Raw genomic sequence first — 57,671 nt, forward strand, 5'->3', positions numbered from 1 at the left:
CTTCAACCGGCTCAAGCAATGCCGCTCGGTGGCCACCCGCTACGACAAGACGAGCACATCGTTCCAGGCCACCGTCACCATCGCCGCGCTGCTGCAGTGGCTATGACCCTTTGGCGACACGGCCTAGCGCCTTCTGCCAGCTCTTGTCCGCCGCTTTGTTCGGCATTCGATGAGCAAGACCTAGTTGTCAGCCGACCTGGTCGCGGTCACCGGCCGGACCGGGCGCAGCAGCGTCTCCGGGCTCATCGAGCCGAGCAGCTTCTCCAGCGCGTACTCGACGTCGGACTTCCAGGACAGGGCCGTCCGCAGCTCCAGCCGCAACCGCGGGAACCGGGGGTGCGGGCGGACCGTCTTGAAACCCACCGACAGGAAGAAGTCGACCGGGGCCACACACGTCGCGTCGGCCTCGTCCGGTTTGGCGTCACCGAAGGCCTCCACCGCCTTCACCCCGCGCTTGGTGAGGTCACGGGCCACACCCTGCACCAGCATCCGGCCCAGCCCGCCACCGGCGAAGGCGGGCACCACCTTGGCCGTGGTGAGCAGAGCGGCGTCGGCGCTCACCGGAGACGTCGGGAAGGCCATCGAGCGGGGCACGTAGGCGGGTGGCGCGTACATGACGAACCCGGCCGGCATGCCGTCCACATAGGCGAGCTTGCCGCAGGAACCCCACTCCAGGAGCGTCTGGGAGACCCACGCCTCCTTCTCCAGGCCGGGGTCGCCGGTGGCACACGCCCGTTCCGCGGAGACCGGATCCAGCTCCCAGTAGACGCACTGACGGCACGGCCGGGGCAGGTCCTCGAGTGTGTCGAGGGTGAGATTGACCAGGCGTCGCGACATGGCGGCCCCCTTGCAGCTCGCTCACGGGACAGGACCGGACGCCGCCGCGCCCCCGCCGAATCCTACGTCGGAACCACCATGAACGGGAGCAGGTCGGGCAAGAGCCAGCCCCGACTAGGATCGCTGTCAGTCCCGTTTATGAAGAGGTGATTCGCATGACCGGTACCACCCAGGACGATTACACCGATCGGTACGCGCGACGCGTCCGCGGAATGACGACGTCCGAGATCCGTGCCCTGTTCGCCGTGGCGAGCCGCCCCGAAGTGGTGTCGCTGGCCGGCGGTTCACCCTACATCGCGGCGCTGCCGCTCGACGCGGTCGGGGAGATGCTCGGCGACCTGGCCTCCCAGCAGGGCGCCACCAGCCTGCAGTACGGCATCGGCCAGGGCACCATCGACCTACGTGAGCGCATCTGCGAGGTGATGACCCTCTCCGGCATCCACAATGCCTCGCCGGACGACGTGGTGGTCACCGTCGGCGGCCAGCAGGCCCTCGACCTCCTGGCCCGGCTGTTCCTGGACCCGGGCGACGTGGTGCTCGCCGAGGGGCCGACCTATGTCGGCGCACTCGGCGTCTTCCAGGCCGCCCAGGCACAGGTCCGGCACGTGGCGATGGACGCCGAGGGCCTCATCCCGGAAGCACTCGAGGAGGCCATCGAGGCCACCGCACGGGCCGGCCGCAAAGCCAAGTTCCTCTACACGATCCCGACCTTCCAGAACCCGGCCGGAGTCACCCTGTCGGAGGAACGCCGGGAGCGCGTCCTCGACATCTGCGAGCGCGCCGGTCTGCTGGTGGTGGAGGACGACCCGTACGGAATGCTCGGTTTCGAGGGTGAGGCGCCGCTGCCGCTGCGGGCCCGCCGCCGTGAGGGCGTCTTCTACTGCTCCACCTTCTCCAAGACGTTCGCGCCCGGCCTGCGCGTCGGCTGGATCCTGGCGCCGCACGCCGTCCGGGAGAAGCTGGTCATGATGAGCGAGGCCAACGTGCTGTGCCCGAGCGCGTTCGCCCAGGGCGCCGTCACCCGGTACCTGTCCACCATGCCGTGGCAGGAGCAGATCAAGGTATACCGGGAGATCTACCGCGAACGCCGGGACGCACTGCTCAGCGCCCTCGAAGACCTGATGCCGGCCGGCACCACGTGGACCCGCCCGACCGGCGGCCTGTTCGTCTGGGCGACCCTGCCGGACGGCCTCGACGCCAAGGCGATGATGCCGCGCGCCATCGCCGCCCGGGTCGCCTACGTGCCCGGCACCGGCTTCTACGCCGACGGCACCGGCCGCAACAACATGCGCCTCAACTTCAGCTTCTCCGCGCCCGACCGGCTCCGCGAAGGCATCCGCCGCCTCTCCGGCGTCATGGAACAGGAGCTGGCCATGCGCGCCGTCTTCGGCGGCGGCAGCCTGCAACAGAGCCACCAGCGCCGTCGTGGCCCGGCCGCCGCCGACGCTCCCGGCCCCGACTTGGCATGATCTCAACCATGGATGTACGAGTTCTCGTCCTCGCCGGTGGTCTGTCCTACGAACGGGACGTGTCGTTGCGGTCCGGCCGCCGGGTGCTGGACGCGCTCCGTGCCTCCGGCCTGACCGCCGACATGCACGACGCCGACGTGTCACTGCTTCCCACGTTGCAGGCCGACCCGCCGGACGCCGTCGTCATCGCGCTGCACGGCGCCACCGGTGAGGACGGGTCACTGCGTGGGGTGCTCGACCTGTGCGGGGTGCCGTACGTCGGCGCCGACGCCCGGACCGCCCGTCTCGCATGGGACAAGCCGTCCGCCAAGTCGATGCTGCGCGAAGCCGGGATCCCGACGCCGGACTGGGTGGCGCTGCCGCACGACCGGTTCTCCGAGCTGGGCGCGGTGGCGGTGCTCGACCGGATCGTGTCCCGGCTGGGGCTGCCGCTCATGGTCAAACCCGCGCAGGGTGGATCCGGGCTGGGCGCCGCGGTGGTCCGGGACGCCGCGGACCTGCCGGCGGCGATGGTGGGCTGCTTCGCGTACGACTCGACCGCGCTGGTCGAGCAGTACGTGACCGGCACCCACGTCGCCGTCTCGATCATCGACCTGGGGACGGGGCCGGAGGCGCTGCCGATCGTCGAGATCGTGCCGCGCGACGGGGTGTACGACTACGCGGCCCGCTACACGGCCGGCCTCACCACCTGGCACGTGCCGGCACGACTGGCGCCGGAGGTGGCGGCGAAGGTTTCGGAGACGGCGCTGTCGGCGTACAAGGCTCTCGGTCTGCGCGACCTGTCCCGGATCGACGTGATCGTCGGGGAGGACGGGGAGCCGCGGGTCCTCGGCTGCAACGTGTCGCCGGGGATGACCGAGACCTCGCTGTTGCCGCTGGCCGTTCAGGCCGCCGGCGTCGACCTCGGTGCGGTGCTCAGCGCGCTGGTCGAGCGGGCGGTGGCTCGCAGAATCTAGGTGTCGGCGGGTCTGTGCGGGCCCGCCGACCCCTTTCCCTCAGTAGCCGTTGTCGGCGTTTCTCTCAGTAGCCGTTGTTGGCGTTTTTCTCAGTAGCCGTTGTTGGCGTTATGAATGTCGGAGCTGCCTGCCGGGCTGCCGTCGCCTGCCACGTCGCCGAGGGTGACCGGACGCCGGTCGGCCTCCTCGGCCGCGTCGGCATCGGTCGGGACCGGCACGTTGAGCGTGGCCGGCGACTCCCACTCGATGTGTGCCGGCTCCGCGTTGGCCTTACCGCCGAAGTCGGCGAGCCAGGCTGCGACCAGGGCGAGATTCTCCCGCCACTGCGACTCGGGAACGACCGGCAGTATGTCGTCCCAGAGCGAGAGGAACGTCCCGCGGAGCTGAAGCCGGCCGTAGGGGCGGGCCAGGAACCACATGTGCAGGTGCGCTGAGCCGTCACCCCACCGATTCACGTGAACCCGCGCGACGCCGTCCAGCGACCGGATCGCCCGCTCCAGGCGCACGGTCATCACGCCCAGCTCCGCTGCCAGCAGATTCGGCAGGTCGCCGAGATCCAGGTGGGATCGGCACTCCAGGATGAGGACCATCGGCAGGCCGGTCGGACGGTCCATCGCGCGAACACGCCACCGCTCACTGACCCAGATGTAGGCGTCATCCGGCGTGCTGCACGCCACACAATCCGAGGCGTCTTCGCCGCTGCGGGGCGGCTCGACCTCCACCGGTGGTGCGAGCTTCTTCACTCGCATATCGCCTTCAAAGGGAAACGACGGCCAACGTGTGAAGTCAGGAAGCGGGGTGGTGTTCTCAGACACGTCGTGACCTTAGCCCAGCGCAGGAGGGGCTGTCCTGGGGCAATTTCGCACGACGGAGGGATGTCCTCATGGTCGCCGGCACCAGGCACGTGACGTAGACAACGGTGAAGCTCCGGCTCTCCACACAACCATCCCCAAGTTATCCACAGGAGTTATCCACAGGCACACCGGTTTCACGTGAAACACGACGTCGGAGGCTTGCGCGGCCTGTGGATAGAGCGGTGGACGACGGGAACGACATCGGCGTCGTTTCACGTGAAACAGCGGTGGGCGTGCCGTCAACAGGTGCAACACACAGCCTGTGGATAGTGGTGTCCACGCATGTCCGTCACCCGTAGGAGGGCCGTCAAGAATTCTCGCTCGGGTGGAGTTCGCAGGGCCGTGAGCTGCCTCTGAAGGCTCGCGCCTTCGTTGATGGCCGTCGAATTGATGTGCTTCCGGCTTGGGGGCTCGGGGAGGAGTCGCTTTTCGGGAGCCGGCCCGAGTTTCACCGTGGCGGCGATGTCGACCCGTGGTGTCCAATAAGGACGGCCACTGTTACGGCACGGCTACTACTAGTGAGGAACCGCTCTGTCAGCGCATCCGTTTGTCTAAGGCGGAGGCGGCCTCGGGCCTGGCTTCAAGGCACGTTGGTGCTCCGCAGCGGGTGTATCTGAATCTTCTAGGACAGAGTCCTGGCTGTACTCGGCTGGCCGACCCGTGCGTGATCCTCTCCCTTTAAAGGCGGGCCAGGGCGAACCATCGTCATGGCGAGCTTCACGCCAGGCAAGAGCAACTTCGAGTGCGTCTCGGAGGGGTCTGCTGCACGCATAGGTGACATCTGAGATGGCTTGCCGTGACGGTGAGCTTGAAGGATGTTGCTGTGCCAAAGCCCTACCCTCGTGAGTTCCGCGACGCTGTCGTGCGGGTGGCCCGCGATCGTGAGCCTGGAGTGACGGTCGAGCACATCGCGAAGGACTTCGGGGTCCACCCGATGACGTTGTTCAAGTGGCTGCGCCAGGCCGGCATTGACGAGGCGCCCAGGCCGGCGGGAGCCGCAGCGACTCGGCCGAGTTGCGTGAGGCCCGCAAGCGAATCAAGCTGCTCGAGCAGCAGAACGAGGTCCTACGCCGGGCCGCGGCGTATCTGTCGCAGGCGAACCTGCCGGGAAAGGCTCTACCCGCTCGTGAGCAAGCTGGCCGCCGACGGGGTTCCTGTCGCGGTGACGTGCCGGGTTGCTGAACATCGCTCGACAGCCCTACTACCGGTGGCTCGCCCAGCCGGTTACCGACGCCGACCTGGCCGAGGCCTATCGGGCGGACGCGTTGTTCGACGCCCACCGCGACGACCCGGACTTCGGCTACCGGTTCCTGGCCGACGAAGCCCGCGCTGCCGGGCAACCGATGGTCGAACGCACTGCCTGGAAGATCTGCTCCGGCATGGGCTGGTGGAGCGCGTTCAGCCGCAAACGCGCCGGGGCAAGAGCAGCAGGCCGGGCCTGCCGGTCCACCACGACCTCGTCTGCCGCGACTTCACCACCGATGGGCCGAACCGGTTGTGGCTGGCCGACATCACCGAATACCGCACCAGTGAGGGCAAGCTCTACCTCTGCGCGATCAAGGACGTGTGGTCCAAACGGATCGGCGGCTACTCCATCGACTCGCGGATGAAATCGAGGCTGGCGGTTACCGCCCTGCGCAACGCGGTAGCGCGACGCGGTGAGGTGGCCGGTTGCGTGCTGCACACCGACCGCGGGTCGCAGTTTCGTAGCCGAAGGCTTGTCCATGAACCTGCACCGTCACGACATGATCGGGTCGATGGGCCGCGTCGGCACCGCCGGCGACAACGCCGCCATGGAATCGTTCTTCGGTCTCCCGCCGCCAACGCCAACCGGCCGCGCCAAGGACGAGCCCCTCCGGCAACCCCAGCCAGCCCGGACCAAGGCCGTACTCGCCCGGCACCTCAGCCAGCCCTGGGCCAAGGCCGAGCTCCCCAACGGCAATGCCAACCGGCCGTATCGAGGCCATCCGGCAACTCAGCTAGCCATACCAAGGCCGTACTCCCACCGGCAACCCCAGCCAGCCCTGGGCCAAGGCCGAGCTCCCCAACGGCAACGCCAACCGGCCCGGGCCGAGGCCCTCCGGCAATCCCAACGAGCCGGCACTGACGAGCTCCCGCCGACAGCCCCAGTCGGTCCGCACTGAGCCCGAACTCCCTCCGGCAACGTGGCGGGGCCAGCGGCTGGACCAGGCGGCGCAGCATAGGCGATCCGGTAACCCGCCCACCGGTTGCGGCAATCGGCGCCGGCATGACAAAACCGAAACCCGCCGACAGCCGGCCGTCGAATCCCCCATCCGAGCGGTGCACGCTACAGAATGCCGAACTCGCGGAATTCTCCGACAAGCCATACCGCAGGCCCAGCCCACTCACGGCGACACTCAGCAGTCCCGTCCCCGTCGCCCGCCCTCTACTTCGCCCCGCTGCCCACTCGTGGCTTTCCATTCCCACTTCCAGCCGTTAGCGCCTCGCCCGCCCGCTTCCTGCTCCGGCCGCACGTTGCTCTTCCCCTCCCGCCATTCCTGCCCCGCTGTGCCCGCCTCCGCCTTCGGCACCGGGGGCCACCCTTCCAGCCATCCGCCTCCGCTATCCGCTCACCATGCACCTTCCGCCATGCACCCCCGCTGTGTGCGCCTCGCCTTCTGCGCCCCCGCTATCCGCCCCGCTGTGCGTGCCTCGCTATCCCCCGCCATGCGCGCCTCGCCTCCTGCGCCCCCGCTATCCGCCCCGCTGTGCGTGCCTCGCTATCCCCCGCTGTGCGTGCCTCGCTTTCCACCGCGCCGTGCGCACCTCGCCATCCATTCCGGCTATCGTCTCCGCCATGCGCGCCTCGCCATCCGCGCCCCGCTATACACCTCCCGCCGCCCCGCCTCAGCCGGCCCACTTTCAGCCGTCCGCGCGCCCTGCTATCCACGCACCGATATCCAGGCGACGCGGGCGGCGCAGCGTTGGCGAGGCGAGCAGCGCAGACGGCGGGGCAGCGCAAGCAAGGCGGGCAGCACAACGACGCGGAGGCGACGCAAGGACGGTTCCGCACCCGAAGTGCCACTGGCATGAAGACCAAAGGCCGCCCGCCCGTGTTTCACGTGAAACGGCGCACCATGCCGGACACGCACCGAGTACCGCCTCAAGTTCAAAGGCGATCGCGCTTCAAGAGTGGCGGCCAAAGACCCATGCGCTTCCTAGGCACAGCGCGGCCCGCCACGATCCATACCTGGCGCCGCACCCGTTCCCCGTCGACCACCCGCTTGGGCAGGCCTCAGTTCGGCATCTCGAACCGGCCCACAATTGCAAAGATCCACCGGGCACCGGGCACCGGGCACCGGGCACCGGGCACCGGGCACCGGGCACCGGGCACCGGGCACCGGGCACCGGGCACCGGGCACCGGGCACCGGGCACCGGGCACCGGGCACCGGGCACCGGGCACAACTTCTATCAAGCCCCGTGGTTTCACGTGAAACGGTCACGACTTCATTGCTCTCACCGGGCCCAGGCCCTGGCGGTCTTGCGACGCACCTCCAGTCCAGCCAACCGGTATCCGGGCTCGCAGCACGCACAGCGCCTAGACGACTTCTCCGGTCTCGTCACGCCAGGCCCTCCGGGCCTGAAGGGTCAACTGGCAAGCGAGGGATCCGCAGGAGTCATGGACAAGACCTTCATCCCACTGCTCGACTGCTGACGTCACCGGTTCACTAGCAGCATGAGAAGGCCGTCAAGTTCGCATGGGCCGCCCTAGGCATCCCGCCGTTGAACAGGTCCAGATGGCCCAGGCAAATTTTCGCGGCTACTGCCCTGTTGCCCGGCACGAGTTCGGCGGTCGACGTCAGCATTGGTTCGCCACCGAACTGGAGGTCGGACGCACCGGACAAACATCCGAGGTAGTTGACAGAAGGGCCAGGCGGCGATGTTTCACGTGAAACGGCGCCTTAGGCCGGCACACGGATCAGACGGTTTCGCCTCGGCGCAACTCATCGCCTCTCCCAGAGGGCCGAAACCCCACCAGGGAGGAGCGTTGACCATCGAAGTGCGGCCTTCGCAGATCCGAGCCTTCACCGAGACGGTCCTCTGGCATCAAGCGAACTCGGGCCAAGGGAAGCGCATTCGTCGTCGACGAGCGGGATACCGAGGTGCGTTCACTGGACGGCTGCCCTCGCCTCGTGCAGTTGCACCGAATGGGAAGTGATCGTCGGCGGCGTGCTGCGCCTGAATCTCGACTTGGTCGCAGTCGGCCCTTCGATGCAGAGGCCGCTGGGTGCAACAGGCGCGGCGGTCGTAGAGCATCCGGTGCTGGCACCGATCCAGGAGCGGGAAGATGCAGTAGCCATGTTTGTAGCCCTGCCACGGTTCTTCCGTTATTGCTGAAGGCTTCCGCACCGAGGAGGTCGAGGTGAATACCAAGCCGACGATCTACGCGAGATCCTCGCCCAGGCGAAGGTCAACGCCGCGGCGATCCCCCGCCGAACGCCTGAGACAACAGCCATCAGGGTCGAGGTCCGCCGTCCTCCTGGCGCCGGAGCCGGAGCTCGAGGCCGACGGAGCATTCAACGGCGGGCACGTTTTCAGCAAAGCGGTCGGCGTTCCTGGCAATCTTGGGTGGCATGGTCGAGGCGACTTTCGCGTAGTACTTGATCAGTTGCGGGACCCAGCCCGAACCAGGCTTGCAACCCGAGCTCGATCCTCGGTTCCTTATGGAGCTGGCTAGCGAGGTAGATGGGGCCTGGTGAATGGTGCCCGCACCGCGCACCTTGACGTCAGGACGTCGGCTTTGCGCAGAAACCAGGATGATCGGTTGCTGATGTAGGCGGTGAACGGATTCCTGGCTCGAACGCGGACCCAAACGGCGACTCGAACACTGAACTCAAGGGAACTGCTCAAGGGAACTGCTCAAGGGAACTACTCAAGGGAACTGCTCAAGGGAACTGCTCAAGGGGGCTGCTCAAGCGGCCGGCTCAACCTCAGAATCAAGTGACCAACCTAAGCGGAGGGATCAAGCGGCCTGCCCGAGCAGGGATCAAGCGGCGTACCGAAGTGGGCGCACCCAAGCGGCGAAATCCAGTGCTGGGACCAAGCTGGGTGAGCTCCCACTCTCAGCGTGGAGACATCGCCCTAAAGACGTGATGACGATGACGCAGACACAAGGAACGTTGATCGAGACCTCAGAAGGGGTGCGGTGCCGCTGGTCCAAGGAGACCGGCAAGCCGATCACGCGGGTGGCCGGGACCTGGGGATCAAAGGACGGGAGCCTGGCGAACTCGGTGAGCCTGGACCGGAATCGTTGGGAAAGCAGAACCGGCGACGCGGGCTGGGTGAGGACGAGCGGGCCAAGCGGATCTGACTGCGCAGGAGAACGCCGAGCTGCGGATGCGGTATGACGTGCCCAAGCGCAGTTTGGCCCTCTCGGTCGAGGACGACCTTTGGCCCGACGCACCCTTTGGGCCGAGGCGCCTCGGGCAAGGCGGCCCCTGGGGCGAAGCATCCTCTGGGCTGCGGCACCTGGGGCGAGGCGGCCTCTGGGCCGAAGCACCCTCTGGGCCGAAGCACCCTCTGGGCCAAAGCGGCCTCTGGGCCAAAGCGGCCTCTGGGCCGAAGCACCCTCTGGGCCGAAGCACCCTCTGGGCCGAAGCGGCCTCTGGAGCGAGGACACGATGGGCCGGTAGCCCATGGTCGGGTTCATTGCCGCCCAGAGCGCTCAGTTCGGTATCCGGTGCGCGGTGGGTGCCGGGCACGAGGTGTCGCCGGCCGGGCCGTACTAATGGCTGAAGGGTGACGGCTCGCTAAAACGGCTTGCCCAGCGGATGCAGCCAACGCGCGGCCGGGCGAACTCATCGCTACACCATCCGGACAATAGCCGGAGCCTCGGTGACGCTTGGCTTAGGTCAACAAGTGGCGCTGGTCAGGCCTGTGATCGGCAGCTTGCCGATAATCAGCCCAGAACGCCTGCCCGAATTTGGGCAGAGCTCCTCCGCCCGAATGCCGTCGGCAATCACGCCCGGAGCGGGCAAGCACAGAACGCATAGGTGCTGGGGCCCGGCGAGCGCGGCATTGCGGATCGCGAAGCCGCGGCAGCGGTCGGTCGGATTCCCGGCCGTCCCAGAAGGCCTCCAAGCCACGGTGATTCATCCGGCCTCACTAGCTCGCGCGCAGCGACTCGACCGTACTGTTCGTTGAAGCCGGCCAAAGCCACCCAGCGAGCGATCACGGCTTGATCAGCCGGCCCTACTCGGGAGGAGAGCCCACGGCTGCTGACGTCGAACCGTTGAGGGGCTTTCGACCGCGGCGCCGTCCGCAGTCAACCGCTACGGCCAACCAATGGGACATATGCGAACTTGAACGTGAATCGCTTTAACTTTCCAAAAGCCGCGATAAACACAAGTGCGCTCTTTAACCCCGTCATGATCTGGCCGTCCCCGACTACGGCGCCCCCAAGAAATCTCAGGAGAATCCGTCTGACAGAACCGGATCAGGCCCCATACAGAGAGGGCGCGTGATCACTCACGCGCCCTCTCTGGCTGACTCACCGAGGAAGTCTCACTCTTCGGGCTGTGCACCGTCCCGAGGAGCGCCCTCCTCCTCCACACCGATCATGCCGACGATCCGCTCGAGGTCGTCCACGGTCGCGAACTCGATCGTGATGCGGCCCTTGTTTCGCCCGATGTCCACCTTCACCCGGGTGTCGAACCGATCCGAGAGCCGCTCGGCCAGATCGTTCAACGCCGGCGCGTGCACCTTGGCCCGGCGGGTGGGCGCCGCCTTCTTCGCCGGCGCCTCGGCAGCCATCAGCTGAACGACCTCTTCGGTCGCCCGTACCGAAAGCCCTTCCGCAACGATCCTCGTGGCCAACTTCTCCTGGGCGTCGCTGTCGTCCAGACCGAGCAGTGCTCGCGCATGCCCGGCCGAGAGAATCCCCGCCGCCACCCGGCGCTGAACCGGCGCCGGCAGGTTCATCAACCGGATCGTGTTGGAGATCTGTGGGCGACTACGGCCGATCCGGCGCGCCAGTTCCTCGTGCGTCGCTCCGAACTCCTCCAGCAGCTGCTGGTATGCGGCCGCCTCTTCCAGCGGGTTGAGGTTAGCCCGGTGGATGTTCTCGAGCAGAGCATCGCGCAACATCGCGTCGTCCGGCGTATCCCGGACGATCGCGGGGATCGTCTCCCGGCCAACCGCCTGCGCGGCACGCCACCGCCGCTCACCCATGACGAGCTCATACCGACCGTCGCCGAGTTCACGAACCACGATCGGCTGGAGGAAGCCCACCTCCTGAATGGAGGTCTTCAGCTCCTCCAGCGCCTCTTCATCGAAGACGTGACGCGGCTGCTTGGCGTTCGGCTCGATCGCTGACACGGGGAGTTCGGCGAAACGCGCGCCGGGCACGGGCGCGAGGTCACCGTCGACCGGAGCGGCCGGGCTGGGGACAGGCGACGGGGTGGCCGGCGTGGGCTGAACAGTCGGAGCAACGGCCGACTCGACGCCGACTGGCTCCGGAAGCGCCTCTACGGGAGCTGCCGCCTCCGCGGCAGGCGCTGTGGGAATCAGCGCGCCCAGGCCGCGGCCCAAACCACCCCGCGGACGGTTCTTCATACCGTGCCTCCCGTGTTGACCCCGCGCACCGCGATCTCCAAGGCCGCCTCGAAGTAGCTGGTAGCCCCTCGTGATCCCGGATCGTAGGTCATCACCGACTGGCCGTAACTGGGAGCCTCCGAAACACGCACGTTCCGGGGGATCACGGCGTTCAGCACTTTGGCACCAAAATGATTGCGTACATCCTGTTCCACCGCATCTGCCAGACGGGTACGCCGGTCGTACATCGTCAGCAAGATCGTAGAGACATCGAGGGTGGGATTCAGGTGCTGACGCACCAGGTTGATGTTGTTGATCAGCTGATTGAGACCTTCCAGCGCGTAGTACTCGCACTGGATGGGAATCAGCACCTCCTGCGCGGCACAGAGGGCGTTCACGGTCAACAGCCCCAGAGACGGCGGGCAGTCGATGAAGACGTAATCGAACTTCTCGGGATGCCCCGCGATGGCGCGAGCGAGCCGGGACTCACGGGCCACCACGGAAACCAGCTCGATCTCGGCGCCGGCCAGGTCGATGGTGGCCGGCACGCAGAAGAGGTTCGGAATACCTTCGACCGGTTGCGCGACCTCGGCCAGCGGCACGTTGTCGATCAGACAGTCGTAGACATCGGGTACGCCCGCATGGTGCGGGACGTTCAAACCGGTCGAGGCATTGCCCTGGGGGTCAAGGTCCACTACCAGCACACGGTTCCCGTGGAGCGCCAGCGCCACGGCGAGGTTGACCGTCGTGGTCGTCTTCCCGACGCCGCCCTTCTGGTTGGCGACGCAAATCACCCGCGGGTGGTCTGGGCGCGGCATGATGATCTCGCCGCTCGGGTTGAGGATCTGCACAGCTCGCAACGCTTCCATGGCTAGGGGCGGATCGTCCTCATCCGCTACCGGCGTTTCACGTGAAACATGCTCGGTGGACTGAACAGGCGCCCCTGAAGAAGGAGCAGCCGCGTTCTGATGCCCCGACGGCACGGACGCACGCCCCCGGGGATCATCCGAGTGGTGACCTGGCATCGGAGCTCCGTATTCGTACGCCGACGGGGGCCCATAGGCGCTCGCCCGACGATGCGGACCGTCCTGTTCACCCGCGTGCAGACCGCCCACGTTCATTCCCGACGGCCTGTCGAGAGGCGACTCGGTTTCACGTGAAACACCGTACTCATGCACCGCTTCATCCCTGATGACTAGGAAGGGGTTGACCGGCAGAACGTGTGCCCGGCGGGGGAGATCCGGTCCACACTATCGACATCCGGCCAGCCTACGGGTGTCGGGCATGTGTCGCCATGGTCCAAAGTTCTGATGAGCCGAGCACAACGCTGCTCCATCGTCCGTCAGCTGCGAGCCGAACACCATGACGCCCGGCACAGACGTCCAGGCTTCACCCATTCATGCCCTCGATCAGCCCAAAACCCGAAGATCAACCCCTGACGGTGTACGCCCAAAGGCGCGCCACCATGACTGACCTCTGCCACCGGCCCTCACCGAAGTCGGCGGCCACAGAACGGCACCACACGAGGCGGCGACCACATCAGGGTGGCCACCACACCGAGCGGCAGCCACGCCGAGCCGTGGCCACGCCGAGCGGCAACCACACCGAGCGGTAACCGCGCCGAGCGGCAACCACACCGAGCGACAACCGCGCCTAGGAACGACGGCTCGCCCTTCCCGCGGCCCGACCGGACAAGTCGATCACGCCGGCTTACCAGGCCGCCGAAGACCGGACCGTGACACTCCTGCGTGACCACTCGACCCCGATCAGCCAATGACATGCCGGCGTGGCCGCTGAACCCGTGTTTTGGTGATCTGATCAGCTCTCGGTTCACCTCCCGCTCGTGTCACTCACTGACGCAGCCGTCGCAGCGGACCTCATTCCGGCCGGACTTGAGGTCTTGCAACAGATCAGCGAAGAGGTCGGCTTACCGCCGCCCTATCACTCACCGACCCGTTGCGGACCAAAGCACGGAAGGTTCGCCTCGGACGACATGATCGACGTCAACGATCCCGAGATGCCGGCGCAGGTCAAGCCAGTAAGCCGCACATAGCAACCGAGTACGGCATCCTCGACAGCCAGCAAGAGTTCCTGCGCAGCGTCAACTACAGCGACCCTGACGATGTCGAACCTGGGTGGGGATCGCGGCTTGGGGAAAGCGGCCTGAGGGGGAGCCCTTGAGGCCTTCACGGTGACCCTCGCGGCTCGGCCGAATCTCTTGAGGCCGCCGCGGTGACCATCCCGGCTCGGCCGAATCTCTTGAGGGCGCCGCGGTGACCATCACGGCTTGAGCAAAGCCCCTTAAGGCCGCCGCGGCGAGCATTGCGGCTCATCTGAAGCCCTTCGAAACCGCCGACCGAGGGCGATTCCACACCGTCGAGCCGAGCAGGGACCAGTTCGGTGTGAGGGCGATGAAGGCCGCTCACGACCGCGAACGGCAGCCAGGCAGCATGCCGGGGGAACCGGCCGCCCGAAGAACAGCCGACGCGGGCAGCAGCACGGCACAACGGGCCGAACCCCCTCACGACCGCTGAGACGCGTCCACCACACGAGACGCACCGCGAGTGCATGGAAGATCCCAAAAACCCGCCAACGACCGAATGAGGCCCGCCCCCAAGCCGATGTAGTCACCTTGACGCACCACTGCTCCCGCAAGCCGGACGAACATGGAATCAAGGACCAGCGAACCACAGTCGACGCCTCAGACAGGCCGATGTCCACAGCACGTTCAGCAGCCCCCTGGCCCTGTGGAAAACCTGCCCCCGGTTGCACGTGAAACATGCACCAGACCACGCATCAAGGCGCCGTACGAGCGCGCGCCCCCCGTACCAAAAGATCGGCCCCGGCCCGAAGGAAATCGGACCGGGACCGAAAGTCGCGGGATGACTAACCCCGGCGTGCCCGCCGGCCACGCTGGGACGCAGTCCCTCGCGCCGATCGAGCCGACCCGGACTTCTGCCGGCCGGGCACCACATGCGCCTCCTTGACGATCTCCACCACCGTCGTCGGGGGCTCGATCAGCCCGGTGCCGCAGAGGTGGATGACCGGCTCTCCGCCGCCGAGAGCCGCGATCGTCGCCGCATGTTCGGCGATCTCCTCGGCGGCCGACGAACCCTTCATCGCGAGGAGACGGCCACCGACGGCGGCGAGCGGCAGGCACCATCCGGCGAGCTTGTCGAGCGCGGCCACCGCCCGGGCAGTGACCACATCAGCTCCGGGCAACGCGTCGACGACCTCCTCGGCCCGGCCGCGGAGAACGGTGACGTTGTCCAGGTCCAGGTCTTCGACGGCCTCGGTGAGGAACGCGGTCCGCCGGGCGAGCGGCTCGACCAGGGTGACCCGCAGGTCGGGCCGGGCGATCGCCAGCACGAGACCGGGCAGGCCGGCACCGGAGCCCACATCGACCACGGTGGCGCCGGGTGCGATGAGCTGCGCCATGACGCCGCAGTTGAGCAGATGCCGCTCCCACAGGCGGGGCGCCTCGCGCGGGCCGATCAGGCCCCGGACGACGCCTTCGGTGGCGAGTAGTTCGGTGTAGCGGGTGGCCGGCGTGAGCCGTTCCCCGAAGACCTCGGCGGCAGCGGCCGGTGGGCGAAGATCGGGCGCCGGGAAAGACGACGGCCCAGGCGTTTCGATGCCCGGGCCGGAGTCACCCGCGCCGTGGCGGGAGGTGGTCACGATCAGTCCGCCACCCGCACCACGATGCGGCGGTTGGGTTCGACACCTTCGGACTCGCTCTGCACACCGGGGATCGCGTTGACCACGTCGTGCACGCACTTGCGCTCGAACGCCGACATGGCCTCGAGACGAACCGGGTCGCCGTGCTCCTTGACCTTCTCGACGGCGTTGCGGGCGACCGCGGCGAGTTCCTTGCGCCGGGCGGCGCGGTAGCCACCGATGTCGAGCAGCAGGCGGCTCGGCGAGCCGGTGGCCCGGAAGATGGCGAGGCGGGTCAGTTCCTGGAGGGCTTCGAGGGTGGCGCCGCGCTGGCCGACCAGCGGCTGGAGACGGCCGCCGACCACCTCGACCATCGGCCGGCCCGCGGAGACGAGCTCGTCGATGTCGCCGTCGTAGTCGAGGATGTCCAGCAGACCCTCGACGTAGTCAGCGGCGATCTCGCTCTGGCGGAACAGGTCGCTGTCCGAGGCGACGCTCTCCGACTTCTTGGCCTCTTCGGTGCCGGCCGGCTCGGCAGCGGTGGCTTCGGCTGACGAGTCGGCGGAAGGGGGAGTGCTGGTGTCGGTCACGGTCTCATCTCCGTTGTCATTCGGGCCGGACCGAAGTCGGTCCGATGTTTCCCGCGCGCGGCGCGGGGAGGTCTCGAGGGGCGCGCTCAGGCCCTGCCGGGCGGGGCCTGAGCCGCGATCATCCCTTGGGTTTGTTCGCCGGCCTGGCGCCCTTCTTGGGATTCACCGGTTTGGCACCGGGCTTGGGGCCGAGGGCCTTGGTGTCGACCACCGGGCTCGCCGGCTCGGGGGCGTTCTTACGACCGAACAGACCACCGGTACGGGCGGGCTGCACCGGGTTCTTGCCACCGGACGCCTTGGTCCCGGGCGCCACCCGGCCCGCCGAGCCACCCTTGTTGCTCATCTGCGGCGGCGGGAACTTGCGCAGCACCCACTGCTGCTGGGCCAGCGTGAACAGGTTGTTGGTGACCCAGTAGATGACCACACCGATGGGGAAGAGCGCACCGGAGATGAGCAGCGAGAACGGGATGCCGTAGAGCATCAGCCGCTGGATCATCAGCTGCTGCGGGTCCTCGGCCCAGCCGGTCTTGAGGATCATCTGGCGCTGGGTGAGGAACGTGGTGGCCATCATGACCAGGACGAGGATGCCGGCGACCACCTTGACGGTGGTGCCGTCCGCGCCGAGGACGGACAGCTCTGCGGCGGAGGAGCCGAACTTGGCACTGATCGGGGCGTTGAACAGGTGCGCGTGGGCGGCGCTGTTGAACTGATCGAGCGGCCAGCCGTACAGCTGCTTGTTCGCGTCCGAGATGTTCGGGTCCAGGTGCTGGAGCACGTGGAAGAGGCCGAAGAAGACGGGGATCTGCAGGAACATCGGAAGGCAGCCCATGAGCGGGTTGGCCTTCTCCGTCCGGTACAGCTCCATCATTTCTTTCTGGAGCGTCTCCCGGTCACCCTTGTGCTTCTCCTGCAGCGCCTTGACCTTGGGCTGCAGCGCCTGCATCGCACGCTGGCTCTTGATCTGCTTGACGAAGACCGGGAAGAGGATGACCCGCAGCGTCACCACCAGGCAGAAGATCGCCAGGATCCAGGCCCAGTTGGTGCCGATGACGCGCTCTTCCGGTATGCCGATCGCATCCCAGAAGGAATGCCAGCGCAGAAGAATCCACGAGATGGCGTAGTAGATCGGGTCGAGACTCAATCTAATCTCCAGTCACATCGGCAGGACGGTGACGGATCGGGTCAGGCACCGGGTCGTACCCGCCAGGGTGGAAGGGATGGCATCGGAGGAGCCGCCAGATCGCCAGGCCCGTCCCCCGGATCGCGCCGTGACGCGCCAACGCCTCCAGGGCATAAGCGCTGCACGAGGGGTAGAACCGACAGCGGGCCGGCAGCACCGGACTCAAGTATCGACGGTACGCGACGACCGCTGCGGTCAGGACCCGGGCGGCCAGGGTCATCGCGGCCGCCGGGGTCTGCGGGCGGCCGCGAGCGCACCTTCCAGGTCGTTGGACAGCGTGGCGTACGTTGCCGAGGCGGCCGGCGGTAGTGCCCTGACGACCAGGGTCGCGCCGGTGGGCAGCTCGCTGAGCAGTGGCCGGACCAGGTGACGCAGGCGGCGGCGCACCCGGTTGCGGACGACCGCGTTGCCCACTGCTTTGGAGACGACGAAGCCGGCGCGCGCCGTGGAGGCACACGCCGGCTCATCGAGAAGCAGGTGAACGACCAGGGTGCCGCGACCGGCACGACGGCCACCGCGGATCGCTGCGGCGAAGTCTGCGCTACGCCGCAATCGTTGCGCCGCGGCCAGCACGACTACCTGGGCATTCCGGCCCGACTAGCGGTCGGCTCAGGCCGACAGCTGGCCGCGGCCCTTGGACCGGCGGGCAGACAGGATGGCGCGACCGGCACGGGTGCGCATGCGCAGCCGGAAGCCGTGGGTCTTGGCACGCCGGCGGTTGTTCGGCTGGTAGGTGCGCTTGCTCACGTCAAAACTCCGTCTTCGTACTACGACTCTGGGGGCATCATGCGCTGCAAGACGCCACTTTAGCAGAGCGCGGCGGAGCAACCGCCCAACCCTACGCAGGGCCCCCGGGGTGGTCAACCATATCCTGGGTCGGCACGCCGACATGGGCGGGCAGCGATCGCCTGGCAGGTCTTTCCGTGCACAAAGTGAATCTTTTCCCGCGCGCGTGCGGTGGATGGCCCGGACGGCGGTTGAAGTCCACCTGTCGCCGCTGTTAGCGTGCGCGGTTGCTGGTCTCATCCGGCCGTTCGCAGCCCGCGAAGCGGCGGCCAAAACCGGACAAGCAGGTGGATCGTTCGCCACGGTGAGCCTGTTTACCGCCCGCGCCAACTACAGGCTCCGGTAAATCTGCCGACCATCCGGCCGGGAGCGGCCACCGGCACTGACCCAGGTTGTGGATAACCTGTGGATAGCTGGTGGCGCCGTGCGTGTTCAGCACGTTAACTGTGCTGGGTTGGGGGACGCCGGCCGGTTGCCCGTCACGGGGCGCCGACAGGCACAGGCGAAAGGCCGGACAAGGCCCACCGGGGGTCGGTGGCGATGGGGGTGGCGCGGCGGTGGCCGAGCAGGTCGACCTGGGCAAGTTGTGGCGTGAGACGTTGGACGAGCTGTCCGACGAGATCGCGTCACGGCAGCAGCGCGCCTATCTACAGTTCACCCGGCTGCGGGCGATAGTCGAGGACACGGCTCTCCTATCGGTTCCGGACACGTACACCCGCGACATCATCGAGTCGCGGCTGCGCCCGGCGATCACCGAAGCCCTCAGCCGCCGGCTCAGCCGGCCCATTCAGGTGGCGGTCACGGTCCGGCCTCCGGAGGACGGCTCCGGCATGCCGGGCACCGTCTACGGCACCCCGGCCGAGCCGGCCGCCGGTCCGATGGTGGACCCGCAGCCACGGCACTATGCCGAGAACGGGCCCTTTCAGCCGGAGCTGCCGGGCTATCCGGGCTCGCAGCTGATGCCCGAACCGCCGCCCTACCAGGGGCCCGCCTTCGGTCCGGCCGAGCACGCGCCGGAGCCGTACCCGACCGGGTCGGCACAGCACTCCGCTCCACAGGCGCCGTTCTCCCGGGGGGTCCCGACCGCCCGCGACGGTCAGGAGGCGCTCTTCGCCGACCCGATGCCACCGGCGGCGCCGCCGGTGAACCGGTCCCCGGCCGCGCCGCCGGCCGAGAAGGAGCAGCCCAACGACGCGGTCGCGCACCGGATGGCGGCCGACGCCGCCCAGTTGCGGCACAACGACCGGCCGATGCCCGGTCCGGACCGCCGCGACGACGTACCGAGCCGGGCCGGTGACAACGGGCCGGGCCGTCCGCCGATCGATCTGCGGGGTCCGGGCACCACGCCGCGGCCCGGTGGGCAGGACGGCAACCGGCTCAACCCGAAGTACATGTTCGAGACGTTCGTCATCGGCTCGTCCAACCGGTTCGCGCACGCCGCGGCGGTCGCGGTCGCGGAGTCGCCGGCGAAGGCGTACAACCCGCTGTTCATCTACGGCAGCTCCGGGCTGGGCAAGACCCACCTCCTGCACGCGATCGGGCACTACGCCACCACCCTCGGGCACGCGCGCTCAGTGCGCTACGTGTCGACCGAGGAGTTCACCAACGATTTCATCAACAGCCTGCGGGACGACAAGACGCAGGCGTTCCAGCGCCGCTACCGCGACGTCGACATCCTGCTGATCGACGACATCCAGTTCCTGGAGAACCGCGAGCGGACGCAGGAGGAGTTCTTCCACACCTTCAACACGCTCCACAACGCCAACAAGCAGATCGTGATCAGCTCGGACCGCTCGCCGCGCCAGCTGGCCACCCTCGAAGACCGGATGCGCACCCGCTTCGAGTGGGGTCTGCTGGCCGACATCCAGCCGCCCGACCTCGAGACGCGTATCGCGATTCTGCAGAAGAAGGCCGCGCAGGAGCGGATGTACGCCCCCGATGACGTACTCGAGTTCATCGCGTCCCGGGTCTCCAACTCGATCCGCGAGCTCGAGGGCGCCCTCATCCGGGTGACCGCGTTCGCCAGCCTCACCCGCTCGCCGGTGCAGCTCTCGCTGGCCGAGGAGGTGCTGCGCGACTTCATGCCGGACGGCGCCGGCCCGGAGATCACCGCCGACCAGATCATGGTTTCGACCGCCGACTACTTCGGCGTCTCCCTGGAGGACCTGCGCGGGCACTCACGCAGCCGGGTGCTGGTCAACGCCCGCCAGGTGGCCATGTACCTCTGCCGGGAACTGACCGATCTCTCGCTGCCCCGCATCGGGCAGGCCTTCGGCGGCCGCGACCACACCACGGTGATGCACGCCGACCGCAAGATCCGCCAGCACATGGCCGAGCGCCGGTCGCTCTACAACCAGATCGCCGAGCTGACCAACCGGATCAAACAGAACACCTGAGGGGTACGGCGTACGCGCGCTCGACCGCACCACGTGGCGGGCGCCTCGCGATGCCCGGCAAGCTGCCGGGGCACGCCCTCACGCACCCGCCGGGCGGTGCTGCCCACTCACCCCGCGACCGGCCACGCCCTCGCACGGGACGGTGTGGAGAAGGGCGGGCTTCCGTCGTACCGCATGGATCTCCGCCTGAGCCGGACCGGCTCGCTCACCGGGACCATCCACGGGTTATCCCCAGCCGCATCGGGCCGCACCGGCCTCAAAAGGCAGTTACCCACAGGGTCGCACAGAATGTGCGACGGGATACGCACAGCCTCTGAGCTGCGGTTTTTCTACTTACCCACAGTTTTCCACGAGTTCTACACGGGGTTGTCCACAGGTTATACCCAGATCATTAGCAAAATCTGAAGACATTGAAGCTAGTGACTTCCTTTTCGTGAGTGCGCTGAAGGCCAAGTTGTCAACGTCGCGACGTGACAGTTTCGTGCCAACGTTATCCACAGTCGTCCACAGGCATCCACAGGCCGTCTCCCCAGACAGTGGATAACTCCTGACACCTCAACCCACAGAAGTGGATAACTCCTGTGGAAATCGATGTGGACAGTCACGAACAGTAGTTGTTGATCTCACAGGCTGTGGACGCCTGTGGATTACCTGTTGAAGGTTCTGGGGACAACGTGTCGGTAGCGTCCCTGCGTTATACACAGGGCGGGGGATAAGCCCGGTGGATAACCTGGGGATAGCCTGGGGACAGCGGTGGACAACTCTCGCTGCGTCGGCGACTGTGGACAACGACCCGGGTTTATACCCCGGTTACCCACATGTAAATCACCGGTGGATAACCCCGTCACCAGCGCAAACGCGAGTTATCCACAGAATGCACAGCCCCTATGAAGACGATGAAGTTATCTCTTCTAAGAAAACAAAAACCAATCATCAGCGTTGTGGAAGGTGTGGATGGGCTGGTTCCGGCTCGCCACGCCTCGGGCTCGACTGCATGGCACCGGGGTCGGGCACACAGCGATACCGCCGGAGCCATAGAGTTCAGTGGGGTCTTAGCCCCCTGTATGAGGACGCATCGCGGAGGAAGCATGAAGTTCCGGGTGGAGCGAGACGCACTCGCCGACGCCGTGGCCTGGACAGCCAAGAGCCTGCCCAGCCGGCCCTCGGTGCCGGTGCTCGCCGGCGTCCTGCTGCGGGTCACCGACGGCCGCCTGCAGGTGTCGGGGTTCGATTACGAGGTCTCCAGCCAGGTGACCGTCGAGGTGCAGGCCGACGCGGAGGGCGCCGCCCTGGTCTCCGGCCGCCTGCTCGCCGAGATCACCAAGGCGCTGCCGGGCAAGCCGGTGGACATCGCCGCCGTCGGCGCGCATCTCGAGCTGGTGTGCGGCAGCGCCCGGTTCACCCTGCCGACCATGCCGGTCGAGGACTACCCGACCCTGCCGGACATGCCGTCCAGCGCGGGCACCGTCGACGCGGCCGCCTTCGCCTCCGCCGTCTCGCAGGTCGCGATCGCCGCCGGCCGGGACGAGACCCTGCCGATGATGACCGGTGTGCGGCTGGAGCTGAACGGCTCGACCATGGCGCTGCTGGCCACCGACCGCTACCGCCTGGCCATGCGGGAGATCGAGTGGACCCCCGACGACCCGGAGATCAGCCACAACGCGCTGGTGCCGGCCAAGACGCTGAACGACACCGCGAAGGCCCTCGGCCCGACCGGTGGCGCCGTCACCCTGGCACTGACCCAGGGCAAGGCCGGTGAGGGCATGATCGGGTTCGCCGGTGGCACCCGGCGCACCACCAGCCGCCTGCTCGACGGGGCGAACTACCCGCCGGTGCGCTCGCTCTTCCCGGCCTCGCACAACGCCGAGGCCCGGGTCGGTGTGGCCGCCCTGGTCGAGGTGGTCCGCCGGGTGGCCCTGGTCGCCGAGCGGCAGACCCCGGTGCTGCTGAGTTTCAGCGAGGACGGGCTGGTGGTCGAGGCCGGTGGCACCGAGGAGGCCCGCGCCAGCGAGGCGATGGAGGCGGAGTTCACCGGTGAGGCGCTGACGATCGGGTTCAACCCGCAGTACCTGATCGACGGCCTGCAGAACCTGGGAGCACCGACCGCGGTGTTCGCCTTCGTCGACGCGTTCAAGCCCGCTGTGATCTCGCCCGCTGGCGAAAGTGGCGAAATCATCCCGGGTTACCGCTATCTGATCATGCCGATTCGAGTGACTCGCTGATACTGAGCTTGAACCAATCGCTCATCTAGGGAGATCACCATGCAACTCGGCCTGATCGGTCTCGGCCGCATGGGTGGCAACATGCGGGAACGACTGCGTGCAGCGGGGCACGAGGTCATCGGTTTCGACCACAACGCGGACAAGAGCGACGTAGCAAACCTGGCTGAGCTGGTCGAGAAGCTGGCGGCTCCACGCGTCGTATGGACCATGGTGCCAGCCGGCAAGATCACCGAGGACACCATCGACGCGCTCTCGGACCTGCTCTCCGAGGGCGACATCGTGATCGACGGCGGGAACTCGAAGTTCACCGACGACGCCCCGCGTGCCGCGCGCCTGAAGACGAAGGGCATCCACTACCTCGACGTCGGCGTCTCCGGCGGCGTCTGGGGCATCACCAACGGCTACGCGCTGATGGTCGGCGGCGAGGCCGCTCAGGTGGAGCACTGCAAGCCGATCTTCGAGGCGCTCAAGCCGGCCGGTGAGTTCGGTTTCGCGCACGCCGGCACGCACGGCGCCGGCCACTACGCCAAGATGATCCACAACGGCATCGAGTACGGCATGATGCAGGCGTACGGCGAGGGTTACGAGATCCTCCTGGCGTCCGAGCTCGTCGACGACGTGCCGGCCGTCATCAAGAGTTGGCGCGAGGGCAGCGTCGTCAAATCGTGGCTGCTGGACCTGCTGGACCGGGCGCTCGACGAGGATCCGACCCTGGCCAACCTCAAGGGCTACGTCGAGGACACCGGTGAGGGCCGCTGGACGGTCGACGAGGCGGTCCGTCTCGCCGTTCCGGCCCACGTCCTGGCCGCCTCGATCTTCACCCGTTTCGAGTCCCGCCAGGACGACTCGCCCGCCATGAAGGCCGTCGCCGCGCTGCGCCAGCAGTTCGGTGGCCACGCCGTCAAGCGCTGATCCATGCACGTACGCCGGGTCGAGCTCACCGACTTCCGTTCCTATGAGCGGGTGGCGGTCGATCTCGATCCCGGCGTGTCCGTGCTCGTCGGCCAGAACGGGATGGGCAAGACCAACCTTGTCGAGGCACTCGGCTACGTGGCCACTCTGGACAGTCATCGGGTGGCCACCGACGCGCCGCTGGTGCGGGCCGGCGCCTCCTCGGCGGTGATCCGCTGCGCGATCGTCCACGAGGCCCGCGAGTTGCTGGTCGAGCTGGAGATCGTGCCGGGCCGGGCGAACCGTGCCCGGCTCAACCGTTCACCGGTGCGGCGGCCGCGGGAGGTGCTCGGCGCCCTGCGGATGGTGCTGTTCGCCCCGGAGGACCTGGAACTCGTCCGTGGCGATCCGTCCGAGCGCCGCCGGTATCTCGACGATCTGCTGGTCGCCCGGCAACCCCGGTACGCCGGGGTGCGGGCCGACTACGACCGGGTGGTGAAGCAGCGCAACGCGTTGCTGCGGACCGCCTACCTGACCCGCAAGGTGGGCGGCACCCGTGGACAGGACCTGTCCACCCTCGCGGTCTGGGACCAGCATCTGGCGTACCACGGCGCCGAGCTGCTGGCCGGGCGTCTGGAGCTGGCGGCGGCGCTGGGGCCGCACCTGACGAAGGCGTACGACGCGGTCGCCGCCGGACGGTCGGCGGCGGTGATCGGGTACGCGTCCCGGCTGGGCGAGTCGTTGCCCACCGACCGGTCGGCGCTGGAGGCGATGATCCTGGAGTCGCTGGCCGAGCGCCGGACGGCCGAGATCGAGCGCGGGACGACGCTGGTCGGCCCGCATCGCGACGACCTCTCGCTGCACCTGGGCGAACTGCCCACCAAGGGGTACGCGAGCCACGGCGAATCCTGGTCGTTCGCACTGGCGTTGCGGCTCGCGGCGTACGACCTGCTGCGCTCGGACGGGATCGAGCCGGTGCTGGCCCTCGACGACGTCTTCGCCGAGCTGGACACCGATCGCCGGGAAAGGCTGGCGGCCCTGGTGTCGGACGCGGCACAGTTGCTGGTGACCTGCGCGGTGCCCGAGGATGTGCCGGCCGGCCTGCGGGGCGCGCGCTACGACGTCGGGACGGGAGCGGTGACCCGTGTTTCCTGACTCTGACCGGGAACGTTTATCCGGACGGAAGCCTGCCCGGGCCGAGGAGCCCCCTCAGCGCCTCGAGGACGCCCTCGGGGATCTCTGGGTGGGGGTGGATGAGGCCCGGGAGCTTCGAGGCGCTGTGCGGGGCGCTGAGCGCGCCGACCGTACCCCGGAGAAAGGCCCGGACGATCCACAGGCTGTGGAGAACGACGGCCTTGCCGGACCGGAACTGGCCCGGGCCGTGCTGGACGCCGCGCTCGCGCGGCGACGCGAGGCCGCGCGCACGCCGCGCAAACGGACCGGAACCGGACAGGGCAGCGGGCGACGGCTGCGCGGCTACTCCGGACCGGGCCCGGATCCGCGCGATCCGCAGCCGTTCGGGGTGATGCTGGAGCGCCTCATGCGGGCCCGCGGCTGGGAGAAGCCGAAGGCCGAGGCCACCGTCTTCGGCTCGTGGGAGAAGGTCGTCGGGCCGGACATCGCGGCGCACAGCCGTCCGGTGCGGCTCGAGGGCGGTGTGCTGACCGTCGAGGCCGAATCGACCGCCTGGGCCACCCAGTTGCGGCTACTGGCCGCCACGCTGCTGCGGAAGATCGCCGGCGAGGTCGGGAACAACGTGGTGACCCGGCTCAACATCCACGGGCCGGCGGCGCCGTCGTGGAGCCGCGGGCCGCGCCGGGTGCAGGGCCGCGGACCGCGGGACACCTACGGCTGAAACCGGAACGGCGTCCGGTGCGTCTGAACCCGCATGATCACGCATGTGCGCCGGATCCTGGTCCTGATGTTGCTGGTGCTCGCCCCGGTTCCGGTGGCCGCGCGGCCCGCGTGGGCGTGCTCCTGCGCGACCGGTTTCGACCCGCTGGAGCAGGCCGAGACCGCCTTCGTCGGGGTGGTCCAGGAGGTCGACGGCGACCTGTGGGATGCACGGGTCGACGTCCGGTTCACGGTCGAATCGGTGCTCAAGGGCGACCTGGGCGACACGGTGACGTTGGCTACCGAGAAGGACGAGGCGTCCTGTGGATACACGTTCGTCGAGGGCGGGCGGTACCGGGTGTACGCCAACGACGACCGGACGAACTCGTGTGACGGCAACGAGCTGCTGGCGACCGGTGTGGAGATCGAGAGCGCCGATCGGTCCCAGATCTTCTGGGCCGGTTCGGTGCTGGTCGTGCTGGTGGTGGCGAGTGGCGTGACCTGGTTGATCCGCCACCCGCGTGCCGGTTCTCAGTAGTCGGCGAACACCGCGAATCCGCGGTCGGCGCAGCGGCGGTAGAAACCGGCCAGCACGGCCAGTTCGGTCCGCGCGAAGCTCCAGTGCGGCGAGTTGCCGGCGTCGTCGCGCAGGGCCGCGAGCCGCTGGTCCAGCCAGCGCAGCTGCTGCTCGGCGAGCCGGCCGGCGGAGATCGCGGTACGCATGACGTCCGTGACGGTGTCGAAGGTGACCAGGTCGCCGTGCTTCTCGTGGCCCTCGACGAACCGTTCCAGGCCGCCGGCGATCCAGGCGCAGCCGTCCGGGTCGATGACCGGGTCCTCGTCCTCGGCCGCCGCCTCGGTGGCGTAGAGCACCCCCTCCAGGCCCAGGAGAAGATCGATGAGCTCGGTGTACGCGGTGGCGCGGACCGTGCCGGTCTTGGCGATGTGCAGCGCCAGCGCGCCGGTGGGCGCGGCGATCTCGGGCCGGTCGGCGATCGCTCCGAAGTCGACGAACTCGGCGGGAGCCACCGGATCGTAGTACTGGTTCGTCCGCGGCCAGTGCACCGCGACGTTGTCCAGGCCCTTGTCGTGCGCCATCCGGGGCCACCCCTCCTCGACCTGCCCTGCGACCACCCGGCCGTCTCCGGCCCGCGCGGGCGAGGTTACGACACGGCCGCGGGACGTTGTCGAGCAGTGTGGCAGTGAGTGCGGGCCGGGCATCGCAGGCGCGCCCGAGCGGCGAAACTGCCGCAGCGTTTGCCATTGCGCGGGGCACCAGTGGCGTGTAGGGGATTACCTGGGTAGCGCCTCAAATCGCGCTACGGCACTCTCAGGCACCCTGAAGGGGTGCCGGACCCTCGCCGATTCGTTCCGGCGGAGTAGAATCGACAGCGACCGGGAAAACTGTGCTTGACGGTCGGGCCGGCCCCCCTGCCAGCCTGCCTCGTCACGCTATGCGGTTTTTCCAGCCGATCACGATCCGCGGGCGGTCCGCGGCGACCGGCGCGCATGGTTCCACCGGTGGTCCGCTCCTCCCCGCGGGGTCATCTCCGGTCCTCGTGCGTGCCCATGTCGTCGCCGGGCCGGCCCGCCAACCCCGTTGCGGGGCCGTTCCGGCCCGGCGCGAGAAAGTGGCCGAGGGTGTCAGAGAATCAGCAGGAATACGGTGCCGGGTCGATCACCGTGCTCGAAGGCCTTGAAGCGGTCCGCAAGCGTCCCGGTATGTACATCGGCTCCACCGGTGAGCGTGGTCTGCACCACCTGGTCTGGGAGGTCGTGGACAACGCCGTCGACGAGGCGCTGGCCGGCTACTGCGACACCATCGACGTGGTCCTGCTCGCCGACGGCGGCGTCTCGGTCACCGACAACGGCCGTGGCTTTCCGGTCGACCTGCACCCGCAGCTGAAGAAGCCGGGTGTCGAGGTCGCGCTGACCGTGCTGCACGCGGGTGGCAAGTTCGACGGTCAGGCCTACAAGGTCTCCGGCGGTCTGCACGGTGTCGGCGTGTCCGTGGTGAACGCGCTCTCGACGAGGATGGCCGTGGAGATCCAGAAGGACGGCTTCTTCTGGCGCCAGAAGTACGACCACTCCGTGCCCAGCGAGCTGGTGAAGGGCGAGCCGACCGAATATTCCGGCTCGACCGTGCAGTTCTGGCCGGATCCGGACATCTTCGAGACCGTCGAGTTCGACTTCCAGACGATCTACCGCCGGCTTCAGGAGATGGCGTTCCTCAACCGGGGCCTGACCATCAACTTCACCGATCTGCGGACCGAGTTCGCCGATGAGAACGGTGAGCCCCGCAAGGTCACCTTCATGTACGCGGGCGGCATCTCCGACTTCGTCCGGCACCTGAACGCCACGAAGAGCGCCATCCACAAGACCGTGATCGAGTTCGCCGCCGAGGACAACGACGCCGGTATGGGCGTCGAGGTCGCGATGCAGTGGAACGAGTCGTACGGCGAGTCGGTCTACACCTTCGCGAACCGCATCAACACGCATGAGGGCGGTACCCACGAGGAGGGTTTCCGTGCCGCGCTGACCACGATCGTCAACAAGTACGGTATCGAGAAGAAGTTCCTCAAGGGCGATCAGAAACTGTCCGGTGAGGACATCCGTGAGGGCCTCGCCGCGATCATCTCGGTGACCCTGCGGGAGCCGCAGTTCGAGGGCCAGACCAAGACGAAGCTCGGCAACACCGACATGAAGAGCTTCGTGCAGAAGGTCGCCAACGAGCAGCTCGCCGACTGGTTCGACCGCAACCCGGCGGACGCCAAGCTGATCATCACGAAGGCGGACCAGGCGGCCCGCGCCCGGATCGCCGCGCAGCAGGCCCGCAAGCTGGCCCGGCGCAAGTCGCTGCTGGAGTCCGGCTCGATGCCGGGCAAGCTGGCCGACTGCCAGTCCACCGACCCGCGTGAGACCGAGCTGTTCATCGTCGAGGGCGACTCGGCCGGCGGTTCGGCCAAGTCCGGCCGGGAGAGCCGCATCCAGGCGATCCTGCCGATCCGCGGCAAGATCCTCAACGTGGAGAAGGCCCGGATCGACCGGGTGCTCAAGAACAACGAGGTCCAGGCGCTGATCACGGCCATGGGCACCGGCATCCACGACGAGTTCGACATCTCGAAGCTGCGGTACCACAAGATCATCCTGATGGCCGACGCCGACGTCGACGGCCAGCACATCCAGACCCTGCTGCTCACTCTGCTGTTCCGCTTCATGCGGCCGCTGGTCGAGCAGGGGCACGTGTACCTGGCCTCGCCGCCGCTCTACAAGATCAAGTGGAACAAGCGGGGCGACGACGCGCAGTACGCGTACTCCGACCGCGAGCGGGACGGCCTGATCGCGCTGCGCCAGCAGAAGAAGGCGAATGCCAAGCCGGACGACATCCAGCGGTTCAAGGGTCTCGGCGAGATGAACTTCCACGAGCTGTGGGACACCACGATGAACCCGGACACCCGCACCCTGCGCCAGGTGACGCTCGACGACGCCGCGGTGGCCGACGAACTGTTCAGCGTGCTGATGGGTGAGGACGTGGAGGCGCGGCGGTCGTTCATTCAACGCAACGCCAAGGACGTCAGGTTCCTGGACATCTGAGTCCGGGGAGCCGTATCCACAGCTTGCACCGCATTTCCACAACGTTATCCACAGCTATATGCCCGTTCTGGTCGTATTTGCCTGGCATCACCTTGAGTAAGGGTTAAAAGTGACTGACACTCCCGAGCCCCCCGACGGCGACGAGATCCAGGACGACGCCGGCGGCGGTGTGACCCAGCGGGTCGAGCCGGTCGGCCTCGAGGTCGAGATGCAGCGTTCGTACCTCGACTACGCGATGAGCGTGATCGTCGGCCGTGCGCTGCCCGACGTCCGTGACGGCCTCAAGCCGGTGCACCGCAAGATCCTTTACGCGATGTACGACGCCGGCTTCCGTCCGGACCGCGGGTACGTGAAGTGCGCCCGCGTCGTCGGCGACGTGATGGGCAACTACCACCCGCACGGTGACTCGTCGATCTACGACGCCCTGGTCCGGATGGGCCAGATCTGGTCGCTGCGGTACCCGCTGATCGACGGCAACGGCAACTTCGGCTCGCCGGGCAACGACCCGCCGGCCGCCATGCGGTACACCGAGTCGAAGCTGTCCCCGCTCGCCATGGAGATGCTGCGGGACATCGACGAGGACACCGTCGACATGCAGGACAACTACGACGGGCGGACCAAGGAGCCGACGATCCTGCCGGCCCGGTTCCCGAACCTGCTGGTCAACGGGTCCGAGGGCATCGCGGTCGGCATGGCCACCAAGATCCCGCCGCACAACCTGCGCGAGATCGCGGCGGCCGTGCAGTGGCAGCTCGACAACCCCGAGTCGGACGAGGCGACCGCGCTCGAGGCGATGCTCGAGATCGTGAAGGGCCCGGACTTCCCGACGTACGGCCTGATCGTCGGGCAGACCGCGATCACCGAGGCGTACCGGACCGGCCGTGGCTCCATCCGGATGCGCGCGGTGGTCGAGGTCGAGGAGGACCAGCGCGGCCGGCCCTGCCTCGTGGTGACCGAGTTGCCGTACCAGGTGAACCCGGACAATTTGGCCGAGCGCATTGCGGAGCTGGTCAAAGAGGGCAAACTTACCGGTATCGCGGACATCCGGGACGAGTCCTCCGGCCGTACCGGTATGCGCCTGATCCTCGTGCTCAAGCGCGACGCGGTCGCCAAGGTGGTGCTGAACAACCTCTACAAGCACACCCAGCTCCAGGAGACGTTCGGCGCGAACATGCTGGCGCTGGTCGACGGCGTGCCCCGCACGCTGAACCTCGCCCAGTTCATCCGCTACTACGTCGAGCACCAGATCGAGGTCATCCAGCGGCGGACCGCGTTCCGGCTGCGCAAGGCCGAGGAGCGCGCGCACATCCTGCGCGGCCTGGCCAAGGCGCTGGACATGTTGGACGAGGTCATCGCCCTGATCCGGCGCTCACCCACGGTGGAGGACTCGCGTCAGGGCCTGATGCAGCTGCTCGACGTCGACGAGGTCCAGGCGACCGCGATCCTCGACATGCAGCTGCGCCGGCTGGCCGCCCTGGAACGCCAGCGGATCGTCGACGAGCTCGCGAAGATCGAGCTGGAGATCGCCGACTTCAAGGACATCCTGGCGAAGCCGGAGCGGCAGCGGGCGATCGTCTCGGAGGAGCTGGCCGAGATCGTTCAGAAGTTCGGGGACGACCGGCGCACCCAGATCATCCCGTTCGACGGCGAGGTCTCCATGGAGGACCTCATCGCCCGGGAAGACGTTGTGGTGACCATCACACGGACCGGCTACGCCAAGCGCACCAAGGTCGACATGTACCGGTCGCAGAAGCGCGGCGGCAAGGGCGTGAGCGGCGCGTCCCTGCGGCAGGACGACATCGTTTCGCACTTCTTCGTCATCTCGACCCACGACTGGATCCTGTTCTTCACGAACAAGGGCCGGGTCTACCGGGCGAAGGCGTACGAGCTGCCCGAGGCCAACCGGGTGGCCAAGGGACAGCACGTCGCGAACCTGCTGGCCTTCCAGCCGGACGAGCACATCGCGCAGGTCATCCAGATCCCGAACTACCAGGTGGCGCCGCACCTTGTGCTCGCCACTAAGAATGGGCTCGTGAAGAAGACCCGCCTGGAGGAATTTGACTCCAACCGCAGCGGTGGCATCATCGCCATCAACCTGCGGGAGGATGACGAATTGGTGGGCGCGGCCCTGGTGGCTTCGGAGGACGACCTGTTGCTGGTCTCCAAGAAGGCCCAGGCCATCCGGTTCAACGCCACCGACGAGGCCCTGCGCCCGATGGGGCGGGCCACGTCCGGTGTGATCGGCATGCGGTTCGGCGAGAACGACGAGCTCCTCGCGATGGAAGTCGTCCGTGAGGGGATGGATGTGTTGGTCGCCACCGACGGTGGGTATGCGAAACGCACGCCCATCGAGGAGTATCCGGTGCAGGGGCGTGGCGGTAAGGGGGTGCTGACCGCCAAGATCACGGAGCGTCGTGGTGGACTTGTCGGCGCTCTGGTGATCAGCCCGGAGGATGAACTGTTTGCCATCACCAGCAATGGTGGTGTCATCCGGACTCCCGTGAAGCCTGTACGGCGCACACGGGATCGGAACACAATGGGGGTCAAGCTGATGGACCTCCCTGAAGGTGTAACCATCGTGGCGCTTGCTCGCAATGCCGACGAGCCTGACGAACAGGACTAGTTGATGCCGGAGACACAGGCGAAGTCGGGGGGCCCGGGGAGCTCAGCGACTCCGGACGATGCGGCTAAGAAGGACAGCGCCGCCTCGAACGGTCGTGAGACCACAGGGCGCGCCGCTGTCCCCGCCGATGCCCCGTCCGCGCCCAAGTTCACCCGCGCGCCGGGCATGGCCCCGCCGCCGGGCGAACCGGCCGCCGGCAGCAGTGACGGCGCGGACAAACGGCCGGGTGCGCAGTCCGGGGTGAAGGGCTCGGCCTCGGTGCCGGTCGTCACCAAGGGCAAGGGCGCCGCTCCTGGGACGCCCGCCGGGCGTACCCCGGGAACCGCTCCCGGCGCGAGCCCGAGCGCCGCGCCGCGACCCACCACCGCGCCCGCGTCCGCGGCGCCGGCCGCGTCCGGAGCCGCGAAACAGCGGACCGGCGCCTCTCCGGCCGCGCCCACGGCCGGGGGTGCGGCAGCGGTCGGGGCCGCCCGTGTCTCGGAAGCGGTCCGCTCGGCCCGCTCAACGGTGTCGTCGGCGGCCGCGCGCGGCCCCCGTCGCGCCCGGCTGAACCTGAAGCGGATCGACCCCTGGTCGGTGATGAAGTTCTCGTTCGCCGTGTCGATCGTGCTCTTCATCGTCGTGGTGGTCGCCACCTCGGTGCTCTACCTCGCCCTGGACACCATGGGCGTGTGGAGCTCGGTCAACGGCAACCTCCAGGACCTGGTCACCGCCAGCGGTGGCAGCGAGACGTCGTCCGACGGCACGTTCAAGATCACCGCCTGGGGCGTCATCGGCACGTCGATGCTGATCGGCGCGGTCAACGTGGTGCTGTTCACCGCGCTGGCCACGCTGAGCGCGTTCATCTACAACGTCTGCGCCGACCTGGTCGGTGGAATCGAGCTGACACTGGCCGAGCGAGACTGACGAAACGCATCGGGTTGCGGGCACCCCGCTTTGGAAGCCCGCAACCCGATGCGGTAACGTTCAGTCCGCAGGTGAGGGGCTATAGCTCAGTCGGTTAGAGCGCAGAGCTGATAACTCTGAGGTCGCTGGTTCGATTCCAGCTAGCCCCACGGGTGACTGAGAGGCCCCACTCACGAGATGACGTGAGTCGGGGCCACTTGTCATTCACCGTCCCTTTCCGAGCGGTGCCTAGGGGGTAGCAGTTCAGTGCTGAAGAAGCTCCTCATCATTGCCGGTGTCGTCGGTGTCGCCGCTCTGGTGGTCAAGAAGGTCAAGGCCTCCAGCGACGAGCGTGCTCTGTGGCACGAGGCGACCACTGCTCCCGACCTGCGATAGCGGGTCACGGGGCCCTAGCTCAACTGGCAGAGCACCGCCTTTGCAAGGCGGGGGTTAGGGGTTCAAGTCCCCTGGGCTCCACCACCTTTCGCGCGCCGTCCGGGGATTCCGGGCGGCGTTCTCTGTTCGTGCCGCAACCGGCCGATGAGCCCGCCGCGAGTGGGCTTTCTGGTGCGGCGGCCGGCGGCCCGCACCGCTGGCGGTGGCCCACGATGCCGTCTGCCTATCCGACCAGCAGGGCGTCGTTGCCGCCGTTGGCCAGGGCTAGCATGTAGGAGGACCGGGTGGCAGCGTTTCGGGTCGGCGACGTCGTGGTCACTGTGGACTTCGACGCGACGCAGATCACGCCGGTCAGCGATGAGGTGAGCATGGAACGCCTGATTCGCGCCGTCCATCAACGGTTGGTCGACTGGCGTCAACCGGTAGGCGGGCGACGGATTTGCACGATCTTTGATCTACTGGCGCGGTGAATCGCCGCTCCGCCCTCTCCCTGATCGCACTTCTCGGGCTGGCCGGCTGTGGCCGCCCGGGTTACGCCGAGCCTCTTCCGTCGGCCGGGCCGGAGGCCGACTACGGCTGGCCGGCTCGTAGTGCCGACCTCAGCCACGGGTTCTGTTTCACCCTGGTTCGGGGCATCAAGCCGTACGCCCTGATCGAGCGGCTCGGTGGCGACGAGCTGGAGCGGGTCGAGTGGCACCGGGTCGTCGGGCCCGGGGACGGGGAGACGGGTGACCCGAAGCGGTTCTTCATCGGGATCGCCAGTGTCGGTGACTGGTCGGTCCTGGTGGAGGACAACGGGTCGCTCGGTGTCACCTCGCAGATCGTGGGGCCGCTGTCGGCGGACGGCGGGGAGGTCGTCGCCTACCGGGGAGGTGGGGGCGGGCCCGGCCGGCTCATGGTCTTCCGGGACGGGAACCTCGCGCTGGACCTCGACACGGCGGCGCCGGAGCGGGCCGGGGGCGGCGGGCTGGACGAGTTCCGGTCCGAGCTGACCACGGCCGGGCTTCTCGGGGGTACGGGCGTGACGGAGCCCACGGCTGCGGCGCTCGGTTTCGTGGCCCGGCACACCGGCATCGCGTTGACCTCGGAGCTTCTGCGGGACAGGACATATCTGCTGGTCACCGTTCCGAAGCCGTAGATGTGCATTTGCCCGGTCTTGGGCTGCGCCGGTTATCCACAGAGGAATGAATGAGCCCTGCGGCGTACCGGCCCGGCGGTTAGCCTGCATGGCGTGGAAGAACGAAGACGGGCCGCCGCCGTGATCGTGCGGGACGGCCGTGTGCTGATGGTGCACGAGCGCAGCCGGCGATCCGGTGGCGGTGAGTGGTGGACCCTTCCCGGCGGCGGCCTGCGTCCCGGCGAGACGGCCGAGGAGGCGGTGCGGCGCGAGGTGTTCGAGGAGACCGGCCTCGTCGTCAGCGACGCCCGCTATGTGCTGGAGATGCCCTACCCGTCCGGCATGACCTCGGTCTTCGCGGTCAGTGTCGCGGACGGCGAGCCACGCGTCGGGCGCGATGACGGTTCCGGCCCGGAGCAGCTCGGGGTCGACTGGCTGCCGGTTCCCGAGCTGCCGATCGAGACCAATGGGGTGCCGGTCCCGCCGTTGATGGTGGTGCTGCCGACCCTTGCCGATCAGACCGTGGGGGTCGAGTCTGCCACCGGGGCGTTCTCCGGTTCCGCCGACGGCGCGGGCGCCGGGAGGAACGGAGCGGTCACGGCGCGGCGCCGCTCCACCACGAAGTAGATGCAGGCGGCGGCGTAGCCCACGGCCAGGAGGCCGCCGAGTATGCGTACCGGCAGGGACGTGAACGGGGCGCAGCTGGTGGCGACGGCGGTCAGTGCCCAGATCGACAGGAGCGCGGCGTTGACCGTGTCCGTCCAGTACCAGATGACCTGGGACCGGCGGCGGGCCTGACGCTGGACCTCCACCACCAGGGCGTGCGCCATCATCGCCGCCAGCAGACCCAGCAGCAGGGTGGCGAAGAGCGAATGATGGCCGCCGGCGATGGAGACGAGCGCGGTGGCGCCGGTCAGCAGGGCGAGCCCACTGACGGTCCCCACACGGGCCTTTCGGCGGTCCTCCACAATCCCTGATGCTCGGCATGATCCGGACGAAACTGAGGGCTTTCCGGAAATCAGGCCTTCGTGGTCCGCCAATCCGCGTACGTCTGAAGTGGTTTGGGTCTATTGTCCGTCCGCCTCGTGATCGAGGGCACGTCACGATGCCGGGCGATGATTCGTCCCTTCCGCATGAGCGACTCGATGACAGTGCTGGTGACCGGGGCGAGCGGCACACTCGGAACGGCGGGGGTGCCCGCCCTGACCGCCGTCGGCCACCAGGTGCGGCCGATGAGCCGGCGGGCACGGCCGGGATGGGTGGCCGCCGACCTCGCGGGCGGAGACGGGCTCGACGACGCGGTACGCGGTGCCGACGCGATCGTGCACCTGGCCTCGGCGCCGGGCCGCCGGCAGCGGGAGACGGACGTGGAGGGCACGCGGCGGCTTCTCGTCGCGGCGGCCGCCGCGGGGGTACGGCACGTGCTGTACGTGTCGATCGTCGGGATCGACCGGGTGCCGCTCGGCTACTACCGCACCAAGCTCGCCACCGAGGCCGTTGTCCGCGATTCCGGCGTGCCGTTCACGATCCTGCGGGCCACCCAGTTCCCCTCGCTGGTCGACACCTTCTTCACCGTGTCCAGCCGGCTGGGGCCGCTCATCGTCGACCCGGGGTTCCGGGTGCGGCCGGTGCACGTCCAGGACGTGGCGGAGCGGATCGGGGATCTTCTCGGCGAACCGGCCACCGGACAGACCGTCGAGCTGGCGGGGCCCCAGGTGCTGACCTTCGGGGAGATGGCCCATCCCTGGCTCGCGGCGCGTGGCAGCAGACGGCCGGTCTGGCCGGTGCGGCTGCCGGGTGGTCTGGCCCGTGCGGTTCGGGAGGGTGGCCTGGTCGGTACCGCCGGATTCACGGGCACGCGTACCTGGGACGACTACCTGGTTGAGCGCTACGGCAACAGCGGGTGCGAACCTGTGTGACATGCACGAGGTGGCGGAACGGATCGATGCGGCCTGGGAGTGGTGGGTGGCCGCGATCGACGAATCCCAGGAGGGACGCTGGGTTCGCGACACCGTGGAGAGGCAGGTGCTGGCGGACATCACGGTCGCCACCCGGTGTCTCCACGACGGCCGCCGGTTGCCGCCGTTCACCGACGACCCGGTGCGCTTACGGTTGGGGCGAATCGCCGCCTGGGCGGGCGTCCTTCGGTTGGCCGTCCGGGCGGGTGGCTGGACTCTGTCGCCCGTGGTCGGGCATCGTCCGCCGCATCCGGCGGGCATGCTGGAACTGTTGTCCGGCATCTATGCGGTCGCCGAGTGGGGTGAGATCTGGCTGAGGCGGCCGGGGACTCCTCCGGAGCACGCCGTCGCGGCCGCCGAGCACTTTCTGGCCGGGCCCGGGTCGATGGAGGACCTCGAGTCGTTCTTCTACGACTGAGGCGCACCCCGCCGAGTTGTGATCGATTGACTGGGCAAGGATGTCGTCATGATGGGAAGCCTGCGGACCGAAATCGCTCAGACCCGGCCGGATCTGCTCGCGCCGGCGGTGGCCGGGGCGCTGACGGTCTGGCCGGCTGAGGCGCCGATCGACGCCGATCAGGTTCTGGTCGCGCCGATCGATCCGGGGCTGGCCGACACGGCGGCCTTCTGTGAGGCGTACGAAGTGGGGCTGGCCGAGTCCGCCAACTGCGTGATCGTGGCCGGGCGCCGCGGTGAGGTCACCCGCTACGCGGCCTGCATCATCCTCGCGACCACGCGCGCCGACGTGAACGGCATGGTTCGGCGGCACCTGGACGTACGGAAGGCCAGTTTCGCGCCGATGGACGACGCTGTGGCACTGACCGGGATGGAGTACGGCGGGATCACGCCGATCGGGCTCCCCGCCTCGTGGCCGATTCTGGTCGACGCCCGTGTGGTCGCCGCTCCGCACGTGGTCGTCGGCTCCGGTGTTCGGCACAGCAAGATCGTCATCGCCGGCCCGGCCCTCGGCGCCTTGCCGGGCGCCGAGGTGATCGATGGATTGGCCCGCGCTACGGCGTGACCGTTATCGATTCTGTTTCACGTGAAACGTCATAGACCGGTGTTGACGTCTGCCCGGCGCGCGATCTCCGCGAAGGCGGCGACGAGCGTCTTTGTCTCCTGCGCGCCCTGTACCTGGTACTTGCCGTCGATCACGAAGGTCGGAACGCTGCTGATGCGGAGCGCGCGTGCCTCCTCCATGTCGATCCGGACCGCCTCCGAGCCGGCGTCCGTCTCCAGGTAGGCGAGCGCGGCGGTGCCGTCCAGATCGATCGAGCCGGCGACCGCGGCCAGGGCGGGAAGCGAGCCGATGTCGATGCCGTCGGTGAAGTGCGCCCGCTGGAGCGCGTCCAGCATGTCCGCCTGCCGGTCCTGTGTCTGCGCCCAGGCGATCAACCGGTGCGCCGCGAAGGTGTTGGCCGCGATTGCCCGGTCGAAGTGCAGATTCAGGCCCTCGCTGGCGCCGATCCCGGTGACGTGCGCGAACATCTGTTCGGCGCGGGCCGGACCGCCGAACTTCGCCGCCATCGCCTGCTTGAGCGGGAGGGGATCCGGAACCGGGGCCGGGTCCAGTTGATAGGCCCGATAGGTGACCGTCACCGGGCCCTCGAACGCGTCCAGGGCGTTCTCCAGCCGCCGCTTCCCGATGTAGCACCACGGGCAGACCACATCGGACCAAACCTGAACATCCACGTCACTCCGTTTCGGCCGGTCTCGCTTGGGTGGCGACCCGGCGCTCTGTTTCGGCCGGGGGTCGCCTGGGTGGCGACCCGGCGCTTGGTTATCGGCCAGGGTCGCTTGGTGGCGACCTGGCGCTTCGTTTCTGCCGGGGTCGCTTGGGTGGCGACCTTGCGCTTCGTTTCTGCCGGGGTCGCTTGGGTGGCGACCTGGCGCTCCGGCTTAAGCCGAGGCAGCCTGGGCGGCGACCTGGCGCTTGAGGCGGGCCAGAATGGCGGTCCCGCCGCGGACCCGCAACGGGCTGATCGCCTGGGCCAGCCCCATCCGGGAATAGAGATCATCGGGTACGGCGAGGATCTCCCCGGTGCTCGCCCCCGCCAGGCCCTCGGCCAGGATGCCGGCGAACGCCCGGGTGGTCGGCGCCTCCGGTGGGCAGTCGAAATGGGCCACCACGGTGTCGTCCGGCTGCACCACCGCCTTCAAGAAGAACGCGGTCTGGCACTCCGGAACCTGCTCCATGCCCTCGTGCCCAGCCAGGTCCGCGGGCAGCGGCGGAACGGCGTCGGCGAACTCCAGCAGCATCTCGAGCACGACCTCGCGCGGGGCCGAGGCGAACTCGTCGACGATCTCGGCCAGCTTCGGTGGCATGTCAGTCACGCCATCGACCCTAACGCGCTGATCAGAGTGGCCCGATGTGATGTACCGGGCCTTGGCGTTGTCGGCTCGGGAGCCGCTCAGGTGGCGGCTGAGGTGGGCAGCGAGGCGCTGTCACTCAGACAGCGGCTGAGGTCGGCAGTAAGGCGCTGTCGCTCAGACAGTGGCTGAGGTCGGCAGCAGGGCGCTGTCGTTCAAGCAGCGGCTGAGGTCGGCAGCAGGGCGCTGTCACTCAGGCAGCGGCTGAGGTCGGCAGCAGGGCGATGTCGCTCAGGCTGAGAATCCCGACCAGGTTGCGGTCGGCGTCGCAGACCAGCAGACGGCGGACGCCCCGCTCACGCATGGCCTGCACCGCCTCCTCCACCGAGGCGCTCTGCTCGACCATGAGCAGCTCCCGGGTGGCGATCGCGCCGAGCGTCGTGGTGGCCGGTGGCAGATTCTCCGCGATGGCGCGGATCACGATGTCCCGGTCGGTGACGATGCCCGTCATGGTCGGGCCACTGGTCACCACCACATCGCCGATGCCCCGGTCGCGCATGACCTGAGCAGCCTCGTCGAGCGGGGTGTCCTCTGGCAGATAGACCACCTGCCGGGTCATCGCATCCGCGACCAGCCTCACCATGCCACCACCCCTCCGTTGCCGATATCTCACGGTTACCCGGCCTCCGCCGTGATCACACCCGCCACGTCCACAAGGGGCACTTCCTGCCGGTCCTGACCGCGCCGGTCGCGCACTTCCACGTACCCCTCGGAGAGACGGCGGCCGACCACGACGGACCGTGGGATGCCGATGAGCTCGGCATCCGTGAATTTGACGCCCGCCGACACGTTGGGCCGGTCGTCGACGAGCACCCGCAGCCCGGCCCGGGAGAGCGTGGCCCCGAGTGTGAGGGCCGCCTCGACCTGGCCATCCTTGCCGGCCGCGACGATGTGCACGTCGGCCGGGGCGATCGCGGCGGGCCAGACCAGGCCCCGATCGTCGTGGTGCTGCTCGGCGATCGCCGCCACCGCCCGGGACAGGCCGATGCCGTAGCAGCCCATGGTGGGCCGCACCGGTTTGCCGTCGGCGCCGAGCACATCGACCTTGAACGCGTCGGTGTAGCGCCGGCCGAGCTGGAAGATGTGCCCGATCTCGATGCCCCGGCGCATGGTCAGCGCGCCGGCGTCACAGGCCGGGCAGGGATCGCCGGGCCGCACCTCGGCCGCCTCGATGACGCCGTCCGGGGTGAAGTCGCGGCCCGCCACCACGTCGGTCGCGTGCTTGCCGGGCTCGTTGGCGCCGGTCAGCCAAGCCGTGCCGGTCGCGACGCGGGGATCGGCCAGATACCGGATTCTGATGCCCTGCGGGCCGATGTAGCCCTTGACCAGGTCGGGCCGCGACGCGAAGTCGTCGAAGAGAGCCGCGGTGGCCGGGGCCAGGACGGCGTTGAGCCGCTTGAGATCGACGTCACGGTCGCCGGGCAGGCCGATCGCCAGCAGCTCCGGTTCGCGGCCCGGATGCTGGACGATGACCACCACGTTCTTCAACGTGTCGGCGGCCGTCCAGTCGGTGCGCCCACCGAGCGCCCGCTCGTTGGCCAGATCGACCAGCGAGGCGATCGTCGGCGTGTCGGGTGTGTCGTGCACCGCCATGGCCGGGGCGGTCCGCTGTCGCACGATGGGCGCCGGAGTGGTCACGGCCTCGGTGTTGGCCGCGTAGTCGCAGGCGGTGCAGCCGACGTAGGTGTCCTCGCCGACCTCGGCCGCGGCCAGGAACTCCTCGGACGCCGAGCCGCCCATGGCGCCGGAGGTGGCCGCGACGACCGTGTGCTCCAACCCGAGCCGGTGGAAGATCCGCTGGTAGGCGGCGCGCATCCGTTCATACGCCTCGGCGAGCCCGGCATCGGTGAGATCGAACGAATAGGCGTCCTTCATCAGGAACTCGCGACCACGCAACAGCCCACCCCGGGGACGGGCCTCGTCCCGGAACTTGGTCTGGATCTGGAACAGGATCAGGGGAAAGTCCCGATACGACCCGGTCATCTCCTGCACCAGCAGGGTGAACATCTCCTCGTGGGTGGGCGCGAGCAGATGGTCGGCCCCACGCCGGTCCTTGAGGGTGAAGATGTCGTCGCCGTACTCCGTCCAGCGGCCACTGGTCTCGTAGGGCTCGCGGGGCAGCAGCGCGGGGAACGAGACCTCCTGCCCGCCGGCCGCGAACATCTCCTCCTGGACCACGGCGGTGACGCGGTCCAGCACGAGCTTGCCGAGTGGCAGCCAGGTGTAGCCGCCCGGAGCGGCGCGACGGACGAACCCGGCGCGCACGAGGAGGCGGTGACTCGGCACCTCCGCGTCCGCCGGCTCCTCACGCAGAGTCTTGAGCAGCAAGGTGGACATCCGAAGCAGCATGCAGGCGAGCTTAGGGACCGGGTACGACGAAAACATCCGGTTATCTCGTTGTCACCGGCATCACGTTGTGTTGGTCCCCCGCACGTGGCGGTGGCGAGCGGTGACAGTCACGCCGTCACAGCCGGGGCAAGCCCGCACGATCAGGTAGTGACAGGCGCTAGCGTGACAGGCATGTCCGTACCGAACGATCCGGCGCAGGCGCTGCAGGCGTACGCGCATCCCGACAAACTGGTCACCACCGAGTGGCTCGCCGCGAATCTGGACACCCCCGGCCTGGTCGTCGTCGAGTCGGACGAGGACGTGCTGCTCTACGACACCGGTCACATCCCCGGGGCGGTCAAGGTCGACTGGCACCTGGAGCTGAACGACCAGGTCAGCCGGGACTACCTGGACCCGGCGGCCTTCGCGGCCCTCTGCGCGGCCAAGGGCATCGGCCGTGACGACACGATCGTCTTCTACGGCGACAACTTCAACTGGTGGGCGGCGTACGCGCTGTGGGTCTTCGGTCTGTTCGGTCACCGCGACGTGCGGCTGCTCGACGGCGGCCGGCAGAAGTGGGTGGCCGAGGGCCGTCCGGTGACCCGCGAGAAGACCGTCCGCCCGGCCGCCGACTACCCGGTTCCGGTGCGCAACGACGCCGAGATCCGCGCTTTCCGTGACCAGGTGATGGGGCACATCGCCAGCGGGCGGCCCCTGGTCGACGTCCGGTCACCGCAGGAGTACACCGGCGAGCTGACGCACATGGAGGCCTACCCCCAGGAGGGCGCTCTGCGTGGCGGCCACATCCCGGGCGCGGTCAGCAAGCCGTGGAAGTCCGCGGCCAACGACGACGGCACGTTCAAGTCGCACGACGACCTCGTCAAGATCTACCGCGACGAGCTGGGCCTGGAGTCGGGGGACGACATCATCGCCTACTGCCGCATCGGCGAGCGGTCCAGCCACACCTGGTTCGTGCTGCGGCACCTGCTCGGCTACCCGCAGGTGCGCAACTACGACGGCTCCTGGACCGAGTGGGGAAACCTGGTCCGGGCGCCGATCGCCAAGGGCCCGGAGCCCGGCGGCCTCAGCTGATTCACCCCGCTCGACCTGCCAAAACGGCGCCGCTTTCAGCGGCGCCGTTTTCTCGTGAACCGAATCCGCGGCCATCGGCGATAGTCCAGATGTGCGACGGAGAAGATTTCGACCGGTGCCGCCGGTCAGCGAGCAGAGCAGCGACGCTGACCTGCTGCGCGCCATCGCCGACGGGCAGACCGCGGCGCTGCGCCTGCTGCACCACCGGCATGCCGGCTGGCTGCGCGCCCGGCTGCGCCGGCGCTGCGCGGACGTCGATGTGGTCGATGCCGCGATCCAGGACACCTTCGTCGCGGTCTGGGGTGACGCCCGGCGGTATGAGGAGAGGCACGCCGACGCGGCCGCCTGGCTCTGGACCATCGCCGTTCGGCGCATGGTCTCGGCCCTTCGCGGTCCGGCGCACCGCTGGCTGAGTGGCGACTCCGGCGACCTTCCCGACATCGCCACCACACCCTCCGCCGAGGAGCTGGTCCTGCTCGGCGTCGAGCACGGAGCCCTGGGCCCGGCTCTGGACCGGTTGTCACCCGAGCTGCGCCACCTGATCGAGGCCACCGCGCTGGACGGGCTCACCGTCCGGGAGGCGGCGAAGCTGCTCGGCATTCCGGAGGGCACCGCCAAGACCCGGCTGATGCGGGCCCGGATCAGGTTGAGGGAGCTGCTGACATGAGCGAGTGGCACGTGGACCCAGGGCTTCTCCAGCAGTATGAGCAGGGCGTTCTCAATCCGAGCCGGGTCATGGCGGTGGAGGCGCACATGTCGGCCTGCGCCACGTGCCGCGGCCGGGTTCCGGTCGACATCACCTGGCTGACCGGCAACTGGTCGGTCGTCTTCGACAGCATCCACGCGCCGCAGGCCGGCCCCGTTCAGCGGTTGCTGGCCCGGGTGGGCCTGCCCGAGCACCGGTTCCGGCTGCTCACCGCGACCCCGGCGCTGCGCTGGTCGTGGCTGATCGCCACGCTGTCGGTCGGCGCCCTCGCGGTGATCGCGGCCTGGCTGGCCGCAGCCGGCGAGACCGGTGGAGCGAGCCGGTTGTTCCTGGTCCTCGCCCCGGTTCTGCCGGTGGTCGCGGTCTCCGGCGCCTACGGCTCGGGCGTCGACCCCATGCACGAGATCACCGGGACCACACCGTCGGCCGGTCCGGCCCTGGTGCTGTGGCGGGCGGTCGCGGTGATCGGCGCCGCCACGGCGCTGGCCGGCGTCGCCGGGCTCCTGCTGCCCGGTCCGGGGTGGTATGCGGCTGCCTGGCTGCTGCCCGCGTTGCTGCTCTGCACCGGCACGCTCGCGCTGGCCACGGTCTGGTCGCTCCAGGCCGCGGCGGTCGCGCTCGGCGGCCTCTGGCTCACCGGGGTGTGCTGGGTGCTCGGCGACCGGTCCGAGGTCTTCATCCCGTTCGTGTTCGGTCCGATCGCGCAGTTCGTCTACCTCGCCGCGGCGGCCGCCGCCGTGGCCGTCCTGATCCGGCGGCGACGCCACTTCGACCTGGGGGAGAGCCGATGACCACGGTCACCGTGCGGGGACTGTCCAAACGCTACGGATCGCTGACCGCACTCGAAGCCGTCGACCTGGAGATCGGGGTCGGCGTGACCGGGTTGTTGGGCCCCAACGGGGCCGGCAAGAGCACCCTGCTGCGGTGTCTGGCCACCGCGCTCGGGCCGGACAGCGGTTCGATCCGGGTGCACGGATTCGACCCCGCCGTGCCCGCGCAGCGCACCGAGGTGCGGCGCCGGATCGGTTACCTCCCGCAGAATCCCGGGCTGTATCCGAATTTCACCACCTACGACCTGCTCGACTATGTCGCCGTGCTGAAGGAGATGACCGACACGCGGCAGCGGCGCGCCGAGGTGCGGCGGGTGCTCGACGAGGTGGAGCTCACTGACCGAGCGAAGACGAAGGTGCGCAAGCTCTCCGGCGGTATGCGTCAGCGGCTCGGCCTCGCCCAGGCGCTGCTCGGCGACCCGGATCTGGTGATCCTGGACGAGCCGACCGTCGGCCTCGACCCCGAGCAGCGGATGCTGTTCCGGGCGCTGATCTCCCGGATCGGCGAACGCCGGACTGTGCTGCTCTCCACCCATCAGACTGAGGACGTCGGAGCGCTCTGTGAGCGGGTCGTGGTGATGAGCGGCGGCCGGGTGGTCTTCGAGGGCAACCCGCGTGAGCTGGCCGGGGTCGCTGACGGGCAGGTGTGGCTGTCCGGGAATCCACCGGAGGGAAGCGCGGCCTACTGGCGTAACGCGGACGGGCTCTACCGCGTCATCGGACAGCGGCCGGAGGGAGCCGAGGCGGCCCGGCCGTCCATCGAGGACGGATATCTCATGCTGCTGGGCCGGGCCACGATCGCCGAGGTGGCCCGATGACGATCACCATCGAGCGGGTCGAGCGCCCGGTCCCGTCGCCGCGGGTGGCGACCATGGCACTGGCCCGGGCCGAGGCCAGGCGCATGTGGCGCAGCCCCTTCCTCTGGTGCGGGCTGGTGCTGTCGATCGGACTGGGGCTCGCCTGGTCCTGGACCCGGATGCCGACCTGGGAGACGTTCCACGAGAACAGCGGCATGGCGGCCATGGTGCTGGGCGCCGCGCTGCTGCTCGCAGCCCAGTTGGCGGTCGCCCGGGACCAGCGGGCCCGCGCCGTGGAGACCGCACGGACCATGCCCACCGGTCCCGGTCGCCGGAGCATCGGGCTGCTCGTGGTGGTGCCGGTCGCGATACTCGCCGGCGCCGTTCTCTACGCGGCTCTGCTGCTGTTGCTGCTGCCGACGTGGCCGGTCGGGCGGTTCGCGCCCTGGGCGGCCGCCGTGGTCCTCGTCATCCCGCCGACCGGAGCGGTGATCGGCCTGGTGACGGGCCGGCTCCTGCCCGGGCCCGCGACCGGGCCGCTCGCCGTGGTGGCCATCTTCATCGTGCTCTCGGTGCCGTTCGTCATGGGCAGGTCGGACACCGGCGTCTGGCCCGTCACGTTCGTCGTCTGGGACTTCGGATATCGCTATCCCCACGGATGGCACCTGCTCTACCTGATCGGTGTGCTGGTGGCGATCGTCGCGCTGGCGTCCTGGCCGGCCGCGTGGCGCGCCTCTTTGGTGATGGCGACGGTGGCCGCGGTGTTCGCCGGCTATGCCGTTCAGCGTGAGGCGGCGATCACCCCCGACTTCAGCAACGTCGACGAGGCGCTGCAACGGACCGCCCCGGACAAGCTCGACTGCCGGGTTCACGCGGAGGTGCGCTACTGCGCCCTGCCCGGGTACGCGCCATGGATCGAGCACTGGCGGGAGGCCGTCGAACCGGTGGCGCTCCTGCTCCCACCGGACGCGCAGCGACCGTCGGTCCGGCAGATCGCCACCATGGACGACATGAAGCCGATGGTCTCCGGCTACCCCGAAATGGTCACCGACGACACCTGGGGACGGATCGGGTCCTGGGCCGAGGACTCACGGCGCCGGATGGCCCGCGACTACGTGGCCACCACCCTGGGGATTCTCTCGCGGGAGCCCTTCGCCTGGCTCAGTTGTGACGCGTCGGGTCAGCACCGGGCGGTCGTCGGCCTGTGGCTGCTCGGCCGGATCGCGCCCGGCGAGAACTGGACACTGCCGCGAACCCGCTACGGGCAGGCCGAGATCCAAGCCGCGGAGAGTCTGCTGGCCAAGCCGCAGGCCGAGGTCTCGCGATACCTCGCCGACCACTGGTCCGAGGTTCTCGACCCATCGTCGACGGCGCTGGCCGGCCTCGGGGTGACCATCACGCCGCCACCGATTCCCACCGAGCCGCCGGCCGGCCCGGCCGACGGTGCGATCGCCTCGGACGACCGCGGGGTCTGCACATGACCCGGCCGTTGACGCTGCACCTGATCCGGGCCGTGCCGTGGTGGCCGTTCGCCGCGGCGGTGGCGCTGGCCGTCGTGGCTCAGCTGCCGGTGTTCCTGGCCGAGCCCCCGCCCACCATGATCGTGATCGGGTTGCGGCTGGCGGCGGCCGTTCTGGGCGCCGCCGCCGGGTTCGCGCTGCCGGACCTGATGGCGTCCACAGTGATCAGTCCGACGCCGCGGTGGCGGCGGCAGTGGCTGCGGCTGATGGTGCTGCTCGTCCCATCCGTACTGGTCTGGACTCTGCTCTACCTCGCCGTCCGGGATGCCGCCGGCCCGGTGGCGACCTGGCCACACGGGTTCGTGATCCTCCAGGCCGCGGTGTGCGGGTTGCTCCCGGTCGCCGCGGCGGCGGTCGGCGCCCGTTACCGGGACGAAGCGACCGGCGCGCTGTCCGGGCCGGCCGTGCAGGGCGGCGTCCTGGTGGTGAGCCTGTTCTTCACCGATCGCAACTCACCCTGGGCGGTTCCGGCAGGTGACGACTGGACCACGGCTCAGCGTTGCTGGCCGGTTGCGCTGGCATTGGTCCTGGTCACGCTCCTGGCCGCCAACCGGGAGCGGCCCGGAAGCCGCCCAGCGGTCATCGGCCGCCGGCGGTTCGCCTGACGAGGCGCCCCGCTGGACGCCCCACGGGGCCATCGCGATCAGTGCGACTCACCGAGCGATATCGGTCTGATTTTGTCGCAGGCACCCGGTACCGTGCCGCACCGTGAGCAACACGTTCCAGGTCGACCTGCGGGGCATCGTCGATCTGCTCAGCCATCACCTCTACGCGAGCCCCCGCGTGTATGTCCGGGAGCTGCTGCAGAACGCCGTGGACGCGATCACGGCGATCGGCCCCGGGCACGACGGCGTGGTGACGATCGCCTCCTCGGACACCACCGGCGACGGCACCCTGCGGATCGACGACAACGGCATCGGCCTCACCGAGGCACAGGTTCACGAGTTGCTCGCCACCATCGGCCGCAGCTCGAAGCGCGACGAGTTGGGCTTCGCCCGGCACGAGTTCCTCGGCCAGTTCGGCATCGGCCTGCTCTCCTGCTTCCTGGTCGCCGACGAGATCCGGGTGCACACCCGCCGCGAGGGCGCCGCCCCGGTGCTCTGGACCGGCTACGCCGACGGCCGTTACGCGGTGCGTGCCGGCGACGACCGCGAGCCGGGCACCACGGTCACCCTGCTGCCCCGTCGCGGCGCCGAGCACTTCCTGACCGGTTCGACGGTGGCCGAGCTCGCCACCACCTACGGCTCCCTGCTGCCGGTCGCCGTGTCGGTCGACGGTCGTTCGGTCACCACGGGCACCGTGCCCTGGGAGCTGCCACCCGAATCGCGTATGGCGTACGCGCAGCGCACCCTCGGGTTCCGTCCGTTCGACGTGATCGAGCTGAACGTGCCGTCCGCCGGGCTCACCGGCGCCGCGTTCGTGCTGCCCACCCCGGTCAACCCGGCGAGCCGCGGCGGTCACCGGGTCTATCTGAAGCGGATGCTGCTCTCCGAGAGCATCGAGGGCCTGCTGCCCGAGTGGGCCTTCTTCGCCCGCTGCGTGGTCGACAGCACCGAGCTGCGGCCGACCGCGAGCCGGGAGGCGCTCTACGACGACGGCATGCTCGCCGAGACCCGGGAGGCGATCGCCGACCAGCTCCGCGGCTGGCTGGTGCGCTTGTCGGCGACCGACCCGCGCCGTCTCGCCGAGTTCCTGAGCATCCACCACCTCGGCGTGAAGGCACTGGCCCTGCACGACGACGAGATGCTGCGCCTGGTCGAGCAGTGGTACCCGATGCAGACCAACATGGGCGAGGTCACTCTCGCCGAGTTCCGGGCCCGGCACGGTGTCTTGCGGTACGCCGCCACCGCCGACGAGTTCCGGCAGCTCGCGGGTGTCGCCGCGGCCCAGGAGGTGGGCCTGATCAACGGCGGGTACGTGTACGACGCCGAGCTGATCCAGCGCCTCGCCGCCACCGATCCGGAGGTCCGTGCCGAGCGGCTCGACCCGACCGACCTGACCACCCGCTTCAACGGTCTGGACGCGGAGACCGAGCTGCTGCTGCGGCCCTTCCTGGCGGCCGCCCAGCGCCGGCTCGACCGGCTCGGCTGCGAGGTCGTGGTGCGCGCCTTCGACCCGGTCACCATGCCCGCGCTGTATCTGGTGAGCCGTGCCGCGGCCTTCCACGACGAGTTCACCGCGGGCCGGGATCAGGCCGACGACCTGTGGGGCGGGGTGCTGGACGCGCTCTCCCGTACCGTGCCGGCGGACCGGCCGCAGCTGGTTCTCAACCACCGCAACCCGCTGATCCGCCGGATCGCCGCGCTGGGTGACGCCGAGCTCGCCGGCCTGGCCGTCGAGTCGTTGTACGGGCAGGCGCTACTGCTCGGCCACCACCCGATCCGCCCGGCTGACGCCGCACTGCTCACCACGTCGTTCCTCGGCCTGCTGGACCGGGCCGTCCCGGGGGAGGAGACCCGATGAAGACCGCCCAGGAGCTGTGGGAGCTCCTCAACGAGGCGCAGCATCTGCCGTACGGCGCCGCGCAGATCGCCCTGGTGGAGCAGGTTCTCCGGCACGTCGACACGACCGACGACCCGGCGCTGCGGTTCTATGCGCGGCTGTTCGCGACCACCGCGTACATCTACGGCGGCGAGCCGGTGAAGGCGTTCCCGACCTTCTCCTGGTGTGTGGCCGATTTCGATCGCAACCCGGGGCCGTACCACCAGCGCTGGATGCACAACCTGTTGTGGCTGTTCAAGAACATGGTCAACTCCATGACCAAGTTCCCGGAGGTGCCGCTGGAGCGCACCCACGCGGTGCTCGACGACATGGAGCGGCGGTACCGCGAATCCGGCCATGGCATGCAGGCGGTCTACAAGCACCGGTACCTGGTGGCGGAGCACGTCGGGCGGACCGCCGAGGCGACGGAGTGGTTCGAGAAGTGGCAGGCCGCACCGCGCGACACGCTTTCCGACTGTGCCGGCTGCGACCCGACCACCCTGGTCAACCGCCTTGCCGACCAGGAGAGGTACGAGGAGGCCGCCGAACTGGCCGGCCCGGTGCTCGCCGGTGACCTGTCCTGCTCCGAGCAGCCGCAGAGCATTCTCAGCGAGCTGATGGTGGTCTACCTGCGGACCGGCCGGCTGCGGGAGGCCGCCGACGCGCACCGCCGGTCGTACATGATCGAGCGGAACAACCTGGCCGATCTGTGGGGTGTGGGCGACCACATCCGCTTCTGCGCGCGTACCGGCAACGAGCATCGTGGCCTGGAGATCCTCCAACGGCACGTCGACTGGCTGGACCAGGCGCCGTCACCGGCCGCCGCCATGAACTTCGCGGCGTCCGCGGTGCTGCTGCTGCGCCGGCTCACCGAGCTCGGCCACGGCGACACGCTGATCCGCCGGTCCGGCCGGGCCGACGTCACCGCCTCGGCCCTGGCCGGTGAGCTGGAGACGTTCACTCTCGAGACGGCGGCCCGGTTCGACGCCCGCAACGGCACCCGGCACCAGAGCGGCCTGATGGTCGAGGTGATGGAGTCGAAACCGTACGGCGTGACCGTTCCGCTCTCGCCGACCGCGCGCCGGCCGGTGTCGCCGGAGACGGAGCCCGTGGCGGCGGAGCCCGTGCGCGTGGTGGCGCCGCCGGTGGAGGTGCCGGAGACGGCCACCGCCGCGGAGCTGATCGACCTGGCCGGGGAGCACTGGCTGGAGGACCGCGAGGAGGCCCTCCGGACGGTGCTGGCGGCCTTCGACGCCCGTTTCGAGGTGCCCGCCGATCCGGCGTTGGCCGCCCGCCTCTGGCTGTTGCGTGGTTTCGCGGCGCGGGACGACGACGGTGCGGCCACCCGGTCCGCCTGGGAGCGGGCCGCCGCACTGTTCACCGAGGCCGGGGACACGGGTGAGGCCGGCATGACGCGGGCCCGGCTGGCCGTGCAGAAGGCCTGGACGGACGAGCCGACCGAGGAGTTGCTGGCCGTCGTGAAGGCGAATGTCGCCTACCACGACGCGCACGGCGACGCGCGCAGCCGGGCGAACGCGTGGATCCGTCTGTCCCAAATGTACCGACTCATGCAGCGGCTGGACGAGGCGAACGAGGCCGGTGACCGATCGGACCGCTTCGCCGAGGAAGCCGGTGACCCGCGGCGGGTGGCGTACCACGCGATGGTCCGGGCGCAGAACCGCGCGCTGGCCGACCGGACCGAGGAGGCCGGCGCGGCCGCCCGTCTGGCGTGGGACTTCTACCGGGCGCACGGTCCGGTCCGGATCGCCGCCGAGGCCGCCGTGATCGTCGGTCGGCTCAGCGAGTCACCGGAGGAGACGGTGGCCGTGCTCAGCGAGGCGCTCGCGGCCGGTGTGCCCGGCGCCGAGCTGCCGGCCCGCCTGAGCCGGGCCCGCGCCCTGATGAACCTGGACCGCCCGGACGAGGCGATCGACGACTACGTCGAGGTGGTCGCGCTGGTCGCGGCCGACGGTGACGGCGACGGCGGTGGCGTCTTCGTCCGGCACGAGCTGGCGCAGGCGTACCAGCACGCCGGCCGTCCGGCGGAGGCGGCGGAGGTGGCCGAGGAGGCGCTGCTCGGCTTCGACCGGCTGGGCGCCGAGGAACCCGCCCTCGACACCCGGTTCCTGCTGGCCGCCATCTACCGCGACCTCGACGACAGCAGCCGGGCGCTCCAGCTCTACCGCGACCTGATCGAGCGGCTGGAGGGCAATCCGGCCGGCCGGGGCCAGGTCGGCGAGCAGGCCGGTCAGCTGCTGTACGACCTGGACCGCGACAGCGAGGCCGCGCTGACCTTCCGGGCCGCGGCCGAAGCGCTGCACGAGGCCGGTGACCTGGTCGCCGAACTGCGGGTGCTGCGCCGCCGGCTGATGGCGCTCAACTACGCCGACGAGGTGCCGGAGGCCGAGGAGGTCATCCGGTTCGTCGAGCGACGGTACGCGGAACTGCCCGCCGAGCTGGCCGGGCAGCCGGGTGTCGTCTGGGGCCGGTCCATCTTCGCTTTCGAGGTGGGCAACCTGCTGATGCGCCGGGGCCGCTACGCCGAGGCGCTGCCCCACCTGCGGGGTGCGGTGGAGCCGTTGCGCGGTATCGGCGCGGTGGACGACGCCGACCGGCTGGAGGGCATGCTGGCCGAGGCGCTGCTGCGTTCCGGGTCACCGCGGGAGGCCGAGCGGATGCTCGGTGACCTGCTGAAGCGGATGAGTCCGGATTCGCCCACCCGGGAGCTGGCCACCGACCTGTACGCCGAGGCGCAGGCGGCCGTCCAGGGGTGAACGACCGTTTAGTCCGGACTTGACATCGGGTTACAGTTGCGAGGTGACGACGGTAGATCAGCGGCACCGGACCACCCCACCGGCGCCTCGGCGGCGGTCGCGCCGCGACGAGATTCTGGAAATCGCGGTGGGCCTGTTCGCCTCCCGTGGCTATCACGGCGTGTCGATGGACGACATCGGTTCCGCCGCCGGCGTCACCGGCCCGGCTCTGTACCACCACTTCGCGGGCAAGGAGGCGATGCTGGTCGCCGCCCTGATCCCGGTCAGCGAAAGCCTGTTGGAGGGCGGCCAGGCCCGCGTCGCCCGGCATCCGGACGACGCGGAGGCCGCCCTCGCCGATCTGATCGACTTCCATGTCGACTTCGCGCTGGCCAACCCGGCGGTGATCGCCCTGCACCTGCACGAGCTGGACCGCCTGCCGGAGGATCCGCGCCGGCAGATCCGCAAGCTGCAACGGCTCTATGTGGAGGAATGGGTGGCCGTGCTGTCCCGCGTCCGTCCGGAACTGCCCGCTCCCGAGGCCCGGGTGCTGGCCCACGCGGCGTTCGGTCTGATGAACTCCACACCGTTCCTCGGCGGCGAGGTGGATCGGGTGCGCAGGGCCGCTCTGCTGCGTGACGCGACGATCCACGCACTGACCGGACACTAAGGACCAGTGTGATTTTCGCTGCTTTTTCCTGCGATCATTTTTCCGATTTGTCCGCGTGACTTTCACGTCGCTCCCGTCGTTACCAATACCGAGTGACCAATACCGCCTGTTTGCACTGAACAGGGCTAATCGGTCACCGTGACGACGAGGGGTGAACCATGGCGGACTGGGGGGTCGAGCGCGACGAGCGCGCGACGTGCCGGTCTCTGCCAAGCACCCATGGCGGCTCCCCGCTCATGCCGTCCCACAGCCAGGGGGCGGAGCGGCGGACGGAGCGCCGCGCGGGCCGTACCGGATCCCGGTGGATCCTGCGTGCAGTCGTCGTCGGAGGCCTGGCCGGAGCGGCCTGGTTGCTCACCGGCTCCGCCGCGCACGCCGCGGACCACGATGACCTGATCGGGTCCGTGTTGTCCGAGGTGGCGTCGGTGACCGGGAACGAACCCACGGTCGGCGAACTCCTCGAGGCGGCTGCCCGGCCGCTGGAGCCGTCCATGCCGGTGGAGGCGATCGACGAGATCGTGGACGAGGTGACCGCGATCGACGGCGAGCCCGTCGGTGCGTCGCTGCGAACGGTGGTCACCGCCCCGCGTGCCAGCGGTGGAACGGTGGACGGCCGGGCGCAGTCGCGGCCGGCGACGACCGTCGCGGAACCCGTGACCGAACCTGTTCCGGTGGATTATCCGCTGGAACCGCCGGCGGCCGCCGCGGCTCCGGTGACCGTCGTCGACGTCACGGCCGCCGTGCCGGACGCGAAACGGCCGGAGAAACCGGTCCTCACGCGTACCGGAAAGGCGAAGCCGAAAAAGGCGAAAGCCGTGGCCGGTAAGGCCAGGGCACAGTTCAGGCCCGAGGCTCAACGGCGCATCCCGGCCGCCCGGCCGGCGCCGGAGACCGCACGTGACGAGGTGCCCGACGACGGGCCCACGCCACGGCGGATGAACCTCGGGGCAGTCAGCGGAATCCCGGCCAACGGCTCGGGAGCGTCCCCGGAGGCCGGCTCGGTAGCCGTTCTTCCGGCCCGGCTCGCGAACGGCGCGGTGGCGAACCATCGGCTACCGGTAGCGGCCGACGTCGAGGCCCGGCGGAACGACGCCGAGGCACCGACCGTCTCGCCTGACTAGTGACGGCGCTCCGCCAACCCTTCACCGGCGCTTCATAGGGCGTCCGGGAAGCGATTCCTGAACCGTTTGCGCACAAACGGCGAATCGTCAAAAGGGCATCACCTTCACCGCAATCGAAGCGCCACCTCAGGGCGCGTGTCGACAGGCGGAGTCAGGGCTTGAAAAGTGCCAGGGCACCGCTGCGCCCAAAAACTGTGGTTCCGGACCGAACAAATGAATACGCGGAAACAATGCTGACCATTTGCGAAAGGCAAATCTTTTCTGATGAAGAAGACTTGGGTTCGTAAGACTCTGAGTGTCGGCGTCCTGGCCGCCGGTGCCCTCCTGCTGGCCCCGGCCGCGGTCGCCCAGGCCGACGTCGACCAGGCAACGTTCAACAACTTCGGCGCGGCCAACGGCACCCAGGTCGCCATGCCGATCACCGTGCCGGTGAACCTGGTCGGCAACTCGGTCGGCGCCCTCGGCTCGGCGCAGGCGTCCGGTGCCGGCGCCAACAAGGTCGAGAACGGTGGTGGCGGGACCAAGCAGCGCTCGTTCAACAACTACGGCGCGCTGAACGGCACTCAGGTGGCCGTTCCGGTCAACGTTCCGGTCAACGTGACGGGCAACGCCGCGGCTGTGGCCGGGCATGCGACCGCCAAGGGCGTCAGCGCCAACCAGGTGGAGTCCGCCCGGACCCCGGAGAGCATCTGGGGCGGCGGTCCCGGCGGCGGCAGCAGCCCGGACCAGCTGAGCTACAACAACTACGGCGCCCTGAACGGCAACCAGGTGTCCGTGCCGATCAACATCCCGATCAACGCCTGCGGCAACGCCCTCGCGTTGCTCGGTAGCGCGACCGCGAGTGGCATCTGCGCGAACCAGATCGGCCCGACCTACCGCATGGCCCACCCGCAGGAGAGCAAGAAGCTCGGCAAGCGCACCGAGAGCGCCACCAATGCCGGGGGCGGCTTCGGCGACCAGGTCACCACCGGCAACTACGGTCTCCTGAACGGCAACCAGGTGTCGGTGCCGATCAACATCCCGATCAACGCGTGTGGCAACGCGATCGGCGTGCTCGGCTTCGCGAACGCGACCGGCATCTGCGCGAACCAGATCGGTGGCGGCGGCGGCCAGCCGATCAGCTTCAACCCGGGTGGCGGTCACCCGGGCGGCGGCCAGAACCCCGGCGGCGGCTTCCCGGGTGGCGGCTTCCCCGGCGGTAACGTCCTCCCCGGCGGCGGTGTCCTCCCGGGCGGCGTTCTCCCCGGCGACGGTTACCCGGGCGGCTTCTACCCCGGTGACTTCGACGGGGGCCCGGACTACGGGATCCTGCCGGTGCACAACTACGTGCCGTACTACCCGGTTCCGGACTACCTCCTCGACGACTGCGACGAGTTCCTGGGTGACCTCGGCCCGGACGGCCCGCGGGGGGACTACTACCCCGGCCACCGGAAGCCGAAGTTCAAGGGCAACGGCATCGTCAAGGGCGCCGGTGACCAGTGGACGCCGGGTGACGTCGACGACGTCCGCGACCAGGACGTCAAGGGCGGCAAGGCCAACGCCAACGCCGGGTACGACAAGGGCGGCAACCGCGGCGACGACTTCCCGGCCGACACGAAGGACGACTTCGAGGCCCCGAGCGACGACAACGACGTCAGCCCGGACAAGTACGGCAAGGGCAACGGCGGCCGGGCGAACGAGAAGTCCCCGGTCTCCGCGCTGACCAAGGACCTGGGCGGCGTTCGCTCGGGCAGCTTCGGCGGCCTGGACCTGCTCGACACCCTGCGCTGACCGCACGTGGTGGAAGGCCGGGTTGCGCCGGTCCCGGGCGCGACTCGCATCGGCACGTGACGCCGATGACCGCCGGCGCGACTCCACGGCGCCGGTAGCAGTGAAACGAACGGGAGTCTCCGTGACGGGGACTCCCGTTCGTCGTTGCCGCCTCCCGAAGCGTGAGATAACCTAACGTCCGTTAAGCCTAACGAGCGTTAAGGATGGGGCAATGGTCGACTTCCGGCTCGGTGATGAGTATGCGGAGTTGCGCGACAGCGTGCGGCAGTTCGCGCAGGAGCAGATCGCGCCGGTGATCGCTGAGCACTACGAGAACAAGACCTTCCCGTACGAGATCGTGCGCCAGATGGGGAAGATGGGCCTTTTCGGTCTCCCGTTCCCGGAGCAGCACGGCGGGATGGGCGGTGACTACTTCGCGCTCTGCCTGGCGCTCGAGGAGCTGGCCCGCGTCGACAGCTCGGTCGCCGTCACCCTGGAGGCCGCCGTCTCGCTGGGCGCCATGCCGATCTTCCGGTACGGCACCGACGAGCAGAAGAAGCAGTGGCTCCCCCGGCTGACCAGCGGTGAGGCGCTCGCCGCCTTCGGCCTGACCGAGCCGGGCACCGGGTCGGACGCGGCCGGCACCACCACCCGTGCGGTGCTCGACGAGAGCACCGGCGAATGGGTGATCAACGGAACCAAGGCGTTCATCACGAACTCCGGCACCGATATCACCTGCCTGGTCACGGTGATGGCGGTGACCGGCACCAACCCGGACGGCAGCAAGGAGCTGTCGACCATCATCGTCCCGTCCGGCACGCCCGGATTCACGGTGGCGCCGGGCTACTCGAAGGTCGGCTGGTGCGCGTCGGACACCCACGAGCTGTCCTTCGACGAGGTCCGGGTGCCGGCCGCCAACCTGCTCGGCGAACGCGGCCGCGGTCTGGCCCAGTTCCTGCGCATCCTCGACGAGGGCCGGATCGCGATCGCCGCGCTGTCGGTCGGCCTGGCTCAGGGGTGCGTCGACGAGTCGGTGACGTACGCCGGCAACCGCACCGCCTTCGGCCGGCCGATCGGCGCCAACCAGGCCGTCCAGTTCCTGATCGCGGACATGGACATGCGCGCCCACGTGGCCCGGCTCGGCTACTACGACGCCGCCGCCCGGATGCTCGCCGGCGAGGACTTCAAGCGGTACGCCGCGATCGCCAAGCTGAACGCCAGCAACGCCGCCATGGAGAACAGCCGCTACGCCACCCAGGTGCACGGCGGCTACGGATTCATGAACGAGTCCGCGGTCGGCCGGTTCTACCGGGACGCCAAGATCCTCGAGATCGGCGAGGGCACCTCCGAGGTGCAGCGCATGCTCATCGCGCGGGGCCTCGGCCTGTAGTGATCGATCAGGCGGGCAGCGCGGACTCCGTGCTGCCCGCCGTCGCGCACGGGTTGACCGCGTCCCGGACCGTGCGCAGCGAATCCAGCAGCTGGGTCAGCTGCTCCTCGGGAAGCAAACCGACATACCACCGCTGAACCAGCTCCAGGTGGCCCGGCAGGACCTCGGTGAGCCGCCGCATGCCCTCGTCGGTGATGACGGCGTAGGAGCTGCGCCGATCGCTCGGGCACGCCTCCCGGCGGACCAGCCCGCTGCGCTCCATCCGGTCGACGACCCGGGTGACACCGCTCGTGGAGAGGGTGGTCTGCCCGGCCAGATCGGTCATCCGCAGGTGATTGCCGGGGGACCGGGCCAGTCTCATCAGCACCTCGAACTCCACCGGGGAGAGCCGGTGCTCCTCGAACTGTGCGGCCAGCCGGTTCATCAGGCCCGTGTAGGCCTCCGCGAGCAGCCCGACGGCGGTGAGGCGCGGGTCGTCCAGGTCCTTGTTCACGCTTCGACTCTAGCAGGCACTTGACAGGAGGAATATTGCGGCGCATATAGTTGCTCCGTCAGACAAGCATCCGGACCGAGCTTCGAGAGAAGGCAGTGTCATGACCGTCAGCACCCGTGAGTTCGAAGGCCTCCAGATTCCCGCCGCCGGCACCTACGAGCTGGACGCGGCGCACAAGCGGGTCGGCTTCGTGGTGAAGCACCTCATGGTGAGCAAGGTCCGCGGCCAGTTCGCCGAGGCGACCGCCACCGTCACCGTGGCGGAGAACCCGCTGGAGTCCTCGGTCGTCGCCTCCATCAAGACCGCCAGCGTCGAGACCGGCCAGACCGACCGGGACAACCACCTGCGCACCGGCGACTTCTTCGAGGCCGAGAAGTACCCGACGATGGAGTACCGCAGCACCGGCGTGAAGTCGCACGCGGGCGCCGAGTTCGTCCTCGACGGCGAGCTCACCATCAAGGGCATCACCCGGCCGGTCGAGCTGGTCGTCGAGTTCGAGGGCGCCACCACCAGCCCGTACGGGCAGCATCTCTTCGGGTTCAGCGCGCACACCGAGATCGACCGCGAGGACTGGGGCCTGACCTACAACATGGCCCTGGAGACCGGCGGCGTGATGATCGGCAAGAAGGTCAAGATCGAGATCGAGGGCGAGGCCATCCTGCAGCAGGGCTGACCGTCCTGATCGGAGAACGCCGTCCGGGTTCCGGGCGGCGTTCTCCGTGTCTCCGGATGTCTGGCGGTCGTCCGCGAGGGATGGCAGGGTGAACCGAGCGCAGTCGTTCGTTCACAGAGCGGTGATCGATATCCGTTTCGTCCCCGGCCGTCCCGGGAGGGCAGCACATGGGCAAGGAACTGGTGACCGCCGTCTTCTCGCCGCATGATCGGGTGCTGTTCCGGCGGCGGGTGCGCCGTGGGCTCGACGCGCTGACCGGGATGCTCGAGGACGGCCGGTTCGAGCCCGGCGACCCGACCACCGGCCTGGAGATCGAGATCAACCTGGTCGACGCGGAGGCCGCCCCGGCCATGCGCAACGCCGAGGTCCTGGCCGACCTGGCCGATCCCCGCTTCCAGTTGGAGCTGGGCCGGTTCAACCTCGAACTGAACGTGCCACCCCGGTCGCTGGCCGGCGACGGGCTCGCCGACTACGAGCGAGAGATCCTGCAGGCGCTGTGTGCGGCTGGTGAGTCCGCCCGCAAACGGGAGACCCGGCTCATCCTGATCGGGATGCTGCCCACCCTCACCGCCGGTCAACTGGTGCACGCCGACATCTCCGACAACGAGCGGTTCCGCGCCCTGGACGCCGAGATCGCGGGCGCCCGCGGTGACGACTTCCGGATCGACATCCGAGGCCCCGAGCGGCTGCTGACCAGCAGCGACACCATCGCTCCGGAGGGCGCCTGCACGAGCGCGCAGTTCCACCTGCGGGTCGACCCGGCCGACTTCGCCCGGTACTGGAACGCGTCCCAGGCGATCGCCGGAGTCCAGCTGGCGCTCGGCGCCAACGCTCCGTTCCTCTACCGGCGGCGGCTCTGGGCGGAGACCCGGATCCCGTTCTTCGAGCAGGCCACCGAT

Annotated in this window: 50 protein-coding genes, 2 tRNA genes and 1 pseudogene (1 of these 53 running past the window's edge); 36 read left to right on the forward strand and 17 right to left on the reverse strand. The window is 68.9% G+C overall.

The features are described 5' to 3' along the window. Positions 1-180: 180 nt before the first annotated feature. Positions 181-837 carry a GNAT family N-acetyltransferase gene (locus J5X75_RS31110; protein ID WP_208471112.1) on the reverse strand — a complete coding sequence of 219 codons (657 nt, stop codon included), beginning with the start codon at positions 835-837 and terminating at the stop codon, positions 181-183. Between the two features lie 155 nt (positions 838-992). Here J5X75_RS31110 and J5X75_RS31115 point away from each other — a divergent pair, with 155 nt between their 5' ends. Together J5X75_RS31115 and J5X75_RS31120 are read left to right on the forward strand one after the other, a co-directional pair. After that, the gene (locus J5X75_RS31115; protein ID WP_208471113.1) at positions 993-2,306 is read left to right on the forward strand and encodes an aminotransferase-like domain-containing protein; all 1,314 of its coding nucleotides are present in this window, start codon (positions 993-995) and stop codon (positions 2,304-2,306) included. Further along, a complete protein-coding gene (locus J5X75_RS31120) occupies positions 2,303-3,262 on the forward strand; it encodes a D-alanine--D-alanine ligase family protein (RefSeq protein WP_208471114.1) in 960 nt (319 codons plus the stop codon). Before J5X75_RS31115 ends, J5X75_RS31120 begins: the two co-directional genes overlap by 4 nt. A 116-nt stretch (positions 3,263-3,378) precedes the next feature. Here the strand turns inward: J5X75_RS31120 and J5X75_RS31125 are convergent. Continuing rightward, a pseudogene (locus tag J5X75_RS31125) lies at positions 3,379-4,011 on the reverse strand (hypothetical protein); the annotation flags it as partial. 928 nt (positions 4,012-4,939) lie between these two features. Here J5X75_RS31125 and J5X75_RS31130 point away from each other — a divergent pair. Continuing rightward, positions 4,940-6,223: a DDE-type integrase/transposase/recombinase gene (locus J5X75_RS31130; protein ID WP_372450990.1), complete on the forward strand. Its 1,284-nt coding sequence runs from the start codon at positions 4,940-4,942 to the stop codon at positions 6,221-6,223. Between the two features lie 2,070 nt (positions 6,224-8,293). Next, entirely contained in the window at positions 8,294-8,476 is a 183-nt protein-coding gene (locus tag J5X75_RS31135; RefSeq protein ID WP_208471116.1) for a hypothetical protein, read from the forward strand. Between the two features lie 2,166 nt (positions 8,477-10,642). On the opposite strand, the gene J5X75_RS31140 is transcribed toward J5X75_RS31135, so the two are convergent. From J5X75_RS31140 to rpmH, 8 genes are all read right to left on the reverse strand, one after another. After that, positions 10,643-11,692 carry a ParB/RepB/Spo0J family partition protein gene (locus J5X75_RS31140; protein ID WP_208471117.1) on the reverse strand — a complete coding sequence of 350 codons (1,050 nt, stop codon included), beginning with the start codon at positions 11,690-11,692 and terminating at the stop codon, positions 10,643-10,645. Further along, entirely contained in the window at positions 11,689-12,696 is a 1,008-nt protein-coding gene (locus J5X75_RS31145) for an AAA family ATPase (RefSeq protein ID WP_372450991.1), read from the reverse strand. Before J5X75_RS31145 ends, J5X75_RS31140 begins: the two co-directional genes overlap by 4 nt. A gap of 1,861 nt (positions 12,697-14,557) precedes the next feature. Next, positions 14,558-15,307 carry a 16S rRNA (guanine(527)-N(7))-methyltransferase RsmG gene (gene rsmG, locus J5X75_RS31150; protein WP_307798378.1) on the reverse strand — a complete coding sequence of 250 codons (750 nt, stop codon included), beginning with the start codon at positions 15,305-15,307 and terminating at the stop codon, positions 14,558-14,560. A gap of 44 nt (positions 15,308-15,351) precedes the next feature. After that, entirely contained in the window at positions 15,352-15,918 is a 567-nt protein-coding gene (locus J5X75_RS31155; RefSeq protein WP_208471119.1) for a Jag family protein, read from the reverse strand. A 118-nt stretch (positions 15,919-16,036) separates the two neighbouring features. Continuing rightward, complete coding sequence (gene yidC, locus J5X75_RS31160; protein WP_208471120.1) at positions 16,037-17,059, reverse strand: membrane protein insertase YidC; 1,023 nt, start codon at positions 17,057-17,059, stop codon at positions 16,037-16,039. Between the two features lies 1 nt (position 17,060). Continuing rightward, a complete protein-coding gene (gene yidD, locus J5X75_RS31165; RefSeq protein WP_204296571.1) occupies positions 17,061-17,318 on the reverse strand; it encodes a membrane protein insertion efficiency factor YidD in 258 nt (85 codons plus the stop codon). Beyond that, positions 17,315-17,671, reverse strand: coding sequence for a ribonuclease P protein component (gene rnpA, locus J5X75_RS31170; RefSeq protein WP_208471121.1), 357 nt, complete (start codon positions 17,669-17,671; stop codon positions 17,315-17,317). The genes yidD and rnpA overlap by 4 nt, the downstream gene beginning before the upstream one ends. A 36-nt stretch (positions 17,672-17,707) precedes the next feature. Continuing rightward, positions 17,708-17,845, reverse strand: coding sequence for a 50S ribosomal protein L34 (gene rpmH / locus J5X75_RS31175; protein ID WP_183225835.1), 138 nt, complete (start codon positions 17,843-17,845; stop codon positions 17,708-17,710). A gap of 596 nt (positions 17,846-18,441) precedes the next feature. Here rpmH and dnaA point away from each other — a divergent pair. The 6 genes from dnaA to J5X75_RS31205 all read left to right on the forward strand — a co-directional run bounded on the left by dnaA (position 18,442) and on the right by J5X75_RS31205 (position 25,764). Continuing rightward, a complete protein-coding gene (gene dnaA, locus J5X75_RS31180) occupies positions 18,442-20,280 on the forward strand; it encodes a chromosomal replication initiator protein DnaA (RefSeq protein ID WP_208471122.1) in 1,839 nt (612 codons plus the stop codon). Positions 20,281-21,368: 1,088 nt separating this feature from the next. Then, a complete protein-coding gene (gene dnaN, locus J5X75_RS31185) occupies positions 21,369-22,502 on the forward strand; it encodes a DNA polymerase III subunit beta (protein WP_208471123.1) in 1,134 nt (377 codons plus the stop codon). Positions 22,503-22,541: 39 nt separating this feature from the next. After that, on the forward strand, positions 22,542-23,414 hold the full coding sequence (gene gnd / locus J5X75_RS31190) for a phosphogluconate dehydrogenase (NAD(+)-dependent, decarboxylating) (protein WP_208471124.1): 873 nt from the start codon (positions 22,542-22,544) through the stop codon (positions 23,412-23,414). 3 nt (positions 23,415-23,417) lie between these two features. After that, complete coding sequence (recF, locus tag J5X75_RS31195) at positions 23,418-24,548, forward strand: DNA replication/repair protein RecF (RefSeq protein WP_208471125.1); 1,131 nt, start codon at positions 23,418-23,420, stop codon at positions 24,546-24,548. A 124-nt stretch (positions 24,549-24,672) separates the two neighbouring features. Continuing rightward, positions 24,673-25,248, forward strand: a complete 576-nt coding sequence (locus J5X75_RS31200; protein WP_372450987.1) for a DciA family protein — start codon at positions 24,673-24,675, stop codon at positions 25,246-25,248. A gap of 45 nt (positions 25,249-25,293) precedes the next feature. Then, entirely contained in the window at positions 25,294-25,764 is a 471-nt protein-coding gene (locus J5X75_RS31205) for a hypothetical protein (protein ID WP_208471126.1), read from the forward strand. On the opposite strand, the gene J5X75_RS31210 is transcribed toward J5X75_RS31205, so the two are convergent. Next, complete coding sequence (locus tag J5X75_RS31210; RefSeq protein ID WP_183225828.1) at positions 25,758-26,324, reverse strand: hypothetical protein; 567 nt, start codon at positions 26,322-26,324, stop codon at positions 25,758-25,760. The two genes, J5X75_RS31205 and J5X75_RS31210, sit on opposite strands and share 7 nt — an antisense overlap. A gap of 543 nt (positions 26,325-26,867) precedes the next feature. Between J5X75_RS31210 and gyrB the strand changes: the two genes are divergently transcribed. From gyrB to J5X75_RS31250, 9 genes are all read left to right on the forward strand, one after another. Then, positions 26,868-28,820: a DNA topoisomerase (ATP-hydrolyzing) subunit B gene (gene gyrB, locus J5X75_RS31215; RefSeq protein ID WP_208471127.1), complete on the forward strand. Its 1,953-nt coding sequence runs from the start codon at positions 26,868-26,870 to the stop codon at positions 28,818-28,820. Between the two features lie 109 nt (positions 28,821-28,929). After that, complete coding sequence (gene gyrA / locus J5X75_RS31220; protein WP_208471128.1) at positions 28,930-31,443, forward strand: DNA gyrase subunit A; 2,514 nt, start codon at positions 28,930-28,932, stop codon at positions 31,441-31,443. Between the two features lie 3 nt (positions 31,444-31,446). Continuing rightward, a complete protein-coding gene (locus tag J5X75_RS31225) occupies positions 31,447-32,349 on the forward strand; it encodes a DUF3566 domain-containing protein (RefSeq protein WP_208471129.1) in 903 nt (300 codons plus the stop codon). Positions 32,350-32,424: 75 nt separating this feature from the next. After that, positions 32,425-32,498, forward strand: a tRNA-Ile gene (locus J5X75_RS31230). 97 nt (positions 32,499-32,595) lie between these two features. Then, positions 32,596-32,724: a DLW-39 family protein gene (locus J5X75_RS44800; RefSeq protein WP_211304171.1), complete on the forward strand. Its 129-nt coding sequence runs from the start codon at positions 32,596-32,598 to the stop codon at positions 32,722-32,724. Positions 32,725-32,732: 8 nt separating this feature from the next. Beyond that, positions 32,733-32,808, forward strand: a tRNA-Ala gene (locus tag J5X75_RS31235). Positions 32,809-33,008: 200 nt separating this feature from the next. Further along, positions 33,009-33,194 (forward strand): hypothetical protein, encoded by a 186-nt coding sequence (locus J5X75_RS31240; RefSeq protein WP_208471130.1) that lies wholly within the window; start codon positions 33,009-33,011, stop codon positions 33,192-33,194. After that, complete coding sequence (locus J5X75_RS31245) at positions 33,191-33,862, forward strand: DUF6461 domain-containing protein (RefSeq protein WP_208471131.1); 672 nt, start codon at positions 33,191-33,193, stop codon at positions 33,860-33,862. The genes J5X75_RS31240 and J5X75_RS31245 overlap by 4 nt, the downstream gene beginning before the upstream one ends. Before the next feature lie 93 nt (positions 33,863-33,955). Then, a complete protein-coding gene (locus J5X75_RS31250) occupies positions 33,956-34,468 on the forward strand; it encodes an NUDIX domain-containing protein (RefSeq protein ID WP_307798370.1) in 513 nt (170 codons plus the stop codon). Here the strand turns inward: J5X75_RS31250 and J5X75_RS31255 are convergent. Next, positions 34,357-34,809: a hypothetical protein gene (locus J5X75_RS31255; RefSeq protein WP_208471132.1), complete on the reverse strand. Its 453-nt coding sequence runs from the start codon at positions 34,807-34,809 to the stop codon at positions 34,357-34,359. The genes J5X75_RS31250 and J5X75_RS31255 overlap by 112 nt on opposite strands. A 147-nt stretch (positions 34,810-34,956) precedes the next feature. Here J5X75_RS31255 and J5X75_RS31260 point away from each other — a divergent pair, with 147 nt between their 5' ends. From J5X75_RS31260 to J5X75_RS31270, 3 genes are read left to right on the forward strand one after another with little or no spacing between them, the layout of a single operon-like run. Next, positions 34,957-35,760, forward strand: a complete 804-nt coding sequence (locus J5X75_RS31260; protein WP_238490174.1) for an SDR family oxidoreductase — start codon at positions 34,957-34,959, stop codon at positions 35,758-35,760. A 1-nt stretch (position 35,761) separates the two neighbouring features. Next, a complete protein-coding gene (locus J5X75_RS31265; RefSeq protein ID WP_208471133.1) occupies positions 35,762-36,217 on the forward strand; it encodes a hypothetical protein in 456 nt (151 codons plus the stop codon). 51 nt (positions 36,218-36,268) lie between these two features. After that, positions 36,269-36,820 (forward strand): YbaK/EbsC family protein, encoded by a 552-nt coding sequence (locus J5X75_RS31270; RefSeq protein ID WP_208471281.1) that lies wholly within the window; start codon positions 36,269-36,271, stop codon positions 36,818-36,820. A 29-nt stretch (positions 36,821-36,849) separates the two neighbouring features. Here J5X75_RS31270 and J5X75_RS31275 read toward each other — a convergent pair whose 3' ends face one another. From J5X75_RS31275 to J5X75_RS31290, 4 genes are all read right to left on the reverse strand, one after another. Beyond that, positions 36,850-37,491: a DsbA family oxidoreductase gene (locus tag J5X75_RS31275; RefSeq protein WP_208471134.1), complete on the reverse strand. Its 642-nt coding sequence runs from the start codon at positions 37,489-37,491 to the stop codon at positions 36,850-36,852. A 207-nt stretch (positions 37,492-37,698) separates the two neighbouring features. Continuing rightward, the gene (locus J5X75_RS31280; protein WP_208471135.1) at positions 37,699-38,133 is read right to left on the reverse strand and encodes a SufE family protein; all 435 of its coding nucleotides are present in this window, start codon (positions 38,131-38,133) and stop codon (positions 37,699-37,701) included. A 229-nt stretch (positions 38,134-38,362) separates the two neighbouring features. Beyond that, positions 38,363-38,752, reverse strand: coding sequence for a CBS domain-containing protein (locus tag J5X75_RS31285; RefSeq protein WP_208471136.1), 390 nt, complete (start codon positions 38,750-38,752; stop codon positions 38,363-38,365). A gap of 32 nt (positions 38,753-38,784) precedes the next feature. Then, on the reverse strand, positions 38,785-40,518 hold the full coding sequence (locus J5X75_RS31290) for a proline--tRNA ligase (RefSeq protein WP_208471137.1): 1,734 nt from the start codon (positions 40,516-40,518) through the stop codon (positions 38,785-38,787). Positions 40,519-40,689: 171 nt separating this feature from the next. Here J5X75_RS31290 and J5X75_RS31295 point away from each other — a divergent pair, with 171 nt between their 5' ends. The 12 genes from J5X75_RS31295 (at position 40,690) to J5X75_RS31350 (ending at position 55,606) form a co-directional block, all read left to right on the forward strand. Beyond that, a complete protein-coding gene (locus tag J5X75_RS31295) occupies positions 40,690-41,589 on the forward strand; it encodes a sulfurtransferase (RefSeq protein ID WP_208471138.1) in 900 nt (299 codons plus the stop codon). A 115-nt stretch (positions 41,590-41,704) separates the two neighbouring features. Further along, on the forward strand, positions 41,705-42,256 hold the full coding sequence (locus J5X75_RS31300) for an RNA polymerase sigma factor (RefSeq protein ID WP_307798372.1): 552 nt from the start codon (positions 41,705-41,707) through the stop codon (positions 42,254-42,256). Beyond that, the gene (locus tag J5X75_RS31305) at positions 42,253-43,086 is read left to right on the forward strand and encodes a cupin domain-containing protein (RefSeq protein ID WP_208471139.1); all 834 of its coding nucleotides are present in this window, start codon (positions 42,253-42,255) and stop codon (positions 43,084-43,086) included. Before J5X75_RS31300 ends, J5X75_RS31305 begins: the two co-directional genes overlap by 4 nt. Next, on the forward strand, positions 43,083-43,943 hold the full coding sequence (locus tag J5X75_RS31310) for an ABC transporter ATP-binding protein (protein WP_208471140.1): 861 nt from the start codon (positions 43,083-43,085) through the stop codon (positions 43,941-43,943). The genes J5X75_RS31305 and J5X75_RS31310 overlap by 4 nt, the downstream gene beginning before the upstream one ends. Then, entirely contained in the window at positions 43,940-45,403 is a 1,464-nt protein-coding gene (locus J5X75_RS31315) for a hypothetical protein (RefSeq protein WP_208471141.1), read from the forward strand. The genes J5X75_RS31310 and J5X75_RS31315 overlap by 4 nt, the downstream gene beginning before the upstream one ends. Next, complete coding sequence (locus J5X75_RS31320; RefSeq protein ID WP_208471142.1) at positions 45,400-46,047, forward strand: hypothetical protein; 648 nt, start codon at positions 45,400-45,402, stop codon at positions 46,045-46,047. Before J5X75_RS31315 ends, J5X75_RS31320 begins: the two co-directional genes overlap by 4 nt. Positions 46,048-46,150: 103 nt before the next feature. Further along, entirely contained in the window at positions 46,151-47,905 is a 1,755-nt protein-coding gene (locus J5X75_RS31325; protein WP_208471143.1) for an HSP90 family protein, read from the forward strand. Further along, positions 47,902-50,697, forward strand: a complete 2,796-nt coding sequence (locus J5X75_RS31330; RefSeq protein ID WP_208471144.1) for a tetratricopeptide repeat protein — start codon at positions 47,902-47,904, stop codon at positions 50,695-50,697. Before J5X75_RS31325 ends, J5X75_RS31330 begins: the two co-directional genes overlap by 4 nt. A 43-nt stretch (positions 50,698-50,740) precedes the next feature. Further along, positions 50,741-51,346: a TetR/AcrR family transcriptional regulator gene (locus tag J5X75_RS31335; RefSeq protein WP_208471145.1), complete on the forward strand. Its 606-nt coding sequence runs from the start codon at positions 50,741-50,743 to the stop codon at positions 51,344-51,346. A gap of 158 nt (positions 51,347-51,504) precedes the next feature. Further along, positions 51,505-52,467, forward strand: a complete 963-nt coding sequence (locus tag J5X75_RS31340; protein ID WP_208471146.1) for a hypothetical protein — start codon at positions 51,505-51,507, stop codon at positions 52,465-52,467. Positions 52,468-52,731: 264 nt separating this feature from the next. Beyond that, a complete protein-coding gene (locus tag J5X75_RS31345; protein WP_208471147.1) occupies positions 52,732-54,237 on the forward strand; it encodes a chaplin in 1,506 nt (501 codons plus the stop codon). 211 nt (positions 54,238-54,448) lie between these two features. Then, positions 54,449-55,606: an acyl-CoA dehydrogenase family protein gene (locus J5X75_RS31350; RefSeq protein ID WP_208471148.1), complete on the forward strand. Its 1,158-nt coding sequence runs from the start codon at positions 54,449-54,451 to the stop codon at positions 55,604-55,606. A 7-nt stretch (positions 55,607-55,613) separates the two neighbouring features. Here the strand turns inward: J5X75_RS31350 and J5X75_RS31355 are convergent, their stop codons facing one another. Then, a complete protein-coding gene (locus J5X75_RS31355; RefSeq protein ID WP_208471149.1) occupies positions 55,614-56,099 on the reverse strand; it encodes a MarR family winged helix-turn-helix transcriptional regulator in 486 nt (161 codons plus the stop codon). A 100-nt stretch (positions 56,100-56,199) separates the two neighbouring features. Here J5X75_RS31355 and J5X75_RS31360 point away from each other — a divergent pair, with 100 nt between their 5' ends. Then, positions 56,200-56,772, forward strand: a complete 573-nt coding sequence (locus J5X75_RS31360; protein WP_208471150.1) for a YceI family protein — start codon at positions 56,200-56,202, stop codon at positions 56,770-56,772. Between the two features lie 167 nt (positions 56,773-56,939). Next, a protein-coding gene (locus J5X75_RS31365; protein WP_208471151.1) for a glutamate-cysteine ligase family protein crosses the window boundary here: on the forward strand, positions 56,940-57,671 show its beginning. Its footprint extends 741 nt past the window's final position; the window shows 732 of its 1,473 coding nt (coding positions 1-732); the start codon lies at positions 56,940-56,942; the stop codon falls past the right edge of the window.

The sequence above is a fragment of the Actinoplanes flavus genome (assembly GCF_017592555.1).
In the GTDB taxonomy this organism is placed as follows: Bacteria; Actinomycetota; Actinomycetes; order Mycobacteriales; family Micromonosporaceae; genus Actinoplanes; species Actinoplanes flavus.

Coding starts and splice junctions, on each gene's coding strand:
- J5X75_RS31110 (WP_208471112.1), bottom strand. CDS start 837: ATGTCGCGACGCCTGGTCAATCTCACCCTCGACACACTCGAGGACCTG.
- J5X75_RS31115 (WP_208471113.1), top strand. CDS start 993: ATGACCGGTACCACCCAGGACGATTACACCGATCGGTACGCGCGACGC.
- J5X75_RS31120 (WP_208471114.1), top strand. CDS start 2,303: ATGATCTCAACCATGGATGTACGAGTTCTCGTCCTCGCCGGTGGTCTG.
- J5X75_RS31140 (WP_208471117.1), bottom strand. CDS start 11,692: ATGAAGAACCGTCCGCGGGGTGGTTTGGGCCGCGGCCTGGGCGCGCTG.
- J5X75_RS31145 (WP_372450991.1), bottom strand. CDS start 12,696: ATGCCAGGTCACCACTCGGATGATCCCCGGGGGCGTGCGTCCGTGCCG.
- yidD (WP_204296571.1), bottom strand. CDS start 17,318: ATGACCCTGGCCGCCCGGGTCCTGACCGCAGCGGTCGTCGCGTACCGT.
- dnaN (WP_208471123.1), top strand. CDS start 21,369: ATGAAGTTCCGGGTGGAGCGAGACGCACTCGCCGACGCCGTGGCCTGG.
- gnd (WP_208471124.1), top strand. CDS start 22,542: ATGCAACTCGGCCTGATCGGTCTCGGCCGCATGGGTGGCAACATGCGG.
- recF (WP_208471125.1), top strand. CDS start 23,418: ATGCACGTACGCCGGGTCGAGCTCACCGACTTCCGTTCCTATGAGCGG.
- J5X75_RS31210 (WP_183225828.1), bottom strand. CDS start 26,324: ATGGCGCACGACAAGGGCCTGGACAACGTCGCGGTGCACTGGCCGCGG.
- J5X75_RS31225 (WP_208471129.1), top strand. CDS start 31,447: ATGCCGGAGACACAGGCGAAGTCGGGGGGCCCGGGGAGCTCAGCGACT.
- J5X75_RS31260 (WP_238490174.1), top strand. CDS start 34,957: ATGATTCGTCCCTTCCGCATGAGCGACTCGATGACAGTGCTGGTGACC.
- J5X75_RS31265 (WP_208471133.1), top strand. CDS start 35,762: ATGCACGAGGTGGCGGAACGGATCGATGCGGCCTGGGAGTGGTGGGTG.
- J5X75_RS31270 (WP_208471281.1), top strand. CDS start 36,269: ATGGGAAGCCTGCGGACCGAAATCGCTCAGACCCGGCCGGATCTGCTC.
- J5X75_RS31285 (WP_208471136.1), bottom strand. CDS start 38,752: ATGGTGAGGCTGGTCGCGGATGCGATGACCCGGCAGGTGGTCTATCTG.
- J5X75_RS31290 (WP_208471137.1), bottom strand. CDS start 40,518: ATGCTGCTTCGGATGTCCACCTTGCTGCTCAAGACTCTGCGTGAGGAG.
- J5X75_RS31295 (WP_208471138.1), top strand. CDS start 40,690: ATGTCCGTACCGAACGATCCGGCGCAGGCGCTGCAGGCGTACGCGCAT.
- J5X75_RS31305 (WP_208471139.1), top strand. CDS start 42,253: ATGAGCGAGTGGCACGTGGACCCAGGGCTTCTCCAGCAGTATGAGCAG.
- J5X75_RS31310 (WP_208471140.1), top strand. CDS start 43,083: ATGACCACGGTCACCGTGCGGGGACTGTCCAAACGCTACGGATCGCTG.
- J5X75_RS31315 (WP_208471141.1), top strand. CDS start 43,940: ATGACGATCACCATCGAGCGGGTCGAGCGCCCGGTCCCGTCGCCGCGG.
- J5X75_RS31320 (WP_208471142.1), top strand. CDS start 45,400: ATGACCCGGCCGTTGACGCTGCACCTGATCCGGGCCGTGCCGTGGTGG.
- J5X75_RS31330 (WP_208471144.1), top strand. CDS start 47,902: ATGAAGACCGCCCAGGAGCTGTGGGAGCTCCTCAACGAGGCGCAGCAT.
- J5X75_RS31340 (WP_208471146.1), top strand. CDS start 51,505: ATGGCGGACTGGGGGGTCGAGCGCGACGAGCGCGCGACGTGCCGGTCT.
- J5X75_RS31345 (WP_208471147.1), top strand. CDS start 52,732: ATGAAGAAGACTTGGGTTCGTAAGACTCTGAGTGTCGGCGTCCTGGCC.
- J5X75_RS31350 (WP_208471148.1), top strand. CDS start 54,449: ATGGTCGACTTCCGGCTCGGTGATGAGTATGCGGAGTTGCGCGACAGC.
- J5X75_RS31360 (WP_208471150.1), top strand. CDS start 56,200: ATGACCGTCAGCACCCGTGAGTTCGAAGGCCTCCAGATTCCCGCCGCC.